50 protein-coding genes (2 of these 50 only partly in view) are annotated in these 56,914 nt (G+C 62.1%); 27 read left to right on the top strand and 23 right to left on the bottom strand.

Annotated features, from left to right (window positions below; genetic code table 11):
• Positions 1–846, top strand: the 3' portion of a protein-coding gene (locus DTP52_RS05950) for an 8-oxoguanine deaminase (RefSeq protein WP_109752318.1). Its footprint begins 513 nt before the window's first position; 846 of the gene's 1,359 nt are visible here — the last part of the coding sequence; its start codon lies beyond the left edge, outside the window; the stop codon is at positions 844–846.
• 106 nt (positions 847–952) lie between these two features.
• On the opposite strand, the gene DTP52_RS05945 is transcribed toward DTP52_RS05950, so the two are convergent.
• Entirely contained in the window at positions 953–2,044 is a 1,092-nt protein-coding gene (locus DTP52_RS05945; RefSeq protein WP_109752316.1) for a calcium:proton antiporter, read from the bottom strand.
• A 303-nt stretch (positions 2,045–2,347) separates the two neighbouring features.
• Between DTP52_RS05945 and DTP52_RS05940 the strand changes: the two genes are divergently transcribed.
• From DTP52_RS05940 to DTP52_RS05930, 3 genes are all read left to right on the top strand, one after another.
• Positions 2,348–3,430 carry a BMP family ABC transporter substrate-binding protein gene (locus DTP52_RS05940; RefSeq protein ID WP_109752314.1) on the top strand — a complete coding sequence of 361 codons (1,083 nt, stop codon included), beginning with the start codon at positions 2,348–2,350 and terminating at the stop codon, positions 3,428–3,430.
• A 145-nt stretch (positions 3,431–3,575) separates the two neighbouring features.
• On the top strand, positions 3,576–4,541 hold the full coding sequence (locus tag DTP52_RS05935) for a 2-oxoglutarate and iron-dependent oxygenase domain-containing protein (RefSeq protein ID WP_109752312.1): 966 nt from the start codon (positions 3,576–3,578) through the stop codon (positions 4,539–4,541).
• Between the two features lie 83 nt (positions 4,542–4,624).
• Positions 4,625–5,578, top strand: coding sequence for an adenosine deaminase (locus DTP52_RS05930; RefSeq protein WP_109752310.1), 954 nt, complete (start codon positions 4,625–4,627; stop codon positions 5,576–5,578).
• A 119-nt stretch (positions 5,579–5,697) separates the two neighbouring features.
• Here DTP52_RS05930 and DTP52_RS05920 read toward each other — a convergent pair whose 3' ends face one another.
• From DTP52_RS05920 to DTP52_RS05910, 3 genes are all read right to left on the bottom strand, one after another.
• A complete protein-coding gene (locus tag DTP52_RS05920; protein WP_109752306.1) occupies positions 5,698–7,080 on the bottom strand; it encodes an MFS transporter in 1,383 nt (460 codons plus the stop codon).
• A gap of 111 nt (positions 7,081–7,191) precedes the next feature.
• Positions 7,192–7,926 carry a helix-turn-helix transcriptional regulator gene (locus tag DTP52_RS05915; RefSeq protein WP_109752305.1) on the bottom strand — a complete coding sequence of 245 codons (735 nt, stop codon included), beginning with the start codon at positions 7,924–7,926 and terminating at the stop codon, positions 7,192–7,194.
• A gap of 141 nt (positions 7,927–8,067) precedes the next feature.
• The gene (locus tag DTP52_RS05910) at positions 8,068–8,997 is read right to left on the bottom strand and encodes a LysR family transcriptional regulator (protein ID WP_109752303.1); all 930 of its coding nucleotides are present in this window, start codon (positions 8,995–8,997) and stop codon (positions 8,068–8,070) included.
• A gap of 113 nt (positions 8,998–9,110) precedes the next feature.
• Here DTP52_RS05910 and DTP52_RS05905 point away from each other — a divergent pair, with 113 nt between their 5' ends.
• Both DTP52_RS05905 and DTP52_RS31165 read left to right on the top strand, forming a co-directional pair.
• Complete coding sequence (locus DTP52_RS05905) at positions 9,111–10,124, top strand: zinc-binding alcohol dehydrogenase family protein (RefSeq protein ID WP_109752301.1); 1,014 nt, start codon at positions 9,111–9,113, stop codon at positions 10,122–10,124.
• Between the two features lie 221 nt (positions 10,125–10,345).
• Positions 10,346–10,519: a hypothetical protein gene (locus tag DTP52_RS31165; protein WP_162893890.1), complete on the top strand. Its 174-nt coding sequence runs from the start codon at positions 10,346–10,348 to the stop codon at positions 10,517–10,519.
• 1 nt (position 10,520) lies between these two features.
• Here the strand turns inward: DTP52_RS31165 and DTP52_RS05900 are convergent, their stop codons facing one another.
• Together DTP52_RS05900 and DTP52_RS05895 are read right to left on the bottom strand one after the other, a co-directional pair.
• Entirely contained in the window at positions 10,521–11,723 is a 1,203-nt protein-coding gene (locus DTP52_RS05900; protein ID WP_109752300.1) for a multidrug effflux MFS transporter, read from the bottom strand.
• A 95-nt stretch (positions 11,724–11,818) separates the two neighbouring features.
• Positions 11,819–12,016 carry a heavy-metal-associated domain-containing protein gene (locus DTP52_RS05895; RefSeq protein ID WP_109752298.1) on the bottom strand — a complete coding sequence of 66 codons (198 nt, stop codon included), beginning with the start codon at positions 12,014–12,016 and terminating at the stop codon, positions 11,819–11,821.
• A 147-nt stretch (positions 12,017–12,163) separates the two neighbouring features.
• Here DTP52_RS05895 and DTP52_RS05890 point away from each other — a divergent pair, with 147 nt between their 5' ends.
• The 3 genes from DTP52_RS05890 (at position 12,164) to cueR (ending at position 15,565) form a co-directional block, all read left to right on the top strand.
• Entirely contained in the window at positions 12,164–12,547 is a 384-nt protein-coding gene (locus DTP52_RS05890; RefSeq protein ID WP_109752296.1) for a hypothetical protein, read from the top strand.
• 226 nt (positions 12,548–12,773) lie between these two features.
• On the top strand, positions 12,774–15,167 hold the full coding sequence (locus DTP52_RS05885) for a heavy metal translocating P-type ATPase (protein WP_109752294.1): 2,394 nt from the start codon (positions 12,774–12,776) through the stop codon (positions 15,165–15,167).
• Complete coding sequence (gene cueR, locus DTP52_RS05880; protein WP_109752292.1) at positions 15,164–15,565, top strand: Cu(I)-responsive transcriptional regulator; 402 nt, start codon at positions 15,164–15,166, stop codon at positions 15,563–15,565. The genes DTP52_RS05885 and cueR overlap by 4 nt, the downstream gene beginning before the upstream one ends.
• Positions 15,566–15,644: 79 nt before the next feature.
• Here the strand turns inward: cueR and DTP52_RS05875 are convergent, their stop codons facing one another.
• Both DTP52_RS05875 and DTP52_RS05870 read right to left on the bottom strand, forming a co-directional pair.
• Positions 15,645–16,538, bottom strand: a complete 894-nt coding sequence (locus DTP52_RS05875) for a PA4780 family RIO1-like protein kinase (RefSeq protein WP_109752290.1) — start codon at positions 16,536–16,538, stop codon at positions 15,645–15,647.
• A gap of 239 nt (positions 16,539–16,777) precedes the next feature.
• Entirely contained in the window at positions 16,778–17,569 is a 792-nt protein-coding gene (locus tag DTP52_RS05870; RefSeq protein ID WP_109752288.1) for a helix-turn-helix transcriptional regulator, read from the bottom strand.
• 79 nt (positions 17,570–17,648) lie between these two features.
• On the opposite strand from DTP52_RS05870, the gene DTP52_RS05865 reads away from it, so the two are divergent.
• Positions 17,649–18,677, top strand: coding sequence for a bile acid:sodium symporter family protein (locus DTP52_RS05865; protein ID WP_109752286.1), 1,029 nt, complete (start codon positions 17,649–17,651; stop codon positions 18,675–18,677).
• On the opposite strand, the gene DTP52_RS05860 is transcribed toward DTP52_RS05865, so the two are convergent.
• A complete protein-coding gene (locus tag DTP52_RS05860; RefSeq protein ID WP_109752284.1) occupies positions 18,664–19,941 on the bottom strand; it encodes an acetyl-CoA C-acetyltransferase in 1,278 nt (425 codons plus the stop codon). The two genes, DTP52_RS05865 and DTP52_RS05860, sit on opposite strands and share 14 nt — an antisense overlap.
• Before the next feature lie 146 nt (positions 19,942–20,087).
• Here DTP52_RS05860 and DTP52_RS05855 point away from each other — a divergent pair, with 146 nt between their 5' ends.
• Entirely contained in the window at positions 20,088–21,440 is a 1,353-nt protein-coding gene (locus DTP52_RS05855; protein ID WP_109752282.1) for a 3-oxoacyl-ACP reductase, read from the top strand.
• A 2-nt stretch (positions 21,441–21,442) separates the two neighbouring features.
• A complete protein-coding gene (locus tag DTP52_RS05850; protein ID WP_109752280.1) occupies positions 21,443–22,297 on the top strand; it encodes a MaoC family dehydratase in 855 nt (284 codons plus the stop codon).
• 209 nt (positions 22,298–22,506) lie between these two features.
• On the opposite strand, the gene DTP52_RS05845 is transcribed toward DTP52_RS05850, so the two are convergent.
• From DTP52_RS05845 to DTP52_RS05830, 4 genes are read right to left on the bottom strand one after another with little or no spacing between them, the layout of a single operon-like run.
• A complete protein-coding gene (locus DTP52_RS05845; protein ID WP_109752278.1) occupies positions 22,507–23,064 on the bottom strand; it encodes a DUF4136 domain-containing protein in 558 nt (185 codons plus the stop codon).
• A 20-nt stretch (positions 23,065–23,084) separates the two neighbouring features.
• Positions 23,085–23,702, bottom strand: a complete 618-nt coding sequence (locus DTP52_RS05840; RefSeq protein ID WP_109752276.1) for a DUF4136 domain-containing protein — start codon at positions 23,700–23,702, stop codon at positions 23,085–23,087.
• A 25-nt stretch (positions 23,703–23,727) separates the two neighbouring features.
• Entirely contained in the window at positions 23,728–24,477 is a 750-nt protein-coding gene (locus tag DTP52_RS05835; protein ID WP_109752274.1) for a methyltransferase, read from the bottom strand.
• On the bottom strand, positions 24,474–24,779 hold the full coding sequence (locus tag DTP52_RS05830; protein ID WP_003186192.1) for a MazG-like family protein: 306 nt from the start codon (positions 24,777–24,779) through the stop codon (positions 24,474–24,476). Before DTP52_RS05830 ends, DTP52_RS05835 begins: the two co-directional genes overlap by 4 nt.
• A gap of 164 nt (positions 24,780–24,943) precedes the next feature.
• On the opposite strand from DTP52_RS05830, the gene DTP52_RS05825 reads away from it, so the two are divergent.
• Positions 24,944–25,237 carry a hypothetical protein gene (locus DTP52_RS05825; protein WP_003197447.1) on the top strand — a complete coding sequence of 98 codons (294 nt, stop codon included), beginning with the start codon at positions 24,944–24,946 and terminating at the stop codon, positions 25,235–25,237.
• A gap of 230 nt (positions 25,238–25,467) precedes the next feature.
• Complete coding sequence (locus DTP52_RS05820) at positions 25,468–26,817, top strand: MATE family efflux transporter (protein ID WP_109752273.1); 1,350 nt, start codon at positions 25,468–25,470, stop codon at positions 26,815–26,817.
• Between the two features lie 3 nt (positions 26,818–26,820).
• Here DTP52_RS05820 and DTP52_RS05815 read toward each other — a convergent pair whose 3' ends face one another.
• The 6 genes from DTP52_RS05815 to DTP52_RS05790 all read right to left on the bottom strand — a co-directional run bounded on the left by DTP52_RS05815 (position 26,821) and on the right by DTP52_RS05790 (position 33,484).
• Positions 26,821–27,618 carry a DUF4123 domain-containing protein gene (locus DTP52_RS05815; protein WP_109752271.1) on the bottom strand — a complete coding sequence of 266 codons (798 nt, stop codon included), beginning with the start codon at positions 27,616–27,618 and terminating at the stop codon, positions 26,821–26,823.
• Positions 27,615–28,922 carry a type VI secretion system Vgr family protein gene (locus tag DTP52_RS05810; protein WP_109752269.1) on the bottom strand — a complete coding sequence of 436 codons (1,308 nt, stop codon included), beginning with the start codon at positions 28,920–28,922 and terminating at the stop codon, positions 27,615–27,617. The genes DTP52_RS05815 and DTP52_RS05810 overlap by 4 nt, the downstream gene beginning before the upstream one ends.
• A 268-nt stretch (positions 28,923–29,190) precedes the next feature.
• Positions 29,191–31,104: an arginine decarboxylase gene (speA, locus tag DTP52_RS05805; protein WP_109752267.1), complete on the bottom strand. Its 1,914-nt coding sequence runs from the start codon at positions 31,102–31,104 to the stop codon at positions 29,191–29,193.
• A gap of 211 nt (positions 31,105–31,315) precedes the next feature.
• Complete coding sequence (locus DTP52_RS05800; protein ID WP_109752265.1) at positions 31,316–31,687, bottom strand: translation initiation factor Sui1; 372 nt, start codon at positions 31,685–31,687, stop codon at positions 31,316–31,318.
• A 168-nt stretch (positions 31,688–31,855) separates the two neighbouring features.
• The gene (locus DTP52_RS05795) at positions 31,856–32,413 is read right to left on the bottom strand and encodes an NUDIX hydrolase (protein ID WP_109752263.1); all 558 of its coding nucleotides are present in this window, start codon (positions 32,411–32,413) and stop codon (positions 31,856–31,858) included.
• Between the two features lie 3 nt (positions 32,414–32,416).
• Complete coding sequence (locus DTP52_RS05790; protein WP_109752262.1) at positions 32,417–33,484, bottom strand: DUF2333 family protein; 1,068 nt, start codon at positions 33,482–33,484, stop codon at positions 32,417–32,419.
• A 285-nt stretch (positions 33,485–33,769) separates the two neighbouring features.
• Here DTP52_RS05790 and DTP52_RS05785 point away from each other — a divergent pair, with 285 nt between their 5' ends.
• From DTP52_RS05785 to accC, 5 genes are all read left to right on the top strand, one after another.
• The gene (locus DTP52_RS05785) at positions 33,770–35,440 is read left to right on the top strand and encodes a PleD family two-component system response regulator (RefSeq protein ID WP_109752260.1); all 1,671 of its coding nucleotides are present in this window, start codon (positions 33,770–33,772) and stop codon (positions 35,438–35,440) included.
• Between the two features lie 1,450 nt (positions 35,441–36,890).
• A complete protein-coding gene (locus DTP52_RS31535; protein WP_370873795.1) occupies positions 36,891–37,439 on the top strand; it encodes a methyl-accepting chemotaxis protein in 549 nt (182 codons plus the stop codon).
• Between the two features lie 279 nt (positions 37,440–37,718).
• Positions 37,719–38,171 (top strand): type II 3-dehydroquinate dehydratase, encoded by a 453-nt coding sequence (gene aroQ / locus DTP52_RS05775; protein WP_109752257.1) that lies wholly within the window; start codon positions 37,719–37,721, stop codon positions 38,169–38,171.
• A 48-nt stretch (positions 38,172–38,219) separates the two neighbouring features.
• Entirely contained in the window at positions 38,220–38,684 is a 465-nt protein-coding gene (gene accB, locus DTP52_RS05770; RefSeq protein ID WP_030138029.1) for an acetyl-CoA carboxylase biotin carboxyl carrier protein, read from the top strand.
• Between the two features lie 17 nt (positions 38,685–38,701).
• On the top strand, positions 38,702–40,057 hold the full coding sequence (gene accC, locus DTP52_RS05765) for an acetyl-CoA carboxylase biotin carboxylase subunit (RefSeq protein ID WP_109752255.1): 1,356 nt from the start codon (positions 38,702–38,704) through the stop codon (positions 40,055–40,057).
• Between the two features lie 83 nt (positions 40,058–40,140).
• Here accC and DTP52_RS05760 read toward each other — a convergent pair whose 3' ends face one another.
• Positions 40,141–44,109, bottom strand: a complete 3,969-nt coding sequence (locus tag DTP52_RS05760; RefSeq protein ID WP_109752253.1) for a dermonecrotic toxin domain-containing protein — start codon at positions 44,107–44,109, stop codon at positions 40,141–40,143.
• Between the two features lie 193 nt (positions 44,110–44,302).
• On the opposite strand from DTP52_RS05760, the gene prmA reads away from it, so the two are divergent.
• The 7 genes from prmA (at position 44,303) to DTP52_RS05725 (ending at position 54,030) form a co-directional block, all read left to right on the top strand.
• Positions 44,303–45,181, top strand: coding sequence for a 50S ribosomal protein L11 methyltransferase (gene prmA / locus DTP52_RS05755; protein ID WP_109752251.1), 879 nt, complete (start codon positions 44,303–44,305; stop codon positions 45,179–45,181).
• A 30-nt stretch (positions 45,182–45,211) separates the two neighbouring features.
• Positions 45,212–46,438: a DUF3426 domain-containing protein gene (locus DTP52_RS05750; RefSeq protein ID WP_109752249.1), complete on the top strand. Its 1,227-nt coding sequence runs from the start codon at positions 45,212–45,214 to the stop codon at positions 46,436–46,438.
• A gap of 185 nt (positions 46,439–46,623) precedes the next feature.
• The gene (gene dusB / locus DTP52_RS05745) at positions 46,624–47,631 is read left to right on the top strand and encodes a tRNA dihydrouridine synthase DusB (protein WP_109752247.1); all 1,008 of its coding nucleotides are present in this window, start codon (positions 46,624–46,626) and stop codon (positions 47,629–47,631) included.
• Complete coding sequence (gene fis, locus DTP52_RS05740; protein WP_003186237.1) at positions 47,628–47,948, top strand: DNA-binding transcriptional regulator Fis; 321 nt, start codon at positions 47,628–47,630, stop codon at positions 47,946–47,948. The genes dusB and fis overlap by 4 nt, the downstream gene beginning before the upstream one ends.
• An 83-nt stretch (positions 47,949–48,031) precedes the next feature.
• On the top strand, positions 48,032–49,639 hold the full coding sequence (gene purH, locus DTP52_RS05735) for a bifunctional phosphoribosylaminoimidazolecarboxamide formyltransferase/IMP cyclohydrolase (RefSeq protein ID WP_109752245.1): 1,608 nt from the start codon (positions 48,032–48,034) through the stop codon (positions 49,637–49,639).
• A 218-nt stretch (positions 49,640–49,857) separates the two neighbouring features.
• A complete protein-coding gene (gene purD, locus DTP52_RS05730) occupies positions 49,858–51,153 on the top strand; it encodes a phosphoribosylamine--glycine ligase (RefSeq protein ID WP_109752243.1) in 1,296 nt (431 codons plus the stop codon).
• Positions 51,154–51,252: 99 nt separating this feature from the next.
• Positions 51,253–54,030: a hybrid sensor histidine kinase/response regulator gene (locus DTP52_RS05725; protein WP_109752242.1), complete on the top strand. Its 2,778-nt coding sequence runs from the start codon at positions 51,253–51,255 to the stop codon at positions 54,028–54,030.
• 37 nt (positions 54,031–54,067) lie between these two features.
• Here the strand turns inward: DTP52_RS05725 and DTP52_RS05720 are convergent, their stop codons facing one another.
• From DTP52_RS05720 to DTP52_RS05710, 3 genes are all read right to left on the bottom strand, one after another.
• Positions 54,068–54,748 carry a hypothetical protein gene (locus DTP52_RS05720; protein ID WP_256594243.1) on the bottom strand — a complete coding sequence of 227 codons (681 nt, stop codon included), beginning with the start codon at positions 54,746–54,748 and terminating at the stop codon, positions 54,068–54,070.
• Positions 54,745–55,449, bottom strand: a complete 705-nt coding sequence (locus DTP52_RS05715; RefSeq protein ID WP_109752240.1) for a hypothetical protein — start codon at positions 55,447–55,449, stop codon at positions 54,745–54,747. Before DTP52_RS05715 ends, DTP52_RS05720 begins: the two co-directional genes overlap by 4 nt.
• Before the next feature lie 63 nt (positions 55,450–55,512).
• Positions 55,513–56,322 carry a hypothetical protein gene (locus DTP52_RS05710; protein ID WP_109752238.1) on the bottom strand — a complete coding sequence of 270 codons (810 nt, stop codon included), beginning with the start codon at positions 56,320–56,322 and terminating at the stop codon, positions 55,513–55,515.
• Positions 56,323–56,574: 252 nt separating this feature from the next.
• Here DTP52_RS05710 and DTP52_RS05705 point away from each other — a divergent pair, with 252 nt between their 5' ends.
• On the top strand, positions 56,575–56,914 hold the 5' portion of the coding sequence (locus DTP52_RS05705) for a MarC family protein (RefSeq protein WP_109752236.1). 257 nt of this gene lie beyond the right edge of the window; 340 of the gene's 597 nt are visible here — the first part of the coding sequence; it begins with the start codon at positions 56,575–56,577; its stop codon lies beyond the right edge, outside the window.

Below are 56,914 nucleotides of genomic sequence, written 5' to 3'. Positions count from 1 at the left end.
CAGACCGTGCAGCAGGGCCAGGTGATTCTCGACGATAGCCAGCGGTTGATCGGCCAATACCACGAGCGCGGCGACGGCGCCCGGATCCAGATTGCCCTGGCGCCCTGCTCGCCGTTTTCGGTCACCCCCGAGATCATGCGCGCCAGCGCCGAGCTGGCGGAAAAACTCGACGTACGCCTGCACACGCACCTGGCCGAAACCCTTGATGAAGAAGACTTCTGCCTGCAACGTTTTGGCCTGCGCACGGTGGAATATCTGGACAGCGTCGGCTGGCTCGGCCCGCGCACCTGGCTGGCCCACGGCATTCATTTCAACCCTGAAGAAATCGCCCGTCTCGGAGCCGCCGGCACCGGTATCTGCCATTGCCCAAGTTCCAACATGCGTCTGGCCTCGGGCATTTGCCCGACCCTGGAACTGACCGCCGCCAGTGCTCCACTGGGCCTGGGTGTGGACGGCTCAGCCTCCAACGACGCCTCGAACATGATCCTCGAAACCCGCCAGGCGCTGTACATCCAGCGCCTGCGCTATGGCGCGCAAGCGATCACCCCGGAGCGCGTATTAGGCTGGGCGACCCGGGGTTCGGCGCAACTGCTCGGGCGCAGCGATATTGGTGAACTGGCGGTGGGCAAGCAGGCAGACCTGGCGCTGTTCAAGCTCGATGAGCTGCGTTTCTCCGGCAGCCACGACCCGGTCTCGGCCCTGCTGCTGTGCGGGGCGGACCGGGCGGATCGGGTGATGGTCGGTGGGCAATGGCGGGTGATCGACGGGCAGGTCGAGGGCTTGGACTTGAAGGGCTTGATTGCCGATCACAGCCAGGCGGCGCGGGAACTGATCGCCGGCGCCTGACCGGACGCCATCGCGGGCAAGCCTTGCTCCCACAGGCTCGCGGCGAGGCTGCCTGCATAAACACCCACCCTTCACTGTGGGAGCAAGGCTTGCCCGCGATGCTCTTCTAGAGGCCTAACAGCGACAACATGATAAACGTCGCAAACAGCACAAAGTGGGTCATGCCTTCGATGGCGTTGGTTTCGCCATCGTTGAGGTTGATGGCGCTGACGATCAGGGTGATGAAGATCATCACCGTCTGTACCGGGGTCATTGCCATCTGGAACGGTTGGCCGGTATAGAGCGCCATGGCCTCCATCACCGGCACCGTGAGGATCACGGTCGATAGCGAAGCACCCAGCGCGATGTTCACCACCGATTGCATGCGATTCGCCAGGGCGGCGCGCAGGGCGGTGAGGATTTCCGGTGCCGCGGAGATGGCCGCCACCAGAATCGCAGTGACCACCGGCGGCGCACCCGAACCCTCCAAGCCCAGGTCGATGGCCTTGGACATGACTTCGGCCAGCGCGCCGATCACCACCACGCCAAACACCAGCGCACTGATGGAGAATGTCAGGCTGATGGGTTTCGGCTCGTTTTCCACCGGTTCTTTCTTGCGGCGTTTTTCCGGGTAGCTGTAGCTGAAAAAGTAACTGTGGGGCCCGACCTGCATGCGCAGGAACAGGGTGTACAACACGATCATCGCGCCGATGGTAAATGCCGAATACATTTTCCAGCTCTCGCGGGGAATGAACTCTGGCACCACCATCGATACGCCCATGGCGGTGAGGATCATCACGCTGTAGGTGCGCGCCGAATCGTCGTTGTAAGCCTGCTCGCCATGCTTGATCCCGCCCATCAGCGCCGCGAGCCCGAGAATCCCGTTGATGTCGAGCATCACCGCCGAGTAGATCGTGTCCCGCACCAGGGTCGGCGACGCTTCGTTGCTCATCATGATCGCCAGGATCACTACTTCGACCAGCACCGCCGACAAGGTCAGGATCATGGTGCCGTAGGGATCACCGACTTTTTCCGCGAGCAGTTCGGCGTGATGGGCCACGCGCATGGAAGCCGCGACGATAAAACCGATCAGGACCAAACCGCCAAGCAACGCCACGATCTGCCCGCTGCCCAACAGCCAGTGCTCCAGCGGATAGGCAACAAGCGCAGCGATCAGCGCCAGCAACAGCAGTTTTTCTTGCTTGATCAAAGTGAGCATCGCGGGCCTATCACCGTGGGCGGGGTCATGAGCTACTGACTATGGGGGGACGCGAACGTTTCGTTCGGTGTGATGCACCAGGGGGTGGCAAGCGGAAAGCAGGCGCACCTTAATCGTTCTCAGCGGCCTCGTCGCGGGCAAGCCTTGCTCCCACAAGTGCAAGGCCAAACCCACTCAGTATCTGTGGGAGCAAGGCTTGCCCGCGATGGCGGCATCAGGACATCGAGCATTTGTTGTCCTATTGGTCAGCATTTTGCATTGAAGCCGTACAGCCAACCTCACAACAACACGGAGTTCGAGTTCATGCACAAACGCCCCTTGAATAAGTTGCTTTGCGCCGTCGTCGCAGCCGTCGGCCTGGGTGCCGGCCTGAATGCCAGTGCCGCCGATCCGCTGAAGGTCGGCTTCGTCTACATCGGCCCGATCGGCGACCACGGCTGGACCTATCAGCATGAACAAGGGCGCAAGGAGCTGGCGGCGAAGTTCGGCGAGCAGATCACCACCAACTACGTGGAAAACGTACCGGAAGGCGCCGACGCCGAACGGGTGATCCGCAACATGGCCAAGGACAACTACGACCTGATCTTCACCACCTCCTTCGGCTACATGAACCCGACGCTGAAAGTCGCCAAGCAGTTTCCCAAGGTGATCTTCGAACACGCCACCGGCTACAAGCAGGACAAGAACCTGGGCACCTACCTGGCTCGCACCTACGAGGGCCGCTACGTCGGCGGCTTCCTCGCGGCCAAGATGACCAAGACCAAGAAGATCGGCTACGTTGCCTCCTTTCCGATCCCGGAAGTCATCCGCGACATCAACGCCATCCAACTGGCCCTGAACAAATACAACCCCGGCAGCGAGATCAAAGTGGTGTGGGTCAATTCCTGGTTCGACCCGGGCAAGGAAGCCGATGCCGCCAACGCGCTGATCGACCAGGGCGTGGACGTGGTGTTCCAGCACACCGACAGCCCGGCACCAATCCAGGCCGCCGAGCGTCGCGGCGTCTATGCGGTGGGCTACGCTTCGGACATGGCTCACTTCGGTCCCAAGGCGGTGCTGACCTCCATCGTCAATGACTGGGGCCCGCATTACATCCAGGCGACCCAGAGCGTGATCGACCACAGTTGGAAATCCCAGGACTACTGGGGCGGCCTGAAGGAAGGCACCGTAAAACTGCCGATCAGCGACCTGGTGCCGGCGGCGGTCAAGGGCGAGGCCGAGCAGATCATCGCCGACATCGAGAGCGGCGTGTTCCACCCGTTCACCGGCCCGATCAAGGATCAGGCCGGCGTCGAGAAAATCCCGGCGGGCGTGAGCGCCACCAATGCGGAACTGGCGTCGATGAATTACTACGTCGAAGGTATGAAGGCTGAGATTCCGAAGTAATCCCGGCCTCAACACATGATCCAATGTGGGAGCGAGCCTGCTCGCGATAGCGGACCGACATTCAACAGGCATGTCGACTGACAGATCGCTATCGCGAGCAGGCTCGCTCCCACAGGGATCTTCATTCTTAAGTCAGGAAAGCCGCATGAACAGCCTTCCCATCATCGACATCAGCCCCCTCTACACCGAGGATGCCAACGCCTGGCAATCGGTCGCCGAGCAGATCGACAGCGCCTGCCGCCAGTGGGGCTTTTTCTACATCAAGGGTCATCCGATCAGCCCGGCGCGCATCGCCGAGGTACTGGACAACGCCCAACGCTTCTTCGCCCTGCCCGTGGAAGAAAAACTCAAGATCGACATCACCCAGACCCGCCATCATCGTGGCTACGGCGCCATCGCCACCGAACAACTGGACCCGACCAAGCCCAGCGACCTGAAGGAAACCTTCGACATGGGCCTGCACCTGCCGGCCGATCACCCTGATGTGCTGGCGGAAAAACCTCTGCGTGGTCCCAACCGCCACCCGGACCTGATGGGCTGGGAAAACTTGATGGAGGAGCACTACCGCGACATGCAGGCACTCGCTCAAACCCTGCTAAGGGCCATGACTTTGGCCCTTGGCATCGAGCGGGACTTCTTCGACACACGCTTCAACGCACCAGTGAGCGTACTGCGCCTGATCCACTACCCACCACGCCAGACCGCCAGTAGCGCCGAGCAGCAAGGTGCCGGCGCCCATACCGACTACGGTTGCATCACCCTGCTCTACCAGGACGCCGCCGGCGGCCTGCAAGTGCGCAACGTCAACGGCCAGTGGATCGACGCGCCCCCCATCGACGGCACCTTCGTGGTCAACCTCGGCGACATGATGGCGCGCTGGAGCAACGACCGCTACCTGTCCACGCCGCATCGGGTGATCAGCCCGCTGGGGGTAGACCGGTATTCGATGCCGTTCTTTGCCGAACCACACCCCGACACACTGATCCAGTGCCTGCCCGGTTGCCAGGATGACGCCCATCCGCCGAAGTACCCGACCACCACCTGCGCACAATTCCTGTTGTCACGCTTCGCCGACACCTATGCTTATCGGCGGGAGCAACAGGCGGTGTAGTGGATCAGCCGGTCAGGTTTTACCAGACATTGCGGCCAGCCCCTGTAGAATGCCCGCCATCGATTCGCTGATGAGAAAAGACCATGTACGACTGGCTGAACGCCCTGCCCAAGGCTGAACTGCACCTGCACCTGGAGGGTTCGCTGGAGCCCGAGCTGCTGTTCGCCCTGGCCGAACGCAACAAGATCGCCCTGCCGTGGAGCGACGTCGACACCCTGCGCAAGGCCTATGCCTTCAACAATCTGCAGGAATTTCTCGACCTCTATTACCAAGGCGCCGATGTGCTGCGCACGTCCCAGGACTTCTACGACCTGACCTGGGCCTACCTGCTGCGTTGCAAGGCGCAGAACGTGATCCACACCGAACCGTTCTTCGACCCGCAGACCCACACCGACCGTGGCGTGCCGTTCGAAGTGGTGCTCAACGGCATCGCCGCCGCCCTCAAGGACGGTGAGCAGCAACTGGGTATCACCAGCGGTTTGATCCTGAGCTTCTTGCGTCACTTGAGCGAAGAACAAGCCGAGAAAACCCTCGACCAGGCGCTGCCGTTCCGCGATGCCTTCGTGGCCGTGGGCCTGGACAGTTCGGAAATGGGTCACCCACCGAGCAAGTTCCAGCGCGTATTCGACCGGGCGCGCAACGAAGGCTTCCTGACCGTCGCCCACGCCGGTGAAGAAGGTCCGCCCGAATACATCTGGGAAGCCCTCGACCTGCTGAAAATCCAGCGCATCGACCACGGCGTGCGGGCCATCGAAGATGAGCGACTGATGCAGCGGATCATCGACGAGCAGATTCCGCTGACCGTCTGCCCGTTGTCCAACACCAAGCTGTGCGTGTTCGACGACATGTCGCAGCACAACATCCTCGACATGCTTGAGCGCGGTGTGAAGGTGACAGTGAACTCTGATGACCCTGCGTACTTCGGCGGCTACGTTACCGAGAACTTCCACGCGCTATACACCCACCTGGGCATGACACAGGACCAGGCCAAGCGCTTGGCGCAGAACAGCCTGGATGCGCGGCTAGTAAAACCCTAAGACTCGTGATGAACCCTTGTGGGAGCGAGCCTGCTCGCGATAGCGGTATGACACTCAACATTGATGTCGACTGACTCATCGCCATCGCGAGCAGGCTCGCTCCCACAAGGGGTTGGTGTTTAACCGGCCACCGTGCCCTCACTCAACTCCTCCAACGTCCTGCCCCGCGTCTCCATCCCGAACAACCAGACCACCCCCGCCGCCACGGCGAAGCACAGCGCGCCGAGGGCGAACACACCGCCCTGCCCAGTGATGGGGAATACCAACCCGGTCACCAGCGGACCGAGCAAAGAGCCGATGCGACCGACCGCCGAAGCAAACCCCGATCCCGTGGCTCGGGCCGAAGTCGGGTACAGCTCCGGCGTGTAGGTGTAGAGCACCGCCCACATGCCGAACAGGAAAAACTGCATCAGCAGCCCGGTGCCGATCAGCAGGCCGACGTTGCCGCCAAACACCGCGCTCTGCCCATACAGAAACGCCATCGCCCCGCCGCCCAGCAACGTGATGATGCACACCGGCTTGCGCCCCCAGCGCTCCACCAGCCAGGCCGCCATCAGGAAACCAGGAATCCCGCCCAGGGAAATCAACACGGTGTAGTACACCGACTGGGTCACGGCGAACCCCGACTGCTGCAGCAGCGCACTGAGCCAGGACGTCAGGCCATAGAAACCGAGCAAGGCAAAGAACCAGACGCTCCAGATCATCATCGTGCGCTGGCGATACAGCGGCGACCAGATCTGCGCCAGGGCCGAAAAGAAATTGCCCGGCGTGCTCTCGACCCTCGGCAAACGGATTGGATCCGGCAGGTTCTGCTGCCCCAGCGAGGCTCGGACCTTGTCTTCGATTCGCTTGAGCACCGTGTCCGCTTCGTCACCTCGACCGGCCTGTTCGAGCCAGCGCGGCGACTCGGGAATGAAGAAGCGAATCGCCAGGACAAACACCGCCGGCACCGCCAGTACCAGGAAGATGTCGCGCCAGCCGATCACCGGCAGCAGGAAATACGACAGCACCCCCGCCGCCACGAAACCCAGCGGCCAGAAACCATCCATCAAGGCGATGTAGCGGCCACGACGCTTGGCCGGGATCAGCTCCGAGAGCATCGACTGGGCAATCGGAAACTCCATGCCCATGCCGATCCCCAGCAGGATGCGAAACAGCGTCAAGGTCTCGATGTCCTGGGCCGTGGAGCACAGGTAGCTGGCAATGCCCCACAACACGATGCTCCACTGGAACACCGGTTTACGCCCGAAACGATCGGCGAGCATGCCCGACAGTGACGCCCCCACCACCATGCCGAAGAAGCTGGAACTGGCGAGCAAACCGGCCTGGGCGCTGCTCAGGCCGAACTCGGCTTTGATCGATCCCAACAGGAACGTCATCATCGCCAGGTCCATGGAGTCGAAGAAAAACGCCAAGGCGATGATAATGAAGATGACCCGGTGATAACCGCTGATGGGTAACCGTTCCAGGCGTTCCGCCGCGCTGTAGCCGTGAGTGTCCATGCCGCCTCCCCAATCCGATAATTCCCCGGACTGAGTGTGCGCGAACCCTGCTGGTGGCTATTGCTGAATACGACCTGTCGACAGCCCTGAGCGACGCATCGGGAACGTTCCCTAGATCGCCATCTCCACGGTGTCCTGCCGGGCGAACCGGTGGATTTCCTGCTGGCCGAGCGTCGTCACCTGCAGCGCTCGCGAATCGTTGGGCAAGCTCAGCCATCCCGACTGCATGAACAGTTGCAGCAAGGCCGCCCCCAGCGCGCCCCCCAGGTGCGGACGACGCTCGCTCCAGTCCGGGCAGGCGCAGGCGACACGGGCGTTGCGATGGGCCAGGGCCTGGATGAACAGGCCACGCTCGGCCAGTTGATTGGCGCCCTTGTGGGTGACGATCACCCGTTGTTCGAACTGCTCGATCCACCCGGCGTCCAGCAGACGTTGGTAGAGCTCGGCCGCCAGGGTTCCTCCCAGGTGGTCGTCGCAAAGCCTGGCCCGCATCAACGAAGCGGGGGCCGATGGGGCCTTGGTCGGCATGACCCTGCGCCTGAACACGTCCGGAATCTGCCGTGGCGTACTGACCAGCGTCGCGCTGGCCAGCGCTTCGACGGCAGCGCCGATTTCAGGCGCTGCCAGACGGAAAAACCGCTTGCGGCCCCGGGCTTCGATTTTCAACAGGCCACCGGCGGAAAGGCGTCCCAGATGTGCGTTGGCCGAGGACGGCGACAACCCGGCGAGCAACGCCAACTCGTCGGCCTGTCGGGCCGTGCCGTCCATCAAGGCCCACATCATTGCGCTGCGCTTGGGGTCAGCCAGCAACGTGGCGATCTGGCTGATGCAAGGTGCATGTTCCATGTATTCACTCCCTGTTGAATCATTCGTCTACTGCTCTGGCGCAGCCGGTCGCTAGTATAAGCGCGGCGATCGAGCTTTCCTGTCCTCCGGAAACCTTTGGAGGCGATTGTTCATGAGGGAAAAGTCTCTATTTGCCCGCGACTAATGGCCGGCCCCTGTCGAGAATGGAAATCGGGCCGTCAACTGGCCGCAGCGGGCCTGGAGCATGTCCCGCAAAAGGTTGATGGGCTTGCTCAATTGCGCCCGATGGGCGCACAGCAGATTGAGGGGCGCGCGTTCGCATTGCAGGTGCGGCAAGAGGATTTTCAAGCGCCCGGCCAGCACGTCGGTGGACACATCCAGCCACGATTTGTAGGCAATCCCGGCACCCGCCACCGCCCAGCGTCGCACCACATCGGCGTCGTCACTGAAGCGGTCGCCACTGACGGTGAGGCTCACCTCCCGTTTGCCATCATGAAAGCCCCATCGGTCATGGACCCGGCTGCCCAGCATGTACAACAGGCAGTTGTGCTGGGCCAGTTGCTCCAGTTGATGGGGTTCACCCCGACGAGCCAGATAGTCTGGCGATGCGCACAACACCCGGCGGTTATCAGCGGCAATGGGCAGGGCGACCAGGCTCGAATCTTCCGGTTCGCCATAACGCAAGGCAATGTCCACCGGCTGCTTGAACAGATCGGCAATGCGATCGCCCAGCAACAGCCGCACCGTCAGCCCGGGATGCTCGCGCTGGAACGCATCCAGCCAGGGCAGCAGCAGGTTGCGTCCCAGGTCCGACGGTGCGGACAACTGCAACACCCCGCTGACCTGGTCCTGGCCGCTGGTCAATAACCGCCGGCCTTCATCGAGACTGCTCAACGCGGCACGGGCATATTCGAGAAAGCCCTCCCCTTCGGCCGTCAGGCGCAGGCTACGGGTGGAACGGGCCAACAGCCGCGCGCCGAGGTGCTGCTCGATGCGTTTCAACGCGGCACTGGCCACCGCCGCCGACAGGTCCATGACCCTGGCCGCAGCCGAGAGGCTGCCCAGGTCTGCCGCCCGGACAAACAATTGCAAGTCATCGAAGCGAAGCATGACGGCCCCATTATCAAAAAATTATTGAAAGAGCCTGTTCTTTTAGCCGGTTTTATCTCGGTGATAAATAGCTAAACATGGCCTCCATCGAACTCACCTAACGGAGCCGCTTCATGAAAGCCATTGCCTACTACCACTCGTTGCCCATTACCGATCCACAATCGCTCCAGGACGTCGAGCTGCCGGAACCGGTCGCCGGCCCCAGGGACCTGCTGGTAGAGGTCAAGGCCATCTCGGTCAACCCGGTGGACACCAAGGTCCGTCAGAACGTCCAGCCCGAAGGCGGCGTAGCCAAGGTGCTGGGCTGGGACGTGGCCGGCGTGGTCAAGGCGGTGGGCAGCGAGGTTACGCTGTTCAAGGCCGGGGACAAGGTGTTCTACGCCGGCTCCATCGCCCGGGCCGGCGGTAACAGTGAATTGCACGTGGTGGATGAGCGCATCGTCGGCCACATGCCCAAGACCCTTGGCTTCGCCGAAGCAGCGGCGCTGCCGCTGACGGCGATTACCGCCTGGGAGTTGTTGTTCGAGCGCCTGCAAATCCAGGAAGGCCAGGGCGACCAGGGCCAGAGCCTGTTGATCGTCGGCGCGGCGGGAGGCGTGGGTTCGATCCTGACGCAACTGGCCAGCCAACTCACAGGGCTGAAGGTGATTGGTACCGCGTCCCGCGCGCAGACCCAGGATTGGGTGCGCAGCCTGGGTGCCGACCTGGTGATCGACCATAGCCAGCCACTGAGTAAGGTATTGAAAGAAGCGGACCAGCCCCAGGTGACCCACGTCGCCAGCCTGACCCAGACCGACCAGCATCTGGATGAACTCGTCGAAGCCCTTGCGCCCCAAGGCAAACTGGCGCTGATCGACGATCCCAAGGCACTGGACGTGACCAAGCTCAAGCGCAAGAGCCTGTCGTTGCATTGGGAATTCATGTACACCCGCTCACTGTTCGAGACAGCCGACATGCTTGAACAGCACAAGCTGCTCAACCGCGTGGCCGCCCTGATCGATGCCGGCACGCTGAAGACCACCGTCGGCGAGCATTTCGGCACCATCAACGCCGAGAACCTGCGCCGGGCCCATGCCTTGCTCGAAAGCGGGAAGTCCAAGGGCAAGATTGTGCTCGAAGGCTTCTGACCAGGGCTGAGAGCCAGGCTCTTGTGGGGGCAAAGCTTGCTGCGATAGAGGTAGCGCGGTTCTCTATAGGACCGCGTCATCGTTTATCGCGAGCAAGCTTTGCTCCTACAAGAAAAATCCCGTGCCGTCAGTCTGAGAATTGACTCTTGTCACAATTGCGATCGCATTCGGGTCTACACTCGAGGCCTTTGCAACGTAATCTTTTCGTGAGGAGGTCAGCAATGAAGATCCTGATAAAAGAAGTGGCAAAATCCCAATGGCAAGTGCGTCTTGACCAGCACGTCGTCACCTTCCGTACCGAGGCCGAAGCCCAGGCTTTCGCCACGACCTTGCAAGCGCGGATCCACGCGCCCCATCACTTCCCCGAACAACAACAGCAACGCGCGGCCGGCTGAATCAGCCCTCGCGACTGGCCTGGGCCAGTGCCCGGGCATTTTGCAGGCGACGGGTCAGCATCGCTGCACCCACCACCAACAGCCCGCAAAGGCTGATGACCAGCGCCATCGGCACGGCGGTGCCGTCATGCAGCGCCGCCACCAACGCGGCGGCCCCGGCGGCCACAGAAAACTGCAGGCATCCCAGCATCGCCGAAGCGCTACCGGCGCGGGCGCCCTGCCCGCTCATGGCGCAAGCCGACGCGTTGGGAAGGATGCAACCCAGGCTGGCGATGCAGATGAACAGCGGGACCAGCAGCGGCCACAACTGCACAGGCTGCAATGAACTGACCGCCAACAGGCTCAGGCCGGCGCCCAGGTAGACCCATACCGCGCGGGTCAGCAGGAACGCCGGGCCGCGCTTGGACAGCAGCCGGGCGTTGACCTGGGCAACCAGGATGAAGCCCGCCGCGTTGGTGCCGAACAGCCAACCGAAATGCTCGGCCGGGACACCGTAGAGCTTGATGAAGACGAAAGGCGAACCGGCGATGTAGGCAAACATCCCAGCGATGGCGATGCCCCCCGTCAGCGCATGGCCAAGGTAGACGGCGTCGGTCAATAACCGGCCATATTGGCGCAACGCCCCCGACAAGGGTTGCCGAGGCACATAGTCCGGCAAGCTTTCCGGCAGCCACAAGGCCACTGCCGTCGACGCCAATGCGCTGAACACGGTCAGCGCAATGAAGATCGACTGCCAGCCATGCAGGTTTACCAGCAACCCGCCCAGCATCGGCGCGAGAATCGGCGCCAGGCCCATCACCAGCATCAACTGCGAAAACACCTTGGCCGAACCCACCGCGTCGCATTTATCGCTGACCACCGCCCGGGAAATCACCATCCCGGCGCATCCGCCCAGGGCCTGGATGAAGCGGGCGCCGATCAGCCATTCCAGGCTCGGCGCATAAGCGCAGGCCAGTGAGGCCAGGGTGAACAAGCCGACGCCCGTCAGCAGCGGAATGCGCCGCCCGAATCGATCCGCCACCGGCCCGTAGGCCAGTTGCCCGATGGATAAGCCGAGGAAATAAGCCGCCAGGGTCAGTTGGATGTGCTTTTCGTCAGTACCGAAGGCCGAGGCCATCGCCGGAAAGGCCGGCAGGTAGAAGTCGATCGCCAAGGGACCGAAAGCGCTCAAGGCGCCAAGAATCAGAATGGTACGGAGGTTCATCGGGCGTCCAGCTCAGGCGTCGTTCGACAGCCCGACAGTCTAGCCGGGCCGGGCGCTCTTGAACATTCCGATAGGTCGCTAACGATTAAAAAATTTCAAGAGACACTGACCTCATAGCCCTCCTCCTTGATGGCCGCGATCACGGCATCGGCCGGCAACGAACTCTGTACCTGGACGGTCCTGGTGCCCAGGTCCACGTGCACGTCGGCCGCCGGATCCTTGGCCTGGACCGCCTGGGTGATGGCCTTGACGCAATGACCGCAAGACATGCCCTGGACATTGAAAGTTTGCATGAGATGACTCCTTTGGTTGAGGTTGCCGATAGCTTCAAGCTTGCCATCATGACAAGGTCAAGTTCTGACAAAAACTGCCGGGCTGGCAATCGGCATCGCGCTCAGCCAAGCTGCACACATCAAGGATTTCACACCGGAGGTTCAGCCATGCGCTGGTCAGCGTTCAGCCTGTTTTGCATGCTCGGTTTTTCAGCGGTGGCGCCCCAGGCATCGGCCGCCGGCGAAGACTATGGCGTGCTGATCATTTCTCGCGAGCGCCTGGAAGTGGCGACCTCATGCGAAATCGGCATCTACATCCAGGATCAGCTCTCGGCCAGGCTGTTCCAGGAGCAAAGCACCTCCTTCAACCTGCCCCCAGGCCAGTTTTCCTTGCGCCTGAAATTGCTGCCGGGACAGGCGCCGGGTTGCAACCCGGGCATGCTCGCGCCTGGGTCGCAGAACATCACCCTCAAGGCCGGTGACATCTTGAAGTTCCGCATCGCCATGACCCAGGAAGGTATGTACCTCAAGCAGGCTGGGCTCGGTTACTGACACGCCACTTCCCCACCGTGTGAGCGAGCTTTGTGGGAGCAAGGCTTGCCCACGATGAAAGCACCACGGATTTGCGGATGACCGCAGCGCCTGGATCGCGAGCAAGCTTTGCTCCCACAAAACCAGCTCCCATATCAGAGATGCGTTCAAGCTTTTCGATTGGCGCTTGACCTTGCCAGCATGGCAAGGTTGATCCTGTAGGCATTCACTACAGGGAGCCTGACCGATGTCCGAATCCACCACGTTCGATCTACCGATTGCCGGCATGACCTGCGCCAGTTGCGCCGGGCGGGTCGAGCGGGCCTTGAGCAAAGTCACCGGGGCCAGCGCCGTCAGCGTCAACCTGGCTACTGAAGTGGCGCGCGTGCAGGCTCCTGGAGACAGCCTGCCAGCCTTGATGCAGGCCGTCGAACAGGCGGGCTATAGCGTTCCCGTGCAAACCCTGGAGTTGAACATCGAAGGGATGACCTGCGCCTCCTGCGTCGGCCGGGTCGAACGGGCCCTGGGCAAGGTCGACGGCGTGAACAGTGTCAGTGTCAACCTTGCCAACGAGCGCGCCCACCTCGAACTGCTCGGCCAGGTGAATCCACAAACCCTGATCGATGCGGTCAAGCGCGCCGGCTATGACGCCACTGTCTGGCAGGCCGAGCAGCCCGTTGATACGCAGGTCAATCGCCTGAACCGTGAACGCCTGGTACTGGTGCTGGCGATCCTGCTGTCCGTGCCGCTGGTGTTGCCCATGCTGCTGCAGCCGTTCGGCGTGCATTGGATGCTCCCGGCCTGGGTGCAATTCGCCCTGGCGACGCCGGTGCAATTCATCTTCGGCGCGCGCTTTTATGTCGCCGCCTTCAAGGCCGTGCGTGCCGGGGCCGGGAACATGGACCTGCTGGTCGCCCTGGGCACCAGCGCCGGCTACGGCTTGAGCCTTTATGAATGGGTGATCGCCCGTCCCGGCAGCATGCCGCACCTGTATTTCGAGGCCTCGGCCGTAGTGATTGCCCTGGTCTTGCTGGGCAAATACTTGGAAAGCCGCGCCAAACGCCAGACCGCCAGCGCCATCCGCGCCCTCGAAGCCTTGCGACCGGAGCGGGCGATCCAGGTGATCGATGGCCAGGAGCGGGACGTTGCCATCAGTGCACTGCGCTTGAATGACCTGGTCCTGGTCAAGCCCGGCGAACGCTTCCCGGTGGACGGCGAAGTGCTGGAAGGCCAGAGCCACGCCGACGAAGCGCTGATCAGCGGCGAGAGCCTGCCGGTCCCCAAACAGCCCGGCGACAAAGTCACCGGCGGCGCCATCAACGGCGAAGGCCGGCTGCTGGTACGCACGCAAGCCCTGGGCACCGAAACCGTCCTGGCGCGCATCATCCGCCTGGTGGAGGACGCCCAGGCGGCCAAGGCCCCGATCCAGAAACTGGTGGATAAAGTCAGCCAGGTTTTCGTTCCGGTCGTGCTGGTGCTGGCCCTGGCGACATTGATCGGCTGGTGGCTGTACGGCGCGCCACTGGAAACCGCGCTGATCAACGCAGTCGCCGTGCTGGTGATCGCCTGCCCCTGCGCCCTGGGCCTGGCGACGCCCACGGCGATCATGGCCGGCACCGGCGTGGCCGCGCGCCACGGGATCCTGATCAAGGACGCCGAGGCCCTGGAACGCGCCCATGAGGTCAAGACCGTAGTGTTCGACAAGACCGGCACCCTGACCTCCGGTACGCCACGCATCGCCCACTTGACGGCCCTGGAGGGTGATGAAGATGCGCTGCTGAAAATGGCCGGCGCGCTGCAACGCGGCAGTGAGCACCCTCTCGCCAAAGCCGTGTTGGATACCTGCGCCGAGCGCGGCCTGGACGTGCCGGATATCAGCGACAGCCAGGCCCTGGCCGGACGCGGTATCGCCGGCAGCCTCGGCGGGCGGCGCCTGGCCCTGGGCAATCGGCGCCTGCTGGACGAACTGGGCCTGCACCCCGGCTCGCTGGCCGAATCGGCCCAGGCTTGGGAAACCGAAGGCCGCACGTTGTCTTGGCTGATCGAGCAAGGCGCGGCGCCTCGGGTGTTGGGCCTGTTCGCCTTCGGTGACACCCTCAAGCCCGGCGCCCTCGCCGCCGTACAAGCCTTGAATGAACAGCACATCGCCAGCCACCTGCTCACCGGCGACAACCAGGGCAGCGCCCGGGTGGTAGCCCAGGCACTGGGGATCTCCAATGTCCATGCCGAGGTATTGCCCGCGGATAAATCCGCCATCGTCCAGCAATTGAAGCGCGACTCGGTGGTAGCGATGGTGGGCGACGGCATCAACGACGCCCCAGCCCTGGCCGCCGCCGACATCGGCATTGCCATGGGCGGCGGCACCGACGTAGCGATGCACGCCGCGGGCATTACCCTCATGCGCGGCGATCCGCGACTGGTGCCGGCGGCACTGGACATCAGCCGCAAGACCTACGCCAAGATCCGCCAAAACCTGTTCTGGGCGTTCGTCTATAACCTGATCGGTATTCCCCTGGCGGCGTTCGGCTTGCTCAACCCGGTGCTGGCCGGCGCGGCCATGGCCCTGTCGAGCGTCAGCGTGGTGAGCAATGCGTTACTGTTGAAGTTCTGGACACCCCAGCACCTGGAGGACAAGCGATGAACATCGGCCAAGCGGCCCGCCAGAGCGGCCTGAGCGCGAAGATGATCCGTTATTACGAATCCATCGGCCTGCTCAAGGCCGCCCATCGCACCGACAGCGGCTACCGTATCTATGGCACCGACGATCTGCACACCCTGGCGTTCATCAAGCGCTCCCGGGACTTGGGGTTTTCCCTGGAAGAGGTCGGCAAACTGCTGACCCTCTGGCAAGACCGTCAACGCGCCAGCGCCGACGTCAAGGCCCTGGCCCGGCAACACATCGACGAACTGAACCAGAAAATCCGCGAACTGGCCGAACTGCGCGACACCTTGCAAGACCTGGTAGAGCACTGCCACGGCGACCACCGCCCGGATTGTCCGATCCTCAAGGAACTGGCGTCGGGGTGTTGCAAGAATTGATGCCCACCGCCCCCATGTGGGGTTGAGGGTTTTGGCAGGCACAAGAAACCCGGCCATGGCCGGGTTTCTGGTCAACCGATCACTGCATCCAGGGCGGAGGCGGTTCTTCGGTCTTGCCGGGCGGGGCATCGTCGGCGGCGCGTACGGCCTGGCGACGTTCCTCATCCAGGCGCGCGGCCTCGATCTCGCGCATGATCCCGCCGACATCCGCCAGTTCTTCCGGCTCGTCGAACTCGCCGGTCAGCAGGCTGGCCGGGTGCAAGGTACCGGCTTCATACAGCGCCCACATTTCCTTCGCGTACTTGGTGCGCTTGAGCTCCGGGGCAAACCGGCCGAAGTAGGAGGCCATGTTGCCCACGTCCCGCTCCAGCATGCTGAAAGCATGGTTGTTACCGGCAGCGTCCACCGCTTGCGGCAGGTCGATGATCACAGGTCCCGTCGGCGTGAGCAGGACGTTGAACTCGGACAGGTCGCCGTGCACCAGACCGGTACACAACATCAGCACGATCTGGGAAATCAGATAAGCGTGATATTCACGGGCCTGGTCCGGCTCCAGTACCACATCGTTCAGACGCGGCGCGGCATCGCCATACTCGTCGGCAACCAGTTCCATCAGCAGCACGCCTTCAAGGAAGTCGTACGGCTTGGGCACGCGTACACCGGCGCTAGCCAAGCGGAACAGCGCCGCCACTTCGGCGTTCTGCCAGGCGTCTTCGGTTTCCTTGCGCCCGAACTTCGAGCCCTTGGCCATGGCCCGGGCCTGGCGGCTATTGCGGACCTTGCGGCCTTCCTGGTATTCGGCCGCCTGACGAAAACTTCGCTTGTTCGCCTCCTTGTAGACCTTCGCGCAACGTAGCTCGTTGCCGCAGCGCACCACATAAACAGCTGCTTCTTTACCACTCATGAGTGGGCGCAGCACCTCGTCGACCAGACCGTCCTCGATCAGGGGTTCAATGCGTTTTGGAGTCTTCATCAGCTTTTATTGTGGGTCCTTTATTACCAAACACGCGAATGACAGTCGTTATACGGCAATCCTTCCTCCACGGGGAGGGGTTGCCGACCTATGAACCTGCAATGCACACAATGTGCCGGATTAATCGACCGAGCCGAATCATAGCCGAGACCGGACTTGGCGTTGCCCATTGAATGCACGGGTATTTGCGACAAGAGCTGACAGCCGTGCCTACCGTTGGTTGTAGGCAGTGCGACGACTCAATGCTTGAACAGTTCCCCCGGCGTAAAGCCGAACATTCCCTTGAACGCGGCAATGAACGCCGATGTTGAGTCATACCCACAGGACAACGCGGCGCTGGTGACGCTGTCGCCCTTCTCCAGCGATCCCAGGGACGACAACAAGCGCATGCGTTGGCGCCAGGCGCGAAAGCTCAGGCCGGTCTCGCGCTGGAACAGGCGCATCAGGGTTTTTTCCGACGTACCCAAGCGTTCGGCCCAGGCTTGCAGGGTGACGTTCTGCTCCGGCTGTTCGATCAACTCGTTACACAATCCCAGCAAACGGGCATGCCTAGGCAGCGGCAGGGAGAAGCCCACTTCCGGCAGGGTTGCCAGTTGATCCAGCAACACCTGCACCAGCCGTTCTTCCTGCGTATCGCCCTGTGGGTAATCGACCGGAAGCTGGCAGAACACCTTGATCAACTCACGGGCCAGTGGCGTGACTTCCAGGACCCGACAGCGTTCGTCGGCCCATGGGCAGGCGTGGCGATGCACGTACAGGCTGCGCATTTCCGCCCGGGTGGAGGTGACGACATGGTGCTCCAGGTCGGCCGGGATCCAGATGCCCCGTTGTGGCGGGGCAAAGAAGCTGCCCGCGGCGGTGTGTACACCGAGGACGCCGCTGATGGCGTAGGAAAACTGCACCCAGTCATGCCGATGGGCTTGCGTCCAGGAACCGGCACTCAAGCTTTCGACACGGGCATAAAGCGGCCTGGGCAATTGCACCAGGTCGGGAATGCGGCGTTCTAGCTGTTGGTGTCCGTTAGGCGGCATTGATTGGCCTTATGTCGCAAGACGACTAGTAGGGACGACGTTAGGCTAAGTCGACTTTTCTTACAACTTGCGGTGCCCTATGCACATCTTCAGACACCTCAAACGCATGGCGACCGACTGGTTCCTGTGCGGCATGTTGCTCGCCACGCTGCTGGCGTACTTCTTTCCAACCTTTGGCGCCACGGGCGGGGCCATGCATGCCGAATGGGTGGTCAACATCGGCATCTTCGTGGTGTTCTTCCTGCACGGAGTCAACCTGTCCGGCGAACAGATCCGCCACGGCTTGAAGAACATCCGGCTGCACGTGATGGTGCAGGGCTTCACGTTTGGCGTATTTCCGTTGCTCTGGCTGCTCAGCAACTGGCTCCTGGGCAGCCATGTGCCGGCGCTGCTGATGCTGGGGTTCTTCTACCTGTGCGCCCTGCCCTCGACCATTTCTTCCTCGGTGGCCCTGACCGGCAGTGCCGGCGGTAACGTGCCAGCGGCGATTCTCAATGCGAGCCTGTCCAGTGTAATGGGGGTTGTCCTGACGCCATTGCTGGTCAGTTTCGTGGTCGGCAGCGGTGCCGGTGGCATCGACCTGGGTTCGACCTTGCTCGACCTGTGCATGATGTTGCTGCTGCCGCTGGTGCTGGGGCAGTTCCTGCGGCGTTGGCTGGCCGGTTTTTTCGGTCGGTACAAACGCTACACCAGCGTCATCGACAAGCTGGTGATCCTGTTGCTGGTCTACGCGGCGTTCTGCAATTCGATGGTGTCGGGGATCTGGCAGCAGCAGGGCCACGGCGTGTTGCTCAGCGCCGTGATTGGCAGTGCCGTGCTGCTGGCGATCATCTTGTGGGCGACCACCCGCACCGCCCGAGCCCTGGGATTCAACAGTGCCGATGAAGTTGCCGCCGTGTTCTGTGCCAGCAAGAAATCCCTCGCCGCCGGGGTGCCGATGGCGGCGTTGATTTTCGGCAACCATCCCGGCCTGGGGCTGATCCTGCTGCCGATCATGATCTATCACCCGCTGCAGTTGATCGTCTGCTCGATCCTGGCCGAGCGCTACGCCAGCCGTCACCGGGAACTGGCGTCTGGCCAGAACGGCGTCCTCCTCAACGCTCGATAATCGCCGTCACGCCCTGGCCGGCGGCGGCGCAGATGGAAATCAACCCACGACCTCGCCCGGCCGCATCCAGCAACTTGGCGAGGTTGGCGACAATTCGCCCGCCCGTGGCGGCAAACGGGTGCCCGGCGGCCAGGGAACTGCCCTTGACGTTCAACCGGCTGCGGTCGATGGCCCCCAGCGGCGCGTCGAGGCCCAGGCGGGTCTTGCAGTAGTCCGGGTCTTCCCAGGCCTTCAGCGTGCATAACACTTGGGCGGCGAACGCTTCGTGGATTTCGTAGTAATCGAAGTCCTGCAAGGTCAAGCCGTTGCGCGCCAGCAAGCGCGGCACGGCATAGACCGGAGCCATCAGCAGCCCTTCGGCGCCATTGACGAAATCCACCGCCGCCGTTTCACCGTCGCGCAGGTACGCCAGGATCGGCAAGCCCCGGGCCTTGGCCCACTCTTCACTGCCCAGCAGCACCAACGAGGCGCCATCGGTCAGTGGCGTGGAATTGCCCGCGGTCATCGTGCCCTTGGCGCTTTTTTCGAAGGCGGGCTTGAGGGAGGCGAGTTTTTCCAGGGTCAGGTCCGGGCGCAGGTTGTTGTCCCGGGTCAGGCCGAGAAACGGTGTCATCAGATCGTTCTGCCAGCCTTCGGCGTAGGACGCGGCCAATTTCTGATGGCTTTCCAAGGCCAACTGGTCTTGCGCTTCCCGGGGGATCTGCCAGGTCTGGGCCATCAATTCGCAGTGCTCGCCCATGCTCAGGCCGGTGCGCGGCTCGTTGATGCGCGGTAAGTCCGGCAGCAAGTGCTGGGGGCGCAATTGCAGGAAGACTTTGATTTTCTCGGCAGTGGTCTTGGCGCGATTGGCTTGCAGCAAGATCCTGCGCAACCCTTCATTGACCGCGATCGGCGCATCCGACGTGGTGTCGACGCCGCCGGCAATGCCGCTGTCGATCTGGCCCAGGGCGATTTTGTTGGCCACCAGCAGCACCGTCTCCAGCCCGGTGCCACAGGCCTGTTGCACGTCATAGGCCGGCGTCATCGGTGACAGCCGCGAACCGAGCACGCATTCGCGGGTCATGTTCATATCCCGGGAGTGCTTGAGCACCGCTCCGGCGGCCACTTCGCCGATGTGCAAGCCATGCAGGTCGTAGCGCTCGATCAGCCCCTCGAGGGCAGCCGTCAACATCGCCTTGTTGCTGGCGGTGGCATAGGCGCCGTTGGAACGGGCAAAGGGAATGCGGTTACCACCGATGATCGCGACGCGACGTAGCTGTGCCATGAAGAACTCCCCGTGTAAGTCTGAAGGCGCCAAAGGGCCTGAAAAAGACACTGTTCCTGCCCAAGCTTAGGCTTTATCTGGCCGATCGAACGACTGATTGCCAATCATGGTCCACACTTGGAACCTCATCAGCCGGAGTGTGTTCCATGTCTGACCGTTATATCGACTTCGCCAATTCGCCCATTGGCCGGCGCATGGTCGGGTCCCTCGGCCTGCCATCGCCGGTACGCCTGGAACGCTGGCAGGCCGGGCGACTGCGGCCGATCGAAGGCGCATTGCTGCTGGGCGGCGGGCCGTTGATCGAACAGATCGGCACGTTTGCCAAGCGCCTGACCGACAGCATTTTCATCTACGGCGGCGAGCCGACCCTGGCCACCGAGTGGATCCCCGGCCATGGCCCGAAAATCAAGGCGGTGGTGTACGACGCCAGCCATTTGCTGCAGGCCGACCAGCTCAAGCAGCTGCGGGAATTTTTCCAGCCACTGATGAAAAACCTCGATCACAGCGCCCATGTCGTCATCCTCGGTCGCGCGCCAGAGCGTCTTGCCGACCCGTTCGCCGCCAGTGCCCAGCGGGCGTTGGAGGGTTTCAGCCGTTCCCTGGCCAAAGAGCTGCGCCACGGTGGGACGCTGCAACTGCTGTACGTCGGCGACGGCGCCGAAGCCCAGTTGGAAGGTGCACTGCGGTTTTTCCTGTCGCCCAAGAGCGCCTTCATCTCCGGGCAGGTCATTCGCCTCAACGCCTGTGACACCCAGGTCCAGGACTGGACCCGACCGCTGACCGGGCTCAAGGCACTGGTCACCGGTGCCGCCCGCGGGATCGGCGCTTCCATCGCCGAAACCCTGGCCCGTGATGGCGCCGACGTGATCCTGCTGGACGTGCCGCAGGCCAAGACCGACCTCGACGCCCTGGCCGCACGCTTGAGCGGGCGCAGCGTCACGCTGGATATCTGCGCCCAGGACGCCGCCGCGCAACTGATCGAGCACCTCCCCGACGGCATCGACATCGTGGTGCACAACGCTGGCATCACTCGGGACAAGACCCTCGCCAACATGACCCCGGAATTCTGGGACGCGGTGCTGGCAGTCAACCTCAATGCCCCGCAAGTGCTGACCAAGGCCCTGCTCGACAGCGGCACCCTGCGCGACAACGGCCGGGTCGTTCTGCTGGCCTCCATCAGCGGCATTGCCGGCAACCGTGGGCAAACCAACTATGCAGCGAGCAAGGCCGGGCTGATCGGCCTGGCCCAGGCCTGGGCGCCGCTGCTGCAACCAAGGGGCATCAGCATCAATGCCGTGGCGCCGGGTTTCATTGAAACACGCATGACCGCCGAGATTCCCTTCGCCTTGCGCGAAGCCGGGCGGCGCATGAGTTCCCTGGGCCAGGGCGGCCTGCCCCAGGATGTCGCCGAAGCCGTGGCCTGGCTCGCGCAACCGGGCACAGGCGCGGTGACAGGACAGGCCCTGCGGGTATGCGGGCAAAGCCTTTTGGGAGCATGAGCATGACGATCCAATGGCATGAGGTCAGCAGCCCGCCATCCATGTCCGGGCTCTATTCAAAAGCGGCGACACGGCGCAAGGTCACTGGAACGACCTTGCCCGAGAAAGGCTTGCGCCAGGTGCTTCAGGTCGACCCGCAACGCCTGGCGGCCTATCGCAAAGTGTGCGGTTTCGTCGATAACGGACTGCTGCCGCCGACCTATCCCCACGTTTTGGCATTTGCCCTGCAGATGCAATTGCTTACGGATCGGGACTTTCCATTTCCGCTGTTGGGGCTGATCCACCTGAGCAACCGCATCCGTGTATTGCGGCCCATGGGCGGGGTCGGCCAGGTGCGGGCCAGCGTCAATGTCGAGAACCTGCAGGCCCACCCCAAGGGCGCGGTATTCGACCTGGTGACCGGCCTCGATGATCAACTGGGGCCGCTGTGGGAGGCCCGCAGCCAGATGCTTTGCAAAGGTGTCCAGCTCGACGGAGCACTCGTGGAGGATTCACCGCAGGCCAGTCGGCCCTTGATCGAAGTCACCCGCTGGACGGCACCGGCCGACATCGGCCGGCAATATGCCAAGGTGTCCGGCGACTACAACCCGATCCACCTGAGCGGCCTCAGTGCCCGCTTGTTCGGCTTCCCCACTGCCATCGCCCATGGCCTGTGGAACAAGGCCAGGACTCTTGCAGCGTTGGACGATCACTTGCCCGAGGCCAACATCGAGATCGATGTGACCTTCAAGAAACCGGTACGCCTGCCCAGCGAGGTGACGCTGCTGGCGAGTGCGGCGGGGTCCAGTGGGCAACTGCAACTGGTGGGGGCTGGGGGGTTGGAGCATATGGTAGGAGAGTGGCGGCCGGTGACCTGAGCAGGTCGATGGTGTTCACAGCGAATTCCTGTGGGAGCGAGCCTGCTCGCGATAGCGGTGGATCAGCTTGCCCCAGGGTTGAATGGGCCGCCGTCATCGCGAGCAGGCTCGCTCCCACAGTTTTGTTCCGGGGTGTTCACGGGTCGAGTGTTCGCCACAAAATCCTTGTGGGAGCGAGCCTGCTCGCCTCCATCTTGAATGCACCCTGGTCAGCGCGGTGGATAGTTGGCCAGAATCCGCCCCACTGTCTCGCGCACGGCCGTGTTGCGGTCCGTCGGGTTGGGAGAGTTGCTGAGCAGTTGTTCGTCGCTGCCACGCCACACCAGCTTGCCATCCTTGCCATCGAGCAGGTCGATCTGCACGGTGGCGACCTTGTAGCTGATGTTGCGGGTTTCGTTGTACATCGGCCCACCCCAATAGCCATTCCAAGGGCCGCCCCAACCGCCGCCATAGTTGGTCGTGACCTGCTGCTGGCGATCCTCGACGATCAAATAGGTCTGGACCAGCACATCGCCGCGCCCGCCAGCCGCAGCCGGGCGCAGGCCGCGTTGATCGAGTTGATCGGTAACCGCCTGGCGGATTCGCTGCTCGGTCAGGTCGCTCTTGATGCGTGGGTCATCAGGGCGATATTGCAGCGCCGGCTCTTTCCAGCTCCAGCTGCGGTACGCCGCGAAATCGCGGCTGGTGTCGAAGTCATGATTGACCTGGTTAGAGGCACAAGCGCCCAACAGCAGGGTGAAGGCCAGTAGAGCAAGACGGCGAAACATGGTTTTTCTCCGTTGAGCAATCAACTTGGGGGATACGCCGACAGGGCTTTTTCCACCGCTTCGCGAATGGCGTCGGTGCGCTCGCTCTGGCTGCCACGCTGGCCGGTCTCGGCGCTGGCGCTCCACACCGGCTGCCCGGTGCGGGCATCGAACAGGTCCACCCGAACCACCACGACCTGCTCCTGATACGTGCGCACCATCGGCACCGGATGGTACATGCCATACCCCGGACCATAGCGGTCATAACGGTTATAGCCGCCGTAGTAACCGGCATCGTAGTCGTCCCGGACCTGGCGTACGCGGGTCTCCAGGCGCAGGTCGGCGCTGACGAACAAGTCGGCGGGCCGGTTGTCATGCAGCGGGCGCAGGCCACGCTGGTCCAGGGCATTGCTCACCGCTTCGGCCACCTGGGCCGAATCCGCCCAGGCGGTACCCGAGGGCAGGCGCCCGTCGCGCCAGGCCCAACTGCGATAGCGCCCATAATCACGGGGTGGCGCCGGGTAGGCGCTGCGATCGAACACCGTGGCGGCCTCGGGCGGCGCCGGTGGCAGCGGGTTGGAAGTGGCGACATAGGGGTTGCTGCCCTGGCAGGCCACCAGCCCCAGGCACAGCACCAACAACCCTGAACGACCTTTCATTTCGCTCTCCGATTGCCCCCTCCGATCAGAGGGGACGGCAGATCCAGTGCAGGTAACGTCCCAACCCGGCAAACGCCGGGTGGCGACGGTGGGCCAGCTCCATTTCCAGCAACTGTGCAAGCTCCACGCGGCCCTGGAATTCCACCGGCATGTAGTCATGGAAAACCCGCACGCCACTCTGGCTTTCGACCTGCCACAGGCCTTCAAGTTGCGCCGCCAATGCTCGCGGATCAAGGGGTTGTTGCGGCGTCAGGCTCTGTTTTTCGCCGGCCATGTCGTTCTTGCGCAACTTGCGGAAATGCCCCTTGAGCAAATTGCGATAGACCAGCGCATCACGGTTGTAGAACGCCAGGGACAGCCAACCGCCAGGCGCCGTGAGTTGATGCAGCACCGGCAGGATCGCGTGGGGCTCGGCCAGCCACTCCAGCACCGCGTGACACAGCACCAGGTCGTACGGTTCAGTGAGCTGGCCGAGCAGGTCCTGCCACGGCGCCTGGATGAACGTGGCGCTCTGGCCCGCATCGGCAAAGCGCTGGCGGGCGCCTTCGAGCATGGGCTCGGCCGGCTCGGCCAGGGTCACCTGGTGGCCACGCTCGGCCAGCCACAACGACATATGGCCCAGGCCAGCGCCGATATCCAGCACCCGCAGCGGACGTTGGGGCAAGGTTTCCAGCAGATCGGCCTGAAGCACCGCCAGACGGATCGCGCCCTTGGCCCCACCATAGATTTTTTCCGCAAAGCGCGTGGCGAGTTGATCGAAATGCCGGTCGCTCATTGGCCGAACCGCCGCTCGCTGTCGGCCAGTTTGCTGCGCACCACGGCGTCCATGTCCAGGCCCAGCTCGCTGCACAGCAGCAACAGGTACAACACGATGTCACCGACCTCCTGCCCGGCGTGGGCCAGTTTGTCCGCCGGCAACTGGCGCGACTGGTCCTCGGTCAGCCACTGGAAAATTTCCACCAGTTCGGCCATTTCCACACTGGCGGCCATGGCGAGGTTTTTCGGGCTGTGGAATTGCCGCCAGTCGTTACGGTCACGAATGGCATGCAGGCGTTCGGTCAGTTCAACAAGGTTCATCGGGTTCTCCTGAATACGCATAGCTTCAGGGGGATGACCGGGGAAGGCAAGAGTCTCGGTAGGAAGCGACGGTTTACCCCATAATCGAACCAACTCGGCCGCCACAGCTCCTACAATCAGGAGCCAACGGCTCGGCTCAAACTCCCTCCCATCAGGATGCACATATGCAGGTAGAAAGCTTTTTCGAATGGCTCGGCCAGGCACTCGGTTCGGTGATCCGGTTCATCGTCGACCTGCTCAGCGGTCTCTTCAACACCCTGGCCAATGCCGGCGGCAACTTCGTCGATGGGCTGTCACGCACCCTGGGCATGGACACCTCGATCATCAGCATCATCGCGCTGATCCTCGGGCTGATGCTGCTGTACTCGGCCATCCGCGCCTTCATGCGGGCCTCGATCGTCATGGGCATCATCTGGCTGGTGCTGGGGTTGTGGCTGTTGAGTTGGATCATTCACTAAGGCTGGGATCGATACTGCGCCAGCCCCCTTGTGGCGAGGATGCTCTGTGGGAGCAAAGCTTGCCCGCGATGAATATGACGCGGTTTCCCAGGGAACCGAGGCGCCTGGATCGCGAGCAAGCTTTGCTCCCACAGAATGGGGATAAATCCCCTCGCCACAAGGAGTCCAGGATCCCCTGGAGAACGATCAGACCATAACCCGCTACAATCGCGCTCCATCAAGGAGCCCGCATGTCCAACCTGATCACCGACTGGCGCGACCGCCTGACCCATCGTCGGGTCTGGGCGCTGGCTGCGCCGATGATTCTCTCCAACATTTCCGTGCCGCTGGTGGCGCTGGTGGACAGCACCGTCATCGGCCATTTGCCCCATGCTCATCAGTTGGGCGCGGTGGCGGTCGGGGCGAGTCTGTATACGGTGTTGGCCTGGGCCATGGGTTTCTTGCGAATGGGCACCACCGGGTTCGCCGCCCAGGCCGCCGGGCGTGGTGACGGCGCGGCATTGCGGCAAGTGTTACTGCAAGGCCTGCTGTTGGCGATGGGGCTGGCGGTGCTGCTCGGTGCCGTCGGCGTGCCATTGAGCGACGTGGCGTTACACTTCATGCAGCCGTCCGCCGAGCTCAACCAATTGACCCGTGACTTCTTCCACACCCGGCTCTTCGGCTTGCCGGCGGCGCTGGCCAGCTATGCGCTGGTGGGCTGGTTTCTCGGTGCCCAGAATGCCCGGGCGCCGTTGGCGATCCTGCTGGTGACCAACCTGGTCAACATCGCCCTGAACCTGTGGTTCGTGATCGGCCTGGACTGGGGTGTGACCGGCTCGGCCCGGGCCTCGGTAATCGCCGAGTGGACCGGCGCGCTGGTCGGCCTGGCGCTGGCCCGCCACACACTGCGCGCCTGGCCCGGACAGGTGGCCTGGGCCGCCCTGGGACTGTGGCAGAACTGGCGCCCGCTGCTGGCCGTGAACCGGGACATTTTCATTCGCAGCCTGGCGCTGCAAGCGGTGTTTTTCCTCATCACCGTGCAAGGCGCGCGCCTGGGGGATGCGACCGTGGCGGCCAATGCCTTGCTGCTCAACGGCCTGTTGCTGACAGCCCATGCCCTGGACGGCCTGGCCCATGCCGTCGAAGCGCTGTGCGGCCATGCCATTGGCGCCCGCGACCGCCTGGCACTGCGCCGCTCGCTGGTGGTGGCGTGTGGCTGGTCGCTGATTGCAAGCCTGGGCTTCGCATTGCTGTTCCTGCTCGCCGGCCACCTGTTCATCGACATGCAGACCAACATCCCCGACGTGCGCGATACCGCTTACCGCTACTTGCCTTACCTCGCGGCCCTGCCACTCATTGCGGTCTGGAGTTACTTGCTCGACGGGCTGTTCATCGGCGCCACCCGCGCCCGGGAAATGCGCAACGGCATGCTGCTGACATTGCTGCTGGTGCTGCCAATCGCTTGGGCGCTGCGAGGGTTGGGCAACCATGGGTTGTGGATCACCTTCCTGCTGTTCATGGCCTTGCGCAGCCTGACCCTCGGCGCTTTCGCCTGGCGCTTGCAGCGACACGACCGCTGGCTCGGCGCGTCAGCCCAGTAACGTTCAATCCTGGCCGTCCTGCCAACGCCGTCGCAACTGATCGAGCCGTTCACGCTGCGAACCGCCCACCAAGTCCGGCACCGGCCGGGCCTCGGGGTATTGCAGGCGCAGCCACAGCCAGTCATCGAGCACTGTCCGCTCGGTAAACCCCAGCGTCAGTCCCTGCTGCAAATCCTCCCAGAGCCGACGGTAATCACGCCCGGTGGCACGGGACCATTGCCAGGCATGACGCTCCAGCAGGCATCGTTGCAACTGGCTCTGCTGTCGATCGCTGAGGCTGTGCTCCGTCTCCAGCGCCGCCACCGGCAGCCCCGGGTTGGACAGTTGTTGCCACCCCTGGCTGCCGATCGCCCGGTCGGCCCAGGTGCCACCAAACCAGCGCAACAGACTGATCGGACCCAGCCAGCAACTGAGCTCCCGAGGGTCGCAGCCGTCGAAGAAATAGCTGGCGATGTGCGGGTTGTAGTAGCTCAACAAGGCTTTGTGATGCAGGCCTAGCGTCACCGTCAGCATGCGCCGCAGATGCGCCAGCAATTGCTCGGCGGGCGATGAGCTGACCAACAGCAGCCCCGGCCAGGAACGTGGGTCCAGGTGACAGAGGCTGACCAGCGCAGGCGATTGACGCAGATCCACCAGCAGCGGGCCGTGCTCTCGCAGCCCATGCAGCTCGGTACCTTCAAACAGGGCAAAGCACCGTGCCTTGGCGAACTGCCCGTGCACCAGCCGTGCGGCTGCAGGCGCACTCGGTACGTCGAGCAACAGCCATTGCGGCGTTGATCCAGGCAGGACGGCGGCACTCATCGAGCAACGCCCGCGCCACGCCCCATGAGCATACGGCAGGTGCACAGCGGTTGGGCGCAGGGGCTGAAAGGCCCGCCTTCGGGCAACAGGCACAACAAGACCAGCGGCTCGGCGTCGCGGATTGCAGACAACAGGAGCGGATCGGCAACAGACTGCACAAATGTTTCGCCTGAGGATGATTCATCCGCAACCTCCCCTGAGACAGGCGCGTCCAGAAATGCACTGATCAATGGCCGATCCGGATCGCCTTCGATAAAGCTCACCAACACCTCGGTGCCGTCACACAGGGCGCCCGCTCCGCCCGCGACCAGTTCGGGCGCCAAGGGTAGCCAGCAATGACTGGGGCTGGAACCTTCGCCCTGGTAGACCCAGTCAAACTGCACCGCCACACGCCCTGCCCCCAACGCTGGCGGCTCGTCCACTGCCACGACCCAGCCGCGTTGCCGGCTCACCATCCGTGGTTTTGCCGGGATCTTATCCGGCACGAACAGCACGCCCCGGGGAATGGCTTTGAAATGATTGCCGTACACCCCCGCCTGCACCCGGTGCTCGACCTTCGTCAACAGCCAGCGCCGGTTCCAGCCAGCAAAAGGATGAGCCGTCAGCGACAACATTCGACCACCATGCAGGTTCATCAAATCGCTGCGGCCCTGGGCGACCTGCTCCCCCGACACATCGGTCTGCACGCTGAAGGTCCGCACTGCGGCAGTCGCCTCGTCGTCCGCGTAAACCGCTGTACCGACGGGGGGAAAACTGTGGGCATTGTCGGCGAACACCAGACAGTGTCCGTCCTGGGTGTGTTCGAAATGAAAATGAATGCCTGCCTGGGCGCATACGCGTTGAAGAAACTGCAAGTCCGATTCCCGATACTGGGTACAGAAGTCCTGTGGCGGATAATCACCAATCAAGTCCAGGCACAGGCCGCGGCCGCTGATGCCATGGGCCTTGAGCACCTGGCGAATGATCTGCGGCACCGAGCGGGCGCTGAAGACCCGCTGGCTGAAGCGCTGCGCCAGACAGGCCAGCTTCGGTCCGATACGCACCCGGCAGCCGGCGCCATGAGGGTGTTGGACCAACTCATGAAGCTGCCCATGAATGCCCCGGCCTGGGGCCCCGAAGCTCAGCCAGACGCTGCGGTATAGCAGGCCCGCCAAGTCCAGGTTCGCATCGGGCAACAACAGCTGCGCTTCATAAACGAAGGGTTCGCTGATGGTTTCGCTACCCGTGAAAGCCACGACGTCAACGGGCTCGGGCAGACCGGCTATCTCCAGACGAAATGCTGGTTCGCTGGCTGGATCGGACATCGGCGTTTCTCTACAGGAGGGGCGGTCGGGGATTCTCGCCGAGAGCCATGGCCGAGTAGAGGGGCCAAGTACAAGTTAGGAAAGGGACTACACGAAATAAGGACATCGCCGGTTAAACGCACCGGAGGGAGGAAATAGCCGTGGCGTAAACAAAAACGCCCTCCGGAACTATCCGAAAAAACCCGCAACATGCGGTGTCTTTTCTGACAGCTCCGGAGGGCGTTGCCGATCAGTTAAAAGGGTGAGCCCCTCGCCACAAACTTGCCCATCAAGACGACAGGTAGGACGAACGCGTCAACCCCAGGCGCAAGGCATCGAGGAACTGGGTACGTTCGGCGGCGCTGATGCGGGCGCTGGCGCACTTGTCGCGGTAGTGAGTCATCAACTCCTCCGGCGACAAGTGCACGTAGCGCAGCATGTCTTCGATGGTGTCGTGGGTTTCGATACCGGCGTGATACACGCTGCCATCGGCGTTCTGGTAGATGTTCACCGAGTCGGTGTCACCGAACAGGTTGTGCATGTCACCGAGGATTTCCTGGTAGGCGCCCACCAGGAAAATGCCCAGCAAGTAGTCTTCACCTGGATTGAGACCGTGAACCGGCAGGCTGGTCTCGATGCTCTGTTCGTCGACGTACTGCTTGATCTTGCCGTCGGAATCGCAGGTCAGGTCTTGCAGCACGGCGCGACGCAGCGGCTCTTCGTCCAGACGATGCAACGGCAGGATCGGCAGCACCTGGCCGATGGCCCAGGTGTCCGGCAGGCTCTGAAACACCGAGAAGTTGCAGATGTATTTGTCGGCCAGCTTGTCGTTGAGCTCATCCAGCACTTGCCGATGGGAACGCTGGCGGGCCTTCAACGAGTTGTGCAGGCGACGGCACACCGCGAAGTAGCACTGCTCGGCCAAGGCTTTTTCAGCCAGGGTCAACTTGCCATCGGCATACTGGGTCGCCACATCGCTCATGTAGTGAGTGGCGCGCCAGTAGGTCTCGGTGACCATCTCGATATCGGTCGGGCCCAGCAGGTCAACCAGCCATTGCACGGTTTCCGGCAGGCTTTCCTTGTTTTCGATCACCGGCACGTCATCGTTGTGTTTCTCGACGTCGGTCACCTGCACCACCAGCATGGCGTGGTGGGCGGTCAGCGAGCGGCCGCTTTCGGAGAAGATGTGCGGATGCGGCAAACTCTGGGCATCGCAGAACTCCTTGAGCATGCCGACCACGACACCGGCGTAATCGTCCATGTCGTAGTTGATCGAACTGGCGTTGCGCGAGTGGGTGCCGTCGTAGTCCACGCCGAGGCCACCGCCGACGTCGATGTGATCCACCGGCAGGCCGAGGTTGCGCAGTTCACCGTAGTAACGGATCGCTTCCTTGAAGCCGTGCTGGTAGTCCGCCAGGTTGGCGATCTGCGAGCCCATGTGGAAGTGCAGCAGGCGAATGCCCTGGTCCAGGCCGGCCGCGCGGAAGCGCTCGACCACCGACAACAGTTGCGCGGCAGACAAGCCGAACTTGGATTTCTCGCCACCGGTATCAGCCCACTTGCTCGATGCCAGGGACGACAGGCGCACCCGCAGGCCAACCTGTGGCTTGACCTTGAGCGCCGCAGCCTCTTCGATCACCAGACCGACTTCGGACTCTTTCTCGATGACGATGAATACATTGTGGCCCAGCTTCTGGCCCATCAGCGCCAGGCGGATGAACTCGCGATCCTTGTAGCCGTTGCAGACGATGGTGCCGCCCTTCGGCGCCAGGGCCAGCACCGCCAGCAACTCCGGCTTGGAGCCGGCTTCCAGGCCGATGGAGACGTTCTGGGTGGCGATGATGTTCTCGATCACCGCTTCTTGCTGGTTGACCTTGATCGGATAGAGCGCGGTGTACTTGCTCTGGTATTCCAGGCGCGCGATGTTGCTGTCGAAGGCACCGGTGAGCTGGCGTACACGGTCTTGCAGGATGTCGGGAAAGCGCACCAGCAAGGGCAGCGACAGGCCGCTCTGGCGCAACTGATCGACTTGCTCGAACAGGTCGATGGGCGAGCTGCCGGGACCGTTCGGGCGGACTTCGACGCGACCGGCTTCATTGATCGCGAAATACCCGGCCCCCCAATGGCGAATCCCGTAAACACTGCGGCTGTCCGCAACTGTCCATTGGCTGCCATCGTCTTTGCGTGTGCGTCGTACGGACATCGAAGTCCCCTATAAAGAAGTCAAAATGCACCATCCGGTCGGAGGCTGGGGCAGTCTAGAGAGTGAAAATGACGAATTGCCTGTTAGCAAGGTAGACCCTGCTCCCAGCGATGAGTTTAGAAACCCGTTCAGAACAGGCTCTGTGAAAACCATGCGGGCGACCTCGAACGTGGGGTTCGGGTCAAGCCGAGGGTGGTTTTCACAGAGGCTGCTAGCCGCCGGATTTCTTTGCCTTGAAACCGTGCTTGACCAGTTCCGCCAGCAGCAGTTCGACGTGATCGCCCTGGATCTCGATGACGCCGTCTTTCAATGCGCCACCGGTGCCACAGCGTTTCTTCAACGTGGTGGCCAGTTCCTTGAGCGCATCTTCGGCCAACGGCACGCCGGTGATCGTGGTCACTGTCTTGCCGCCGCGGCCTTTGCTTTCACGGCGCACGCGCGCAATGCCGTCACCTTCAGGGATGGCGGTCTGTTTGCAGATGCAGGCATTCACCGGTTGACGGCAATCAGGACAATGACGACCGGCGTCGGTAGAAAATACCAGGCCGCCCAAGGCGGCGAAGGATGCGGCTTTTTTGGCCACCGGCAATCCTCTTGGGAGGACAAAGACTGGCCGAGGGGGAACGTGCCTCGACCGCGAAACCCCACTCAGGCAGGGGCAGCGCTACTGGACCGCAGAGACGGTTCAGCTTGAAAAGTCGCGCAGTGTAACGGCAAAAAGCCGACTTGCTAAGGGCCAATCAGCGCCAATTTATAGCTTCTTTGCGACGCCGTCGCCATGGACCCGCAAATAGCGTTCGAGCGCCGCCAAAGAGTCCGGGCAGTAGGGCTTGCGCTGGATTTCATCGAGCACCTGTTCGAGCGGCAGGAAACGCGCCTCGAGGACTTCTTCCGGTTGCAGGACCAGCGGGCCGTCCCACACCGCCGAGAACGCCGAGCACCACAGGCGACTGCCGGGGTCTTCGAAATAAAAATGGTCGTGGGCGGTCAGTTCCACGCCGCTCACACCCAGTTCCTCCGCCAGCTCACGGGCGGCCGATTCGGCATAGGTCTCATCGGCCTGCACCATGCCACCCGCCGCCACGTCCCAGAAACCGGGGTAAATGGCCTTGCTCAGGGTACGCCGGTGCACGCAGAGCTCACCGGCCGAGTTGAACAGCATGATGTAGGTGCCACGTCCGATCAGGCCGCGTTCGCGCAGCTCTGAACGCACCAGGCTGCCAAGCAGGTTGTCCTGCTCATCGACCCACGCGATCAACTCGGCATCCGAGGCCACTCGGTGAGCGACCTCCCGGGGGCTTTCGCTCATGTATCAGCCCTGGTTCAGCAATTGCCGCAAGTCGATGACCGCTGCGTTGGCCCGGGAAATGTAGTTGGCCATGACCAGCGAGTGGTTAGCCAATACACCGAAGCCGCTGCCGTTGAGGATCATCGGGCTCCAGACAGGTTCCTGGGACGCTTCCAGTTCACGAATGATCTGCCGCACGCTGACCGTGGCGTTCTTTTTTGCCAGTACATCGGCGAAGTCCACTTCGATGGCGCGCAGCAGGTGCGACAGCGCCCAAGCCTGACCGCGGGCCTCGTAGAACACGTTATCGATTTGCAGCCACGGGGTCTCGACCACCTCTTCATCCACCTGCGGCACCTGGCCCGGGGCCGGAACTTCGGTTTTCAGCGAGGTGTTGAGCTTGACCCGGCCAACGCTGGCCGACAGGCGCTGGGACAACGAACCCAGGCGAGTGCCGACATCCCCCAGCCAGTTGTTCAGGTTGTCGGCACGGGCGTAGAACAGTGCACTTTTCTGGCTTGGGTCGGACAGGCGCGCCTGATAGCGGCTCAGGGAGTTGATGCCTTCCTGATACTCAGACTCACTGGAGGGCAGCACCCAACTGCGGTTGTCGAAGTTGAAGCGCGGCTCGGCCTTGGCCAGGTCGGCGTCCTCGGCGGACTGGGACTGGGAACGGGCGAAGTCCTTGCGCAGGGCACGGCTCAGGTCGCGGACCTGCACCAGCACGCCATATTCCCAGCTCGGCATGTTGTCCATCCACAGGCCTGGCGGGAAGCGGTCATTGGAGATGTAGCCACCCGGCTTGGTCAGCAGGGTCCCGGCCACCGTCTTGAGCGTCTCGACCGTGGTGTAGCCCACCACCATTTGCCGGCCATCTTTCTCGGCCGCGGCCTGGGCGTTCTGCTGCACCGGGAACAGCGCGGGCTCCTGGCTCCAATACCAGCCGACGGCAATGGTCACCAACAGGTAGAGGCCGATCAGCGTAGCCAGTGCGCGGCTGAAAAAAAGCCCGCCCAGGTAGCTGCGGGCCTCCGATTTCGGCTCGGCGGCACGTTCAGGCGCGCTGCCCGCGCGGTTTTTCCAGTCCAGCATGGCGATATCCCTTCAATCACTTGAGTTCACGGTTCGACCACAACCCTACGCCATCGTGCCTGATTTGAAACGCGATAATGCGCCACCAATCATGCCGGCCACGACAGGGCAGTCGAACCGGCACTATAAAGGAAGCGCTGCCAGCGGCCTATGAGACTGACCGGTCACAAACTGAATTTCGTGCCAGGACAGATTATTGACGTATGACACTCATGTGGGTGAAAAGAGGTGCTAGCATAGAGCCACCAGTCGACCTCAGCATGCACCCTAACTAGTTGTCAGGATATGACCGAGCCAGAAGACCCCAGCCGTGAGCGCCTCAAGCACCACTTTGCCCAGCGGGTAATTCATCAGGCTCGTCAGATCCTGGAGATTTGGCAGCGCCTGCAACGCACTGAGTGGTCAAGCACCGACCTGGCGGAGCTCAGCGAGGCCAATCTGCGCTTGCTGCGCTTTGCCGAGCGCTTCGAACAGCCCGAGCATTCCCAACTGGCCCAAGGCATCAGCCAGTCGTTGCAAGCGGTGGACGCCAATCGCGGACGCCTGAGCAGCCACCTGATCACCGAAATCAACCGCTTGATGCAGCGCTTGTCTCGTACCGGCCTGCGCCACGGCGACCAGCTCGAACAAACCCTCCTGCCACCGCTGCGCAAACCCATCTACGTGTTGCTGCAGGACCATGACCGCGCCGAGCGCCTGGCCAAACAGCTGGAGTTCTTCGGCCTCAGCGCCCAGGCGCTGGACAATGTCGCGGCGTTCCGGGCCGCGATGGTCGAGCGTCTGCCGGCAGCGATCGTCATGGATGTGGATTTCAGCGGCCCCGGCGCCGGCCTGAAACTGGCCGCCGAAGCCCAGGAAGGCCTGGAACAACCGCTGCCACTGTTGTTCTTCAGCCTGTTGGAAACCGACACGCCGACACGCCTGGCCGCGGTGCGCGCCGGTGGCCAGGAATTTCTCACCGGCACCCTCGAAGCCTCGAGCCTGCTGGAAAAGATCGAAGTGCTGACCTGCGTCGCCCAGTACGATCCATACAAAGTGCTGATCATCGATGACTCCCGCGCCCAGGCCATGCACACCGAACGCTTGCTCAACAGCGCCGGCATCATCACTCGCACGCTGATCGAACCCATCCAGGCCATGGCCGAACTGGCGGACTTCCAGCCCGACCTGATCATCCTCGACATGTACATGCCGGCCTGCACCGGCACGGAGCTGGCCAAGGTGATTCGCCATAACGACCGTTATGTCAGCGTGCCGATCATCTACCTGTCCGCCGAAGACGACCTGGACAAACAACTCGACGCCATGAGCGAAGGCGGCGACGACTTCCTGACCAAACCGATCAAGCCCCGGCACCTGATCACTACCGTGCGCAACCGTGCCGCCCGGGCGCGCAACCTCAAGGCGCGGATGGTGCGCGACAGCCTCACCGGCCTGTACAACCACACCCATATCCTCCAGTTGCTCGAGGATTGCAGCTTCCGCGCTCGACGCGAAGGCAAGCCCCTGAGCTTCGCCATGCTCGACATCGACCATTTCAAACGAGTCAATGACAGCCACGGCCATCCCATGGGCGACCGGGTGATCAAGAGCCTGGCGCTGTTTCTCAAGCAGCGCCTGCGCAAGACCGATTTCATCGGCCGTTACGGCGGCGAAGAATTCGCCATCGTCATGCCCGACACCGATATCGACGCCGCCTGCAAGGTGCTGGATGAAATTCGCCAGCGCTTTGCCGAAATCCACTATCCGGCCCAGCCCCAGGATTTGTGGTGCACCTTCAGCGCCGGCGTGGTGGAGATGAGCGATGACTCCGACAGCCTGATGATGGCCAGCCAGGCGGACGAAGCGCTGTATCGCGCCAAGCACGCCGGGCGCAATCGGGTACAGAGCGCCCGGCAATCAAAGCAAAGTGCCACCTTTTCATCGGAATCGACCGATTCGGTCATAAACCTGTAACGCAAGCGCAATAAATTCAGGCACTTACGATTCTGCCCTTGGTAGACCCTTGATGCGCCTGAAGCTGCTGACCAATCTCAATACCCTTCTTCTCGTTGCCGTGTGCCTGGGTCTTGGGGCCACGCTATGGTGGTCGCAGATCGCCCTGGAACGACCCTACTTGCTGATGGAGCGCTACCTGGGCCTGTCGCGGCAATTCCAGGGCGACGTGGCGCGCAACATCGAGGACTACCTGGCCAGCGGCGACGCCTTGCGCCTGAGCGCGGCGACCCAGGCCCTGGAGACCCTGCAAAAAGACCTCGATCAGTTCCCCCCGGCACTGGCCAAGACCCTGCGCCCGAGCCTGTCGAACCTCGACGGTTTCAGCAAGACCGACCTACTGGCCGCCGGCAAACTGGCCGGCGATCCGCAAGCCTTATTGTTGCAAGCCGAGCGCGAACTGAGTGCCAGCCTCGACCAACTGGCCCAATACGCCAATGGCACCCCTGCCTACTTGCCCGCATTGTTTGCCGCTTCACAGCACCTGGGCCGGTTGTCTCTCACGCGGGACAAACTGGTCAGCAGCGGTCGCAGCGAATTGGCCGCCGACGTCGAGCGGGAACTGGCGAGCATCCGCCTTGAGGCCGAACGCCTCGACAGCCTGCCACTGCTGGGCGTCACTACCAGCAGTGAATCGGGCAGCGATGATTTCGCCGCGCTGATGGGCCTGGAGGCCCAGGAAAAAGCCGCTGCCGAAGATGCCGGCATCGCCCTCAAGCGCGAACTCAACAGCCTGCTGGGTCGCTATCCCGCCGAATTGACCCGCACCCGCGAACTGATCCAGAAACGCACCGAACTGAGCAGCGCCACGCATCTGAAAATCACCGACGTGCAACAGGCGATCGATGCCATGGAACCGGCGGTGCGGGCCCAGCATGGGCAGATCCAGGGCGAGGTTCGCCTGATCCAAGGGGTGATGATTGGCTTGATCCTGCTGATCGCGCTGCTCATCGACACCTTGCAGCGACGCCTGGCCCGCACCTTGACGCACCTCGCTCCGGCCCTGTCGACCTGGGCCGAAGGGGATTTCAGCCGCGATATCCATGTCGGCGCCAGCAATCGCGAGTTGCAAGACATCGAAGCGTCGCTCAATCGTCTGCGCGCTTATCTGGTGGACCTGGTGGGCACCATCCGCGTCAACGCCGAACAGGTCGCCGGCAGCAGCCGGGCCCTGGCCGAGTTGAGCGGCGAGCTACACAGCGGCGCCGAGGATCAGGCCGGCGACACGGCGCTGATCCGTGATTCCCTCAGCGAACTGGAAGCGACGATCCAGCAAGTGGCCGGCGATGCCAGCCAGGCCGCGGATGCCAGCCGCAATGCCGGGCAGGCGGTGGAACAAGGGCAGAAAGTCATCGGCCTGAGCCTCACGGGCCTGCACGCACTGGTGGGGGAAGTGCAGGACAACGCGCAGATGATCGAACAACTGGCCGAGGAATCGGCCACCATCGGCGGCGTGCTGACGGTGATTCGCTCGATTGCCGACCAGACCAACCTGCTGGCCCTCAACGCCGCCATCGAAGCGGCCCGCGCCGGGGAAATGGGCCGAGGCTTCGCGGTAGTAGCCGAGGAGGTCCGCTCCCTGGCCCAACGCACGGCCGGCGCCACCGCCGAAATCCAGACACTGATCGCCCGCCTGCAACTGGCCGCGCGCCAATCGGTGGACGGCATGCGCGCCCAGGTCGAACACGCCGAAGCCACCGCCAACCAGGCGCAGGCGGCCGACGGCGCGCTGGACGAAATCGTCGGCGCCATCCAGACCATCTCCGCCACAGCGGTACGTATCGCCGACGTCACCGCCCAACAAAGCGGCGCCGTCAGCGAAATCCGCGATCACAGTGAGCGGATTCATCAATTGGGTGGCGATAATCTGCTACGCATCGGCCAAGGGCGGGAACAGGGCGATAACCTGCTGGTGCTGGGCGGGCGGCTGCACACGGCGGTGCAGGCGTTTCGGGTTTAAGCAGCACAGATCCATTGTGGGAGCGAGCCTGCTCGCGATTGCGGTGGGTCAGCGTGCATCGATATTGAATGTGCCGCCGTCTTCGTGAGCAGGCTCGCTCCCACAGGGCTCAGGACAGGCCGGCGAAACCGGGGATGACCGGATTTTGGAGGTTGGTCACAAATTTCGCGTAAACATCGGTCATCGTGCTGGCTATTGCCGAGAACTGGACAGTCATTAAGGCTTTGCGGCATAGTCGCCAGGTTCTGATACCTGCTCACAGATAACAAGGAACAGCAGATGGCGACCCTATTGGTCCTGCATGGACCCAACCTGAACCTGCTGGGCACCCGTGAACCGGGCGTCTACGGGGCCGTGACACTGGCCCAGATCAACCAGGACCTTGAGCAGCGGGCCCGCAACGCCGGCCATCATTTGCTCTATCTGCAAAGCAACGCCGAATATGAATTGATCGACCGTATCCATGCCGCCCGTGGCGAAGGCGTGGATTTCATCTTGATCAATCCAGCAGCTTTTACACACACAAGTGTCGCATTACGTGACGCGCTGCTGGCGGTGAGCATCCCATTCATCGAAGTGCATTTGTCCAACGTGCACAAACGCGAACCTTTCCGTCATCACTCCTACTTCTCCGATGTAGCAGTGGGAGTGATTTGCGGCCTCGGCGCCAGTGGTTACCGACTGGCCCTGGAGGCCGCCCTAGAGCAGCTTGAAAGACCGGCAACAGCTTGAACAACAAGCGTTAAACGCCCCTGACCGACCCTTGGGAGTTGATGATTCATGGATATCCGTAAAGTTAAGAAATTGATCGAATTGCTGGAAGAGTCCGGCATCGACGAGCTTGAGATCAAGGAAGGCGAAGAGTCCGTACGCATCAGCCGCCACAGCAAGACCCCGGCCCAGCAGTTCTATGCACCGGCCCCAATGCAGGCTCCAGCCGCCGCGCCCGCTCCAGCCGCCGCCCCGGTTGCCGCCGCAGCGCCAGCCGCACCTGCGGCACCAGCGCTCAACGGCACTGTCGCCCGTTCGCCAATGGTGGGCACGTTCTATCGCAAGTCTTCGCCATCCTCGCCGTCCTTCGTTGAAGTCGGCCAGACCGTGAAGAAAGGCGACACCCTGTGCATCGTCGAAGCCATGAAGATGATGAACCACATCGAAGCTGAAACCAGCGGTGTGATCGAATCCATCCTCGTCGAAGACGGCCAGCCGGTTGAGTACGACCAACCGCTGTTCACCATCGTTTGAACCGCGGAGAGCCTTTGATGACTGCGAAGTTGGAAAAAGTTCTGATCGCTAACCGCGGTGAGATCGCCCTGCGGATTCTGCGTGCCTGCAAAGAGATGGGCATCAAGACCGTCGCCGTTTACTCCAAGGCCGACAAAGAACTGATGCACCTGGGCCTGGCGGACGAATCCGTCTGCATCGGTCCGGCGTCGGCTGCGCACTCCTACCTGCACATCCCGGCGATCATCGCCGCTGCCGAAGTGACCGGCGCCACCGCCATTCACCCTGGCTACGGCTTCCTGGCGGAAAACGCCGACTTCGCCGAACAGGTCGAAAATTCCGGTTTCGCCTTCATTGGCCCGAAAGCCGAAACCATCCGCCTGATGGGCGACAAGGTATCGGCCAAACACGCCATGATCGCCGCCGGCGTTCCAACCGTTCCGGGTTCCGACGGCCCACTGCCTGAAGACGAAGAAACCGCTCTGCGCATCGGTCGCGAAGTCGGTTATCCGGTGATCATCAAGGCCGCTGGCGGCGGCGGTGGTCGCGGCATGCGCGTGGTACACAAGGAAGAAGACCTGATTTCCTCGGCGAAACTGACCCGCTCCGAAGCGGGCGCGGCGTTCGGCAACCCGATGGTCTACCTGGAAAAATTCCTGACCAACCCACGTCACGTCGAAGTCCAGGTGCTGTCCGACGGCCAGGGCCATGCGATCCACCTGGGCGACCGCGATTGCTCGCTGCAACGCCGTCACCAGAAAGTGCTCGAAGAAGCGCCGGCACCGGGCATCGACGAGCAGGCTCGCGAAGAAGTCCTGGCACGTTGCGTCAAGGCCTGTATCGATATTGGCTATCGCGGCGCCGGTACCTTCGAGTTCCTGTACGAGAACGGTCGTTTCTACTTCATCGAAATGAACACCCGTGTTCAGGTGGAGCACCCGGTCTCGGAAATGGTCACCGGTATCGACATCGTCAAGGAGATGCTCAGCATCGCCGCCGGCAACAAGCTGTCGTTCACCCAGGATGACGTGGTCATCCGCGGTCACGCGCTGGAATGCCGGATCAACGCCGAAGACCCGAAAACCTTCATGCCAAGCCCAGGTACGGTCAAGCACTTCCATGCCCCGGGCGGCAATGGCGTTCGCGTCGACTCGCACCTGTACAGCGGTTATGCCGTTCCACCGAACTACGACTCGTTGATCGGCAAGCTGATCACCTACGGCGCGACCCGTGACGAAGCCATGGCGCGCATGCGCAATGCCCTGGACGAAATCGTGGTAGACGGGATCAAGACCAACATCCCGCTGCACCGCGACCTCGTACGTGACGAAGGCTTCTGCAAAGGCGGCGTCAACATCCATTACCTGGAACACAAGCTGGGCAACCAGCACTGATGCTTCAAGTGATGTAGAAAAGACCCCGGTCCATTGGCCGGGGTCTTTTTTTTGCCGGCCTTGCGGGATGGCGGCGAACCCAATCAGCTCAGCACCACCGTAGGCAACGCCTGCGCTTCGATCTGCGACGCTGTCGCGACCCTGCCCTGCGGAGTACGGATGGCCCCGCTGGCAGTGGCTACCAACGGTTCGCTGCGCAAGCGCGTCATGAACCCACGGGCACGTACTGATACGGGATCGGTGCTCTTTTTCGCCCTCGCCAGCACCGGTATGTAGTAGCGCTCGACTTGACTGCGTGAGGTCTTGAAGACCGTAGTGACACCACTGCGCAGCTCCAGTGACACGCCGTAGGTATTGCCGAAGCAGGAAGAGTACGACCAGTGATCCCAGGTGGGCTGCAAACCCTGGCGCCTCATCGCCGAGCGGACTCGCCCGCCAATGTCGACCCCCGTCAACCAGTCCCCCCCCACCAGCGTGGCGCGGATGTCTTTGCCCGATCCCCCCAGGCGTTGCATCACGTCGCGAACACTGCGTTCGATGAGCGCGCGGATATTGTGATCGAAATGAATCACCGCCCCCACCCGGGTGGTCGGGTTGTACAACGAAGCGATCACACAGGTCTGCGCGTTCAGCGAGAACAGATAGTTGTCCGCCGCCGCCTCGCTGAACCTTGCCACCACGGCCTCGCCTTGCAACGCGCCCCTCGATACATCCGGGAAGACATGGCTGGGAAACGCCTCCCGCAGATCGCTCACTCGCCCAAGGACAAGCGTTTGCTCATTGCCCCCCTTCAAGCCGACTGAGTTGTGCGCCCACTGACCATTTCCCATTCTGCGGATGGGCAGGTTGTACAGAGCGCCGGGGCGACTGGCGTCCACCAGGCACAAGCCGCCGAAACGAGAATCTTCCTTCACCTGGTAGTACTTGCCCCTGCTGCGTATGAAATATGTATTGAGCGGCTGCGATGCACTGGATGGGCTGCGATAAGTCCCCTGGTAAATGCCCTCCTCGGTCACCCGCTCCAGATTCTCGGGGGTTTTGCTGACCGCCTGTTTCGGCTTGAAGCGTATGGGTTGGACGATCGGTCCGGCTTCCTTGGCAATCAGCGGCGTCATGCGTTTCAAGCGCTGCCCGGACAAGGACATGGACTTCACGACAAGCTTCAGGCTTCTGGCCGCCGGCCCCAGTAACGAAGCAATGGTTCCTGCTCCCAGCGCGGCGAACAGTACCCCCCAGGAGGCCATCAACCAGTGGCCCAGCGCGCGATCCGTGTTCCCCTGCCCATGCGCCTGCGCAGCCTGCTTGACACTGACGGCGATCACGGCCGCATCCAGCAACAGAGCAAAGGGCGGGTAAACCAGGCACACCGGTGCCGATGCAAACAGCAGCCCCTTGATAACCTGTCGCCTGATCACTTCGGCACGGCTCTGGGTGATGTCTTCCACATCGGTGACAGCCCGCTCGATGTAAGCATCGAACTCTGCCTGGATATCGCTCACTCGATTGAACTCGCGCAACGTATCGACGCCGATGCTCGCCGCCGCCAGAGCCACCAGTGAACGCCTGACCGCCGTACGGGCGCCGAGTCCGACCCGCTCCAGCACGTAGTCATGCAGGCGCGCGACGACTTTCCCGGTAAAGTCCCGGTACGGGCGAAACGTGACACCGTCCGGAGCGTCAGGCGTATACAACCAAGACGAGCCCTTCGGATCGAAGTAGGTGAAGACGTAGACGCCCATCACGACATGACCGCCGACGGAAAACCTGATCACCCCCTCACGCTGGACGACAGCCCCCGAATACACCGGGCCGACCACCGGCACCGCTTCACTCAGGAGGGTGACTTGTCGAGTGAGCCACCAGAATTCGTTCGCGCTCAACTGGAACTGACCCGTTGCGACACGCAGGTCACGGTCCATCCGGGTCAGCACCAGGTTACGGTAGGCGGTACGACGCAAGATGTACTCAGCGGCACGGGCGTCGAGGAACCGGGCACGGATCTGCCGCGCATACTGCTCACCCACGTACGCCCGTCGAAGATAGGACGCCAGCTCCGCACTGCGGACCTGCCTCAGATCCTGTCCCACCGATGAACGTACGCCTTTTCGCGGATTGTCGATGCCCGAGTTGTCGTCATAGCCGTAGATGGCCAGCTCCAGCAGGCTGGAGACGTTCGTCTTGCCATCGGCCAACCCCGGGTTGTAGTCGATGAGCACCGTTTCGGGATCGACGGGCCCCTGCACACCTTTGCTGCGCATATAAGGGGCAATGGCTTGCGTGACGATACGCTTGGCGAAATCCACAAAGGCTTCGTAGCCTGCCATCTGCTGGCTGAGCACCTCCTGATGAACCAGGAGCTCCTGGCTCAGACTGCTGATGTTTCGCCGGGAATCAAGCGGCAAGGCGGCGTACCAGCGAGGCGATTCGTCCGCCGCCACCTGTGCCAGATTGTTGTTCAGGCCCATCGCAACGAGGTCTTCCAGGCAAGCCCTGAAACCGCTCACCGCCCCCCGGGGATCCTTGCTCGAATCCCAAGTCGTCGGCTTGTCCACCACGCTGGCAAAGTACTCCCGCGCCCCGCTCCGTTCGACTGGAAAGAGGCGCTGCAGCAAGTACTCGCGACCGACTTCGCTACGGGTCCATGCGCCCATCTCCACGCTGACGGCCCATAACGAGGGCAACTCGATCCACTCCTGCCCATCCGGCTTGTCGGGGGCATACAGCAGCAGGTCACCTTGCAGGTCCTGGCGATAGAACAAGAGAAAATCGGCACAGCGCATAGCGTTCGCAAGCACCACGCAGCTGACCCGCCAAACGCTGGCGGCCTGCGCCGAGGCCTCGCTCTCCCACAAGGCTTTGACCGCCTCATGGTTCGCCTGCTTCAGGTGACCTGCACAGCGGGCAATGAATGCGCTTTGCTGCAACCGTGCCGTGAACCAATCGAGCATGGCGTCTTTCAGATCGCTCCGGCCATACCGGTCCACCAGTGCCCGCAAGTACCCGGCCGGGGCATCGACCTGCGCCAGCATTTGGCTCATGAATGCTGGTGTAAGCGGCTGGTTGCGCAGCATTGCGCCGTTTTCCACCAGGAACACCGAAACAGCGTCCGGCCTGATCGGACCGGCCGCCAGCAACTCACTCAGGCTATGGGTGCGCACTGGCTGGCCCATCACACTTCGCCACTGCAATTGCACCCGAATGCTGTCAGGTTCGACCTCCATGTCCAACTCATGCCTGACATAGTCCTTGGCCAACTGCCGAGCGAACGCCCGCAACGACCCCAAGCCCTCAAGCAACCCGTCCACCAGCACCTGCGCCTGGAAGGTCTGGTCCTGGCAAAGCTCAAGTTGCCTACGGTCAGCTTCGCCCAGCCCCCGCAACCAGTCAGGCAGCTGCGAACGCGCGAGCGCTTGCAGACTCTGACGCTGCGACGCGCTCGCCAACGCGACCGGCTCGCTCATCCGACGCCAGCCCTCCTGGAGCTCTTCAAGCTGGCCCCGTAGCTCATCAACGTCCAGGCCTGCCAGTCCGTCCGGTTGGAAAATCATGACGACGTCGGCCATGTGACCTTCGAGCCGTTGCTCGATCAACTCCATCAAAGCGGCTTCGCCCTCGGCCATTGCCCAATGCCGTTGCAGATAGGCCCGGTAGTGGCTGATAAAACCCGAAGCGCTGCTTTCCACCACCTGGGCGATGACCTCCTGGCGCTCGACCGGCATCCCTCGATCAGCCGCGTCCGGCCAACGGTAAGGTGCGTCCTGCTCTTCGTCGGGCATGACCGGCTGCTGGTCGATCATGCGTTGCAACACCGTATCGAGCAGGGTGCCGATGAAGTGCGGATCGATGTTGTCTTGGTAATAATGGGTGCGCAGTTCGACCAGCAGATACTCCTCCAGCACCTCCAGCACGCTCATCTGGGCTTGCAGTCGAGGGTCGATGACTGCCTGCCAGCGAGTCAGTGTTTCCAGGACCGCTTGTGCCGTTGCCGCCTGCGGGGAAGATATCGGCCCCCTGCCGCTCACGTTTCTTTGTCGCTCGACCGTGTTATCCATCACATTCCTCCCTGTTGTGTGGACCCGCACCTTATCTGCCCGCCAGTTCCTCCATGTCATACATATATATATCGAAACACCAAGCTGGACGGCGCATGACTCGCTTATCCACTTTGACGGCGACCTGGCGTACACTGCGCGCCTTTGCAGCCCCGTGCTGTCCCCCTGTAGATTTTTTCCAAAGGTGCCCGCCATGCCTTGGCTGCAAGTACGTCTGGCCATCAGCCCGGAACAAGCCGAAACCTACGAAGACGCGTTTCTTGAAGTAGGCGCCGTATCGGTAACCTTCATGGACGCCGAAGACCAGCCGATCTTCGAGCCAGAGCTCAATACCACCCCGCTGTGGTCCCACACCCACCTGCTGGCCCTGTTCGAAGGCGGTACAGAAGCGGCCAGCGTGCTGGCCCACCTCGAACTGCTCACCGGCAGCCCGCTGCCCGAGCATCACAGCGAAGTGATCGAGGACCAGGATTGGGAACGCAGCTGGATGGACAACTTCCAGCCGATGCGTTTCGGCCAGCGCCTGTGGATCGTTCCGAGCTGGCACGCCGCACCGGAGCCGGACGCGGTCAACCTGCTGCTGGACCCGGGCCTGGCGTTCGGCACCGGCACACACCCGACCACCGCACTGTGCCTGGAATGGCTCGACGGCCAGGACCTCAAGGGCTGCGACGTGCTCGACTTCGGCTGTGGCTCGGGGATCCTGGCGATTGCCGCGCTCCTGCTGGGCGCCAGGGAAGCGATCGGCACCGACATCGACGTCCAGGCCCTGGAAGCCTCCCGCGACAACGCCGGACGCAACAATATTGCCGAGGCGCAGTTCCCGCTGTACCTGCCGCAAGACTTGCCAGCGGTCCAGGCTGACGTATTGGTTGCCAACATCCTGGCCGGCCCACTGGTGTCCCTGGCGCCGCAGCTGTCGAGCCTGGTCAAGCCGGGCGGACGCCTGGCGCTGTCGGGCATCCTCGCCGAACAGGGCGAAGAAGTCGCTGGCGCTTATGCCGCGGACTTTGACCTGGACCCGATCGCCAATCGCGATGGCTGGGTGCGCATCACCGGACGTCGGCGCTAGAATGACCGCCTGTATCCACCGGATTGCCGCATGACTGACAGCTTCGTCACCCAGTGCCCGCATTGCCACACCCGTTTTCGCGTCAGCCATGCTCAATTGAGCGTGGCCCGCGGGGTGGTTCGTTGCGGCTCGTGCCTGCAGGTATTCAATGCCGCACGACAGTTGCTGGAACAACGCACTGCCAAGCAAGCGGCTCCTGCCGTCGCGCCGCCCGCCAAGCCTGCCGTCGAAGCCCCGCCCCGGGCGATCAGCCAGAAACAATGGAGCGCCGCCGAGCTGGATCTGGATGACCTGGACAAGGAACTGGCGCGCCTGGAACGACGCGACAATCGCGCCCCGGGAAATACCGGCCGGCGCCGGGAAGACAACCTGAGCGCGCAACGCGACTCGCTCTCCAGCGAGCAGCAAGCCTGGCCCGACAGCCTGTACAGCGAAACCCCGAGCGAGCGCGTCGAAACTGTCCTCGATACCCCGTTCGAACCGTTCGAACCCCACGAACCGGTGCGTCCACCGCGTACCGAGCCGTCCTTGTCCCTGGCCCTTGAACCACTGGAACCGGACGACGAACCTGTCGCCCCGCTCCACCTGGCGCCAGACGACGAGCCCGACGAACACCTCGAGCGCCTGTCCGCCACCGACGACCACGACGACGAACCCGAGCAACCGGCACCGTTGCGCAAGTCACGCGAACGCCAGGAACCCGGGATACGTGCCGAGGCGCTCCACGACCTGGACGACGACCCACTGCAACTGGACTGGCGCAAACGCCGCTCGCCCTGGGGCCGCCGCCTGCTGTGGGGCCTGTTGGTGCTGCTCGCCGCCGCGGCCCTGGGCGGTCAGTACATTGCCTACCATTTCGAGGAGTTGGCCCGCCAGGACCAGTACCGCCCATGGTTCCTGCAAATCTGTCCGACCATCGGCTGCGACGTGCCATCCAAAGTCGACATCGCCAAGATCAAGAGCAGCAACCTGGTGGTGCGCAGCCATCCGGAATTCAGCGGCGCCCTGGTGGTGGACGCGATCATCTATAACCGTGCGCCCTTCTCCCAGCCTTTTCCGCTGCTGGAACTGCGTTTTGCCGACCTCAACGGGCACCTGATCGCCAGTCGCCGCTTCAAGCCAGGGGAATACCTGGGTGGCGATCTCGAGGGGCGCGGCGAAATGCCGCCGCAGACGCCCATCCACATCGCGCTGGATATCCTGGACCCTGGTCCCAAAGCGGTGAACTACAGCCTGAGCTTCCATTCTCCCGAATGAAGCCGGCGCGGGTCGGTCGATTGACGGCAGCTTTCTGACTCACCCCACCCAGACCAAACCGCTGGCGATAACAAAATAGCTGTTCAGATTTTATCCAATTCGACCTTTATCCAGTCATCGAGAGCGGGTATCATGCCAACCCTTTTTCGAACTCTCATGATCCGGCCCCACTTCAGGGAAGTCCTATGTCGGCGGTACGCATCGGCCCATATACATTGCAGAACGGCCTGGTTCTCGCCCCTATGGCGGGCGTCACCGACCAGCCCTTTCGTCAGCTGTGCAAACGCTTGGGCGCAGGTCTTGTGGTTTCGGAAATGGTCACCAGCGACATGAGTTTGTGGAACACCCGCAAATCGCGTCTGCGCATGATCCACGAAGGCGATCCCGAGCCGCGCTCGGTACAGATCGCCGGTGGCGATGCACAGATGCTGGCGGAGGCGGCCCGGGCCAATGTGGCGTTGGGCGCGCAGATCATCGATATCAACATGGGCTGCCCGGCAAAGAAGGTCTGCAACAAGGCCGCAGGCTCGGCACTGTTGAAGGATGAAGCCCTGGTCACCGAGATCCTGCAGGCGGTCGTCGCCGCAGTCGATGTGCCGGTGACCCTGAAGATTCGCACCGGATGGGACCGGGAGAACAAGAACGGCCTGACGGTGGCGAAGATCGCCGAACAGGCAGGCATCACGGCGCTGGCGGTCCACGGCCGCACCCGTGCCGACCTGTATACGGGCGAGGCCGAGTACGACACCATCGCCGCGATCAAGCAGGCGGTGTCGATTCCGGTCTTTGCCAATGGCGACGTCGACTCGCCCGAGAAGGCCCGGTACGTGCTGGACGCGACCGGTGCCGATGGCCTGTTGATCGGTCGGGCCGCCCAAGGGCGGCCATGGATTTTTCGTGAGATCGAACACTACCTGCGCACCGGGGAAAAGCTCGCGGCGCCGCAGTTGGCCGAGGTGGAACGTATTCTGCTAGAGCATCTGGCCGCGCTCCATGCCTTCTACGGAGAAGTCATGGGCGTACGCATCGCTCGCAAGCATGTGGGCTGGTATCTCGCAACCCTGCCGGGCGCCAGGGAGTTTCGCGCCCGTTTCAATCGTTTGGATGGTACGCAAGCACAATGCGCCGACGTTCAGGCGTTCTTCGCTGAGCGTTACAAGAGCCTGACAGGGGACGAAGGGGTGGCCGCATGACGATGATGACCGAGACTTTAGTGAGTGGAACAACACCCGTGAGCGACAACGTGAATTTGAAACAGCACCTCAATACGCCCAGCGAAGAAGGCCAGACCCTTCGCGGGAGTGTCGAGAAGGCGCTGCACAATTATTTCGCCCACCTTGAGGGCGCTGCCGTCACGGATGTGTACAACCTGGTGCTTTCCGAAGTCGAGGCGCCTTTGCTCGAAAGCGTGATGAACTACGTCAAGGGCAACCAGACCAAAGCCAGTGAGCTGCTGGGCCTGAACCGCGGCACCCTGCGCAAGAAACTCAAGCAGTACGATCTGCTGTAAGCATTCAATCAAACCAGAAAGGCGCCCGTGTAAAAAACGGTCGCCTTTTTTGCTGACTTCCCTTGCTTTTGATGGAAATTGAAATGACCGACCAGACCACCCGCCTGCCGATCCGCCGCGCCTTGATCAGCGTCTCCGACAAGACCGGGATCCTCGAATTCGCCCGCGAGCTGCAACAGCTGGGCGTCGAGATTCTCTCCACCGGCGGGACCTTCAAGCTGCTGCAGGACAATGGCGTTGCCGCAGTGGAAGTCGCGGACTACACCGGTTTTGCGGAAATGATGGACGGTCGGGTCAAGACCCTGCACCCGAAAATCCATGGCGGGATCCTCGGTCGTCGCGGCATCGACGATGCAATCATGAACGAACACGGCATCAAGCCGATCGACCTGGTGGCCGTCAACCTCTACCCGTTCGAAGCCACCATCAGCAAGCCTGGTTGCGACCTGCCGACCGCCATCGAAAACATCGACATCGGTGGCCCGACCATGGTCCGCTCGGCAGCCAAGAACCACAAGGACGTGGCCATCGTGGTCAACGCCAGCGACTACGCCGGCGTGCTGGAAAACCTCAAGGCCGGTGGCCTGACCTATGCCCAGCGTTTCGACCTGATGCTCAAGGCCTTCGAACACACCGCCGCCTACGACGGCATGATCGCCAACTACATGGGCACCGTGAACCAGGCCGCTGAAACCCTGAGCACAGAAGGCCGCAGTGAATTCCCACGCACCTTCAACACCCAGTTCATCAAGGCCCAGGAAATGCGCTACGGTGAGAACCCGCACCAGAGCGCGGCGTTCTACGTGGAAGCCAAGCCAGCCGAAGTCGGCATTGCCACCGCCACCCAACTGCAAGGCAAGGAACTGTCGTTCAACAACGTGGCCGACACCGACGCCGCGCTGGAGTGCGTGAAGAGCTTCGTCAAGCCGGCCTGCGTGATCGTCAAGCACGCCAACCCGTGCGGCGTGGCCGTAAGCCCGGACGCCGAGGGCGGCATCCGCCAGGCCTACGAACTGGCCTACGCCACCGACACCGAATCGGCTTTCGGCGGCATCATCGCCTTCAACCGTGAACTGGACGCCGCGACCGCCAAGGCCATCGTCGAGCGCCAGTTCGTCGAAGTGATCATCGCCCCTTCGGTCAGCGAAGAAGCCCGCGCCATCGTCGCCGCCAAGGCCAATGTGCGCCTGCTGGCTTGCGGCCAATGGTCGGCCGACCGTGCGCCGGCCTGGGACTACAAGCGCGTCAACGGCGGCCTGCTGGTCCAGAGCCGCGACATCGGCATGATCGGCAGCGAAGACCTGAAAGTGGTGACCAAGCGCGCCCCGAGCGAGCAGGAAATCAACGACCTGATCTTCGCCTGGAAAGTCGCCAAGTACGTCAAGTCCAATGCCATCGTCTACGCCAAGAACCGCCAGACCATCGGCGTTGGCGCCGGCCAGATGAGCCGCGTGAACTCGGCCCGCATCGCCGCCATCAAGGCCGAGCACGCCGGTTTGCAGGTACAAGGCGCGGTCATGGCCTCCGATGCGTTCTTCCCGTTCCGCGACGGCATCGACAATGCGGCCAAGGTCGGCATCACCGCGGTGATCCAGCCGGGTGGTTCGATGCGTGACAGCGAAGTGATCGCTGCTGCTGATGAAGCAGGCATTGCCATGGTATTCACCGGCATGCGCCACTTCCGTCACTAACATCGATCAATGTGGGAGCTGGATTTGTGTGGGAGCAAGGCTCTGTGGGAGCAAGGCTTGCCCGCGATGCAGGCAACTCGGTCCATCAGGCAAACCGAGGTGATGCTATCGCGGGCAAGCCTTGCTCCCACACAAGCCCAGCTCCCACACAAACTCGCTCCCACAGAAAAGCATCTCTGTGGTGCTCAACAGAATCAGCGTCATCCGAGGTTTTTGAAATGAATGTTTTGATCATTGGCAGCGGTGGCCGCGAACACGCCCTGGCCTGGAAAGTGGCTCAGGATCCGCGTGTGCAGAAGGTCTTCGTGGCACCGGGCAATGCCGGCACCGCCATTGAAGCCAAGTGTGAAAACGTCGCCATCGACGTGCTGGCCCTGGAACAACTGGCCGATTTCGCCGAGAAAAACGTCTCGCTGACCATCGTCGGCCCGGAAGTGCCACTGGTCGCCGGCGTGGTCGATCTGTTCCGCTCCCGTGGCCTGGACTGCTTCGGTCCGACCGCCGGTGCCGCGCAACTGGAAGGCTCGAAAGCGTTCACCAAGGACTTCCTGGCGCGTCACAAGATCCCGACCGCCGACTACCAGAACTTCACCGAAATCGAACCGGCCCTGGCGTACCTGCGCGAGAAAGGCGCACCGATCGTGATCAAGGCCGACGGCCTGGCGGCCGGTAAAGGCGTGATCGTCGCCATGACCCTGGCCGAAGCCGAAGACGCCGTGCGCGACATGCTGGCCGGCAATGCCTTCGGTGACGCCGGTTCGCGCGTGGTGATCGAAGAGTTCCTCGACGGCGAGGAAGCCAGCTTCATCGTCATGGTCGATGGCAAGAACGTCCTGCCAATGGCTACCAGCCAGGACCACAAGCGCGTCGGCGATGGCGACAGCGGCCCGAACACCGGTGGCATGGGCGCCTACTCCCCGGCCCCGGTGGTGACCGCCCAAGTGCACCAACGGGTCATGGACCAGGTGATCTGGCCGACCGTGCGCGGCATGGCCGAGGAAGGTAATGTCTACACCGGTTTCCTCTATGCTGGCCTGATGATCGACAAGGCTGGTAACCCAAAAGTCATCGAATTCAACTGCCGTTTCGGCGATCCTGAGACCCAGCCGGTGATGCTGCGCCTGCAATCGAGCCTGGTCCTGCTGGTCGAGGCCGCACTGGCCCAGGCACTGGACAAAGTGGAAGCCCAGTGGGATCCACGCCCAAGCGTCGGTGTCGTATTGGCGGCCGGCGGTTACCCGGGCGACTATGCCAAAGGTAGCGCGATCTTGGGCCTGGACGCCGCGGCCCGGTTGGAAGGCAAGGTCTTCCATGCAGGCACAGCGTTGAAGGATGGACACGTGGTCACCGCCGGCGGTCGTGTGCTTTGCGCCACCGCCATGGGCGCCAGTGTCGACGAAGCTCAGCAGCAGGCCTACAAGCTTGCCGCCGAGATCGACTGGGAAGGTTGTTTCTACCGCAAGGACATTGGCTACCGCGCCATTGCCCGCGAGCGTGGCGAAAATCTGGAATAACCCAGCCATTCAGCCAGGCAAGGGTCTACGGCCCTTGCCTGACTGTTCCGGCGCCGCGCATAGTTATAATCTGGCATCAACCTACGAAGGGATTTCGCCGTGCGCTGGCTCAGGATTGCCATAGGCCTTACCGTCACCCTGCTGACGCTGCTCTGCATGCTCCCGGCCCAGGCCGCGCCAGGCAGTGGCTGGGCGGTATTGCTCGACGAACAGGGCGACCTGACGCTGAGCGACATCCGTTCTGCCCGCTACACCAATCAATTCAGCCCCATCGACCTGGATCGCCTCAAGGCCGCCGAGCCCGGCGGAGCATTGTGGCTGCGTTTCCGCCTGGCCCCCGACAGACACGAACAGATCCTGCGCATCTTCGCGCCCGACCTGTCACGCCTGAACCTCTATGTGCTGGACGGCGACACCCTGGTTGACCAACAAGTCAGCGGCAATGCCACGCCGCACACCGAACCCGCGGTCCCCAGCAGCGACTTCATGCTGCCCCTGCCGCGCAGCGACAAATCACTGGACGTCTACCTGCGACTGGCCTCGCGCCATGAACTGCGCCCCTACGTGACCTTGCAATCGGCGGTCGTGGCGGCGGCCGATCAGAACCAGACGCTGATCTACGGGTTGCTGTTCGGCTGCATCGCCATGCTGATCCTGCACAACCTCACCCGCTATGCCTACACTCGCTCACGCAGTTGCCTGTGGCTGGCAGCCTGTGAAGGGCTGCTGATGCTCAGCCTCGCGTTGCTGCTGAACCTGGCCGGGCCCTGGTTGCCTGACTGGCCTGCGGTCCAGACGCCAGGAGCCTACCTGGCCTTGCTGCTGACGGCGCCCTGCGGCCTGATGTTCGCCTACCGCTTCTTCGCTCCCCTGGGACCGCACCCATTGAACCGGCTGCTGCTGGGGGACATTGTGTTCGTCATGCTGTGCTGCCTGCTGCTGTTGTTCGTCAACACGCTGCCGCTCAACATCATGACTTATACCCTGGTGGCCCTGGCCGGCCTGAGCATGCTGTTCGTCAGCGCCTGGCACTGGCAAAAGGGCTACCGCCCGGCCCGGCTGTTCGTCGCGGCCATGGTGGTCTTCAACCTGGGCACGCTGATCATCCTTCCGGCGCTGCAAGGGCTCACGGAAGTTCCTCCCCAGGGCTTGATCATCACCCTGTTGATCTTCATCTGCATCAGCGGCCTGTTGATGAGTGTCGCCCTGGGCGAGCGCCAACGCTCGATCAACGAAAGCCGGTTCAGCATCAGCCGCGACCTCGCGGCGAGCAATGCCGAAATCAATGCCAAGGCCGAGTTCCTGGCCAAGATCAGCCACGAGATCCGCACCCCGATGAACGGCGTGCTGGGCATGACCGAGCTGCTGCTGGGCACGCCGTTGTCGGTCAAGCAGCGCGACTACGTACAGACGATCCACAGCGCCGGCAATGAACTGCTGACCCTGATCAACGAGATCCTCGACATTTCCCGGCTCGAATCCGGGCAAATCGAGCTGGACGACGTGCAGTTCGACCTCAATGCACTGATCGAGGATTGCCTGAGTATCTTCCGCGCCAAGGCCGAACAGCAGAATGTCGAGCTGATCAGTTTCATCCAGCCCCAGGTGCCGCGAGTGATCAGTGGTGACCCGACACGGCTGCGCCAGGCGCTGCTGAGCCTGTTGGAAAACGCCCTGAAGAAGACTGACGAGGGCGAAGTGCTGATCGTCGTCGCCCTCGACGAGCGCAGCAATCAGCCGCGCCTGCGCATCGCCGTGCAGGACAGTGGGACACCGATGGACGCTGAAGAGCGCGACACGCTGATGCACGCCGAGCTGCACAGCAAGAATTTCCTTTCGGCCACGCGCCTGGGGGGTAACCTGGGCCTGGTCATCGCCCGCCAGTTGATCATCCTGATGCACGGGGAATTCGGCATCAAAAGCGGCAGCAACCAGGGCAGTACCTTATGGCTGACCCTGCCCCTGGACCCGGATCGCCTCGAACATCCGACTTCCGACCTCGATGGCCCGCTGCAAGGAGCGCGCGTGTTGATCGTCGACGACAACGACACCTGCCGCAAAGTGCTGGTGCAACAGTGCAGCGCCTGGGGCCTGAATGTCAGCGCGGTGCCATCGGGCAAGGAAGCCCTGGCGCTGCTGCGTACCAAGGCCCACCTGCGCGATTATTTCGACGTGGTGCTGCTGGACCAGAACATGCCGGGCATGACCGGCATGCAACTGGCGGCCAAGATCAAGGAAGACCCGAGCCTTAACCACGACATCCTGTTGATCATGCTCACCGGTATCAGCAACGCACCGAGCAAGATCGTGGCGCGCAACAGCGGAGTCAAGCGCATCCTCGCCAAACCGGTGGCCGGTTATACCCTCAAGACTACCCTGGCGGATGAGCTGAACCAGCGCAACAGGGGCCAGGCGACGAATGTACAGGTGAATGCCGGTCCGCCCATGCCGGTGAAGGTACCGAGCGATTTCCGCATCCTGGTGGCCGAGGACAACAGCATTTCCACCAAGGTCATTCGCGGCATGCTCGGTAAGCTCAACCTGCAACCCGACACCGCCAGCAACGGCGAAGAAGCCCTCAAGGCCATGAAGGAACAACGCTACGACCTGGTCCTGATGGACTGTGAAATGCCGATCCTCGACGGGTTTTCCGCCACCCAGCAATTGCGCGCCTGGGAGATGGGCAACCAGCGGACCCGCACCCCCGTCGTGGCGCTCACCGCGCATATCCTGGCCGAACACAAGGAACGCGCCCGCCAGGCCGGAATGGACGGGCACATGGCCAAGCCGGTGGAGCTGTCGCAATTGCGCGAGCTGATCGAGCACTGGGTGGCCCAGCGTGATCAGCAGAACAGGTCGGCGGCGCACACATCCTAGGCGGCGACATGGCTGTCAGCGGGCCCCGCCGCTCTGTTCAAAGTTCCAACGCATGCAGATGGCGGACTGTCTCGCTCATCACCGCGGCGGCGACTTTTTCTCTGAACGTTGCGTAGTGCAGCGTGCTGAATGTAATGACCGCCATTTCCTCCTGGCTGCTTTCCACCACGTCCTCTATCGGCCAGAACAGAAATCTCGAGACCGTTCTGCGGGTGCGGAACTGCTTGTGGTAGAGGCCTATTTCTATTCTCCCGGAAGACTTGGACGTGCAAGGGATCACCTGGAAGCATCCCGTGTCACGCAGCAGGCTTGTCCTTTCGAATACCTCGAGCGCATCGGGATTACGCCTCAGGGTTCCTAACGCCTGGCTCGCCTGCCGGGAAAAACGTTCATCGAATGACCGGGATATTTGCCGCGAAACGCTATCAACCATCAATCCCTGCCCCGCCCGCCCGGCACTGACAGGACGCGCCGAATCCCATCCCAGATACCTGAGTTTATTCTTGTAATAGTCGAACCAGTTGCCGACCAAACCGTCCTTGTAGGCCGAACGTGTTGCCAATTGCGCGTACAGGTTGCTCAGGTAGATATCCTCCCGATCCTGGAAGGACAGCCCCTCATCGAATGACACGATACTCCCGCCCACCACGGCAGCCGCCGGTGTGCCGCTGTGGCGAAGCAACTGCCCATCGGTCGATCGCCCCCCCATGTCATTCATAAAGACACAGCCCCCGTTACCTCAGGCTCGACCGCGTCGGAAATATCGATGATGTTCTTGGCGGCCTTATCCCCCAGCTTCTTGATAATGGCATCGCGAACGGGCGCATAGAGCGCATCGGACAAGTTCGCCTGGAAGCAGCGCAGTTGAATATCACCCGGTACAGGACCGGTGGAAAAAAGCGACCCAAGAGGATTGGTCGTAATGTGCCCAGTCTCAAACTCCACGCAAACACTGTTCAGCACAGGCCCCCGCTGGGCCAGGATGACTTGCAGCCTGACCCTGCACGCAGGCTCCGGGGATCTGGTGCCTTGAACCCGCTTGCACAATCGTTCAATGGCCGGCAAGGTGCAGGGCAATTGAGCGACACGATTCAACAGGCGCGTGAATTCAGTCACTTTAGTTTGGTCAACATATGTACCCAGTCGTTTTTCCACCCAAGTCATCATGGTGCATGTCGAAGAAGCATCGAGTGTAAAGTTGTCCCACGCTACCGCCTTCTGCAACCAACCCGTCTGTAAGACTTCCCGATATGCCCCGTACCATTCATCCAGTGACGTAAGAGCCGGATACTTCTTGTCGGCTACCAGCTGCGCAAACAATACCGAATTCATTACATCGCACTTCTCCTGCTCCAGCATATCCGCTGATAACAAGACAACAGCCCCGGCGTTGATAAAAACCGAACAATGATCACTCATTATAGTTACCTGATTCGCTAATGGATGGCGACCACTGTGTAGTCGCCAAAAGATCAAACGAGATTAAATCTCGTAGTCTTCGATCTTTTTCTGCGCACGATCACCCAACCTTGCAATGATGGTGGCTCGGGTACGATTAATAATTGACGGCACCATGGTCATATGACATTCGCCGCGATACAGATCGACCGAACTGCTGTCCCAATTCACAAACAGGACTTTGGTCTGATTCGTCCGATTAATGAAACGCACGGCCCCCAATGCCATGATGACTTCACCGTGTGGGGTTTCGTGGCAGGTCGCCACACCAAAACCACCCGCACCGGTCTCCCTGATATTTTGATCAAAGAGTTGAAGTGGCTTGTCACTGCTTTGCAGCGCAGCTATTGCGTCACCTGCCACTTTAAGCATCAGTGCCGACGTTGGCCCAGGAACAGCGGCGGCAGCCACGGCCGAACCCAGGATCCTCAACACCAGTTGATCCATCTTGAAGCTCCTGCCCGACGCCGCGACTGTGTCGTAATAGCGTTGCAGGATCGTCCAGCCGCAGTCTTGCATGACTTGCAGAAAGAATTGATACCACTCTCTACCTTGATCTTCCCGTGGATACGCCCTGTTCGCCGCCAACGATGCATACAGATAGGAATGCTGGATATCCGCCTGATTTTGCTCAGTCATTCCCGAGACGAATGCCAGGATACTTTCCCCGACAATCGAAGCGCGATCCGGCTTTTCCACAGCCGCTTTATACCCGACAGGATTGATTGCAACAGTGCGCGAAGAAACAACTAAATTTTCCGGCATGATTTCATAACTATTCAGCCGATCAAGACGATCAGCCAAGGTTAAAACCGAATCAAACTTAACACTCATAGATATATTCCTTATTTAATTAAGGTCCTCCATGGACCCCGGGGACAACATGACTCAAACCCACTCCGAACAACAACTGCAAAACTGTAACGGCACATAATTTCTGCGACACTGACATTTCAACGACACTTCGCTCCTCACAATAAAGCGAAGTTTTCGGCACTTAAAAATTTCACGTTCACGGGCGAGCCGACAGACACCCCCAGCGCCTGATAAACTCCACGGCAATTTCATTCGTCGTGAGCTTCGACCATGCTCCATGTGCTGTTCAGCGTTTACCTGAAGATGTTGGTGCTCTACAGCCCTTTCTTCGTGTTGTCGTGTTTTATCGGCCTGACTCGCGGCTATTCACGCAAGGAACAACGTCGCCTGGCCTGGAAGGTCGCGACCGCGACGCTGGTATCCAGCGTATTGCTGTACCTGTTCGGGCGAGTGATTTTCAGTGTATTCGGCATCACCGTGGACGCGTTCCGTATTGGCGCCGGCAGCGTGCTGTTCATTTCGGCGCTGGGCATGGCCCAAGGCAAGTCGGCCGTCCAGACCGACAGCGTTCAGCAGGACGTGACCATCGTCCCGCTGACCATTCCGTTGA

The organism is Pseudomonas sp. 43mfcvi1.1, from assembly GCF_900115935.1.
GTDB classification, from domain to species: Bacteria; Pseudomonadota; Gammaproteobacteria; order Pseudomonadales; family Pseudomonadaceae; genus Aquipseudomonas; species Aquipseudomonas bijieensis.
This window is presented reverse-complemented; position numbering and strand designations above follow the sequence as displayed.

Excerpts from the sequence above, each read along its gene's own strand:
- DTP52_RS05945 (WP_109752316.1), bottom strand. The coding sequence starts at position 2,044 with ATGCTCACTTTGATCAAGCAAGAAAAACTGCTGTTGCTGGCGCTGATC.
- DTP52_RS05940 (WP_109752314.1), top strand. The coding sequence starts at position 2,348 with ATGCACAAACGCCCCTTGAATAAGTTGCTTTGCGCCGTCGTCGCAGCC.
- DTP52_RS05935 (WP_109752312.1), top strand. The coding sequence starts at position 3,576 with ATGAACAGCCTTCCCATCATCGACATCAGCCCCCTCTACACCGAGGAT.
- DTP52_RS05930 (WP_109752310.1), top strand. The coding sequence starts at position 4,625 with ATGTACGACTGGCTGAACGCCCTGCCCAAGGCTGAACTGCACCTGCAC.
- DTP52_RS05920 (WP_109752306.1), bottom strand. The coding sequence starts at position 7,080 with ATGGACACTCACGGCTACAGCGCGGCGGAACGCCTGGAACGGTTACCC.
- DTP52_RS05915 (WP_109752305.1), bottom strand. The coding sequence starts at position 7,926 with ATGGAACATGCACCTTGCATCAGCCAGATCGCCACGTTGCTGGCTGAC.
- DTP52_RS05910 (WP_109752303.1), bottom strand. The coding sequence starts at position 8,997 with ATGCTTCGCTTCGATGACTTGCAATTGTTTGTCCGGGCGGCAGACCTG.
- DTP52_RS05905 (WP_109752301.1), top strand. The coding sequence starts at position 9,111 with ATGAAAGCCATTGCCTACTACCACTCGTTGCCCATTACCGATCCACAA.
- DTP52_RS31165 (WP_162893890.1), top strand. The coding sequence starts at position 10,346 with ATGAAGATCCTGATAAAAGAAGTGGCAAAATCCCAATGGCAAGTGCGT.
- DTP52_RS05900 (WP_109752300.1), bottom strand. The coding sequence starts at position 11,723 with ATGAACCTCCGTACCATTCTGATTCTTGGCGCCTTGAGCGCTTTCGGT.
- DTP52_RS05895 (WP_109752298.1), bottom strand. The coding sequence starts at position 12,016 with ATGCAAACTTTCAATGTCCAGGGCATGTCTTGCGGTCATTGCGTCAAG.
- DTP52_RS05890 (WP_109752296.1), top strand. The coding sequence starts at position 12,164 with ATGCGCTGGTCAGCGTTCAGCCTGTTTTGCATGCTCGGTTTTTCAGCG.
- DTP52_RS05885 (WP_109752294.1), top strand. The coding sequence starts at position 12,774 with ATGTCCGAATCCACCACGTTCGATCTACCGATTGCCGGCATGACCTGC.
- cueR (WP_109752292.1), top strand. The coding sequence starts at position 15,164 with ATGAACATCGGCCAAGCGGCCCGCCAGAGCGGCCTGAGCGCGAAGATG.
- DTP52_RS05875 (WP_109752290.1), bottom strand. The coding sequence starts at position 16,538 with ATGAAGACTCCAAAACGCATTGAACCCCTGATCGAGGACGGTCTGGTC.
- DTP52_RS05870 (WP_109752288.1), bottom strand. The coding sequence starts at position 17,569 with ATGCCGCCTAACGGACACCAACAGCTAGAACGCCGCATTCCCGACCTG.
- DTP52_RS05865 (WP_109752286.1), top strand. The coding sequence starts at position 17,649 with ATGCACATCTTCAGACACCTCAAACGCATGGCGACCGACTGGTTCCTG.
- DTP52_RS05860 (WP_109752284.1), bottom strand. The coding sequence starts at position 19,941 with ATGGCACAGCTACGTCGCGTCGCGATCATCGGTGGTAACCGCATTCCC.
- DTP52_RS05855 (WP_109752282.1), top strand. The coding sequence starts at position 20,088 with ATGTCTGACCGTTATATCGACTTCGCCAATTCGCCCATTGGCCGGCGC.
- DTP52_RS05850 (WP_109752280.1), top strand. The coding sequence starts at position 21,443 with ATGACGATCCAATGGCATGAGGTCAGCAGCCCGCCATCCATGTCCGGG.
- DTP52_RS05845 (WP_109752278.1), bottom strand. The coding sequence starts at position 23,064 with ATGTTTCGCCGTCTTGCTCTACTGGCCTTCACCCTGCTGTTGGGCGCT.
- DTP52_RS05840 (WP_109752276.1), bottom strand. The coding sequence starts at position 23,702 with ATGAAAGGTCGTTCAGGGTTGTTGGTGCTGTGCCTGGGGCTGGTGGCC.
- DTP52_RS05835 (WP_109752274.1), bottom strand. The coding sequence starts at position 24,477 with ATGAGCGACCGGCATTTCGATCAACTCGCCACGCGCTTTGCGGAAAAA.
- DTP52_RS05830 (WP_003186192.1), bottom strand. The coding sequence starts at position 24,779 with ATGAACCTTGTTGAACTGACCGAACGCCTGCATGCCATTCGTGACCGT.
- DTP52_RS05825 (WP_003197447.1), top strand. The coding sequence starts at position 24,944 with ATGCAGGTAGAAAGCTTTTTCGAATGGCTCGGCCAGGCACTCGGTTCG.
- DTP52_RS05820 (WP_109752273.1), top strand. The coding sequence starts at position 25,468 with ATGTCCAACCTGATCACCGACTGGCGCGACCGCCTGACCCATCGTCGG.
- DTP52_RS05815 (WP_109752271.1), bottom strand. The coding sequence starts at position 27,618 with ATGAGTGCCGCCGTCCTGCCTGGATCAACGCCGCAATGGCTGTTGCTC.
- DTP52_RS05810 (WP_109752269.1), bottom strand. The coding sequence starts at position 28,922 with ATGTCCGATCCAGCCAGCGAACCAGCATTTCGTCTGGAGATAGCCGGT.
- speA (WP_109752267.1), bottom strand. The coding sequence starts at position 31,104 with ATGTCCGTACGACGCACACGCAAAGACGATGGCAGCCAATGGACAGTT.
- DTP52_RS05795 (WP_109752263.1), bottom strand. The coding sequence starts at position 32,413 with ATGAGCGAAAGCCCCCGGGAGGTCGCTCACCGAGTGGCCTCGGATGCC.
- DTP52_RS05790 (WP_109752262.1), bottom strand. The coding sequence starts at position 33,484 with ATGCTGGACTGGAAAAACCGCGCGGGCAGCGCGCCTGAACGTGCCGCC.
- DTP52_RS05785 (WP_109752260.1), top strand. The coding sequence starts at position 33,770 with ATGACCGAGCCAGAAGACCCCAGCCGTGAGCGCCTCAAGCACCACTTT.
- DTP52_RS31535 (WP_370873795.1), top strand. The coding sequence starts at position 36,891 with ATGATCGAACAACTGGCCGAGGAATCGGCCACCATCGGCGGCGTGCTG.
- aroQ (WP_109752257.1), top strand. The coding sequence starts at position 37,719 with ATGGCGACCCTATTGGTCCTGCATGGACCCAACCTGAACCTGCTGGGC.
- accB (WP_030138029.1), top strand. The coding sequence starts at position 38,220 with ATGGATATCCGTAAAGTTAAGAAATTGATCGAATTGCTGGAAGAGTCC.
- accC (WP_109752255.1), top strand. The coding sequence starts at position 38,702 with ATGACTGCGAAGTTGGAAAAAGTTCTGATCGCTAACCGCGGTGAGATC.
- DTP52_RS05760 (WP_109752253.1), bottom strand. The coding sequence starts at position 44,109 with ATGGATAACACGGTCGAGCGACAAAGAAACGTGAGCGGCAGGGGGCCG.
- prmA (WP_109752251.1), top strand. The coding sequence starts at position 44,303 with ATGCCTTGGCTGCAAGTACGTCTGGCCATCAGCCCGGAACAAGCCGAA.
- DTP52_RS05750 (WP_109752249.1), top strand. The coding sequence starts at position 45,212 with ATGACTGACAGCTTCGTCACCCAGTGCCCGCATTGCCACACCCGTTTT.
- dusB (WP_109752247.1), top strand. The coding sequence starts at position 46,624 with ATGTCGGCGGTACGCATCGGCCCATATACATTGCAGAACGGCCTGGTT.
- fis (WP_003186237.1), top strand. The coding sequence starts at position 47,628 with ATGACGATGATGACCGAGACTTTAGTGAGTGGAACAACACCCGTGAGC.
- purH (WP_109752245.1), top strand. The coding sequence starts at position 48,032 with ATGACCGACCAGACCACCCGCCTGCCGATCCGCCGCGCCTTGATCAGC.
- purD (WP_109752243.1), top strand. The coding sequence starts at position 49,858 with ATGAATGTTTTGATCATTGGCAGCGGTGGCCGCGAACACGCCCTGGCC.
- DTP52_RS05720 (WP_256594243.1), bottom strand. The coding sequence starts at position 54,748 with ATGAATGACATGGGGGGGCGATCGACCGATGGGCAGTTGCTTCGCCAC.
- DTP52_RS05715 (WP_109752240.1), bottom strand. The coding sequence starts at position 55,449 with ATGAGTGATCATTGTTCGGTTTTTATCAACGCCGGGGCTGTTGTCTTG.
- DTP52_RS05710 (WP_109752238.1), bottom strand. The coding sequence starts at position 56,322 with ATGAGTGTTAAGTTTGATTCGGTTTTAACCTTGGCTGATCGTCTTGAT.